Source organism: Candidatus Limnocylindria bacterium (assembly GCA_036523395.1).
Taxonomy (GTDB): Bacteria; Chloroflexota; Limnocylindria; order P2-11E; family P2-11E; genus CF-39.
On record DATDEH010000102.1, the window covers coordinates 1 to 55,936 of the forward strand.

Genomic DNA, 55,936 nt, shown 5'->3' on the forward strand with positions numbered 1-55,936 from the left:
GACCACCCGAGCGCGACGCTCAGTGTGATGATGACCGGCTTCGGGCTACGTCTCGACCCTGACCTCTGTTGGGAGAACCTGCGGCGCCTCTCCAAAGACGCCGCCGACCGGGCGATGCTGCAGAGTTGCCTGCGCCGGACGCTCGACGACGTCGCGGCGCTCGCACACCTCCAGCCACGCGTCCGAGTCGTGAAAGGCATCTGGCACGAGCCGGAATCGGTCGCCTATCTCGATGCTCCGACGATTCGCCGGAATTACCTCGCGATCCTCGGGGCGCTCATAGCGTGCGGCGGCTATCCGGAGGTTGCGACGCATGACGTGTGGCTCATCGAGCACAGCCTCGGGCTCCTCGCCGGGCTCTCGCCCGCGCAGTACGAGTTCCAGATGCTTCTCGGCTACATCGCGCGCGACGCCCCCTCGCAGCTGTTCGCCACGGCTCGCTAGCAGTCGCCTATTGCCGCGACCTCATGTGGTCGGCGATCGCCTGGTCGAGCTTGTCCAGAGACTCACCCCAGCCCAGGCGCGCGAGCTTGCCCCACTCGGCCGTGAACCCCGACAGGGTGCGGATGGTCACGCGCGTGCGCCGACCCTCGGCGGTGAACGTGATGCTGCTGACGAGCTCCTCGGTCCAGGTGGCCGGGAGCCCACTGCCGACCGGCGGCGCGACTCGCCTGCGGTCCGCGTCGGCGAAATGGATCGCGAAGACGACGCGCGAAGGTCGCTCGATCTCGCGTACGACGCCGGCGATGTAGTTCATAGCGCCGTCGGGAGAACGCTCGGCGGTGAAGATCTTCCCGCCCGGACGCGCGTCGAACTCGGCGAGGGTGATGCTGACCCTCTTCGGTCCCCACCACTTCTGCAGGTGCTCCGGTTGCGTGAACATGTCGAACACACGCTCGCGCGGCGCGTCGAAGACGCGCTCGACGACGAGCTCCTTGGTAGCCATGTCCTCCGCCACGTTATCCCTTGCGGCCACGTCGTTGCTCCTTCTCTTGCAGTTGTTTGAGGTACTCGTCCAGCCGATCGAGGCGCTGCTCCCAGATCACGCGATAGCGCGCGACCCACGCGTCGACTTCCTTGAGCGGGCCCGCCCTGAGCGCCGCCGGCCGCCACTGCGCCTCCTTGCCCCGCGAAACGAGCCCGGCGCGCTCGAGCACCTTGAGGTGCTTGCTGACCGCGGGAAGGCTCATGTCGAACGGTTCCGCGAGCTCGCTGACCGAGGCGCCGCCCTTCGCGAGACGCGCGAGGATCGCGCGGCGTGTTGGATCGGCGAGGGCGCCGAACGTGAGGCTCAGCCGGTCGACCGCCACGTACGCTCCTTTCTTGTTATTTAACCAGTTGATTTAATACGGCACGAGCCGTATCCGTGTCAAGTGGCGTCTGTAGTGCGCTCGCGGCTTCGCGGCGGCTCAGCTGCGCAATCAGTGTTCACCACAGTGCGCTCGCTTCGCTCGCGCCTGGCAGCCCTCGATCTGCTTCCGCAGTGTCGCGGCGTCGGTCATACCCGGATGGATCGTGACGTCGGCGCCTCTGTGCCCAAGGTCGACGTGCACGGCGATGACGTGCGGGAGACGCTCGATCGCCGCGCCGAGATCGTCCTGGCAACAGCGGCAGAAGACATCGTCGAGCGGGACCGCGATCGTCTCCGTCGTCGCACCGGCGCGCTGCGCAGTGTGCTGCCTCAGGCGACCGGGGCGCCGATCGCCGTCATTGAGAGCCGGACTGTTGCGCTTCCGCCGTCTCGCAGATGCCCGCCTCGCTGGGCGCCTGAGCCATCGCCGCGCGCTCAGCGTCGAGTTGCTGGACGACCGCTGGATAGGTGTCGTGCATGCAGCAGCGGCACGCCCTGTACCACTCGCGCATGCCAGCGTCGATCACTCAGAAGAATGCGTATTCGCGATCCGGCAGCTCCAGCGTCAGGCCCTGATCGCGCGCTTCTGCGCGGTCGAGGATCATGTCGCAAACCGGGTCGAGCATCTTCGCCGCGGTCACCGTATTGGTCGACCCCTTCGTTCGAATCGATCCCGCTGCCAGGAGTGTCTCAGGGTACGCCGGGCCGTCGGTGGCTCGACCACGAGACCGCCCTCCTGTCGCCTTCGACGTGGCGCACGACGAGGCGATAGCCACCCCCTATGCGTCGCAGCTCGCGAAGCATGACCGCGATGCCGAGCGCGTTCGTGGCGAGCCCGACCAGCATGAGCGGAGTGCGGAAATCGACAAGGAAGACGGCGAGGCCGGACAGGCCGACGATCGGGAGTACCTCGGCGAGGTGGTGAGCACAGCACGCGACCATCGAGATGCTTGAGGTGGCGGTGCCGGCGCCGGTGAGCGCAATCGACTCGCGGGCGAGCGCGCGCTGCATGAGACGCACATACGTGAAGAGCCCGATCTGCGTGCCGAAACCCGAGCTGATGAGCCCGACGAAGACGCGATCGTCCCAGATCAGCTCGAGCGCGTGGTCAGGACCCTGCGCCCAGGCGACGATGCCGAGGTAGACACCGACGAGCGCGAGCGCGCCGACGACGCCGAGCGCGATGGAGAGCGCGACGCGGCTGCTCACCGCGCGCGCTCCCATCGCAAAAGGTGGGAGGGGACACCAACGTCGCGGACTTCCAGTTCGATGACACGAGCCCCGTCCAGCGCCTGCGGCTCGATCGAGCCGAAGGTGAGCGTGCCCGAGCGGTGGTGGCCGCCCTTGGGCGCGTCCCAAAGCGTTGGGCTGACCCAGTCGCCGCCGTCGAGACGCACACGCGCAAGCTCTCTGAGGTCGAAACCGTCGAGACCGACCGAATGCGTGTCCATGGTGACGCGCGCCGATGAGGTCCCGCTGATCCACGATGCGGCGACGGTGACCGCGCCAGCTGCGTGTTGCTGCCCGTCGCCGGGCACAGTGCTCGCGGCGGTGCTCGGGCTCGGTTCCATCGAAGACGTGACCGGGGCCGCGCACGAGGCTGCGGTCGCCGCGATGAACAGCACCGCAGCGATGCGCGGGCTCATCTAGCTGCGACCGCGGTCGGCGCAGCCGGCATCCGCACCGGATGTACGCGGCAGCACACGGGCAGCTCGGCGCGCACGAGATCCAAAGCGAGCCGGGCCTTGACCACGAAGTCGTCGGTGGCCTGGACGACGAAGATGCGCGGGTGGCCGTCCCACTCGAGCGCGATGCGCTCGTCGATGCGCGCGGCGTCCTCTGGCGTCTCGAGCCGCAGCGGATTCGCGCGGTCGTAGCCGTGCGTCAGCGAAGGCGTGCGGAGGTGGATCACCGTGTCGTAGCGTGCGAGCGCGTCGGCGCGCGTCACGCCGACCGAGGACCACAGCGTGTCGGGCCCGGGCCAGTACGCGGCGCCGTCGACCATGCCGCGGTCGCAGAGCACGATCGCTGGGTTGGCGCTCCCGGCGGCGGCCTCGAGCTCACGCTGTACGAAGAAGATCGCGCGCTGCGCCGCGCAGCGCACCGGCACGCTTTCCATACGCGGGAAGCCGCCGCCGAACACGATGCCAGCGGACTCAGGCAGCACCACGACGTGCTCACACAGCGACTGGCGGATGAGCTCGAGCACGGCGGTCTTCCCCGCGCCAGGACCGCCGGTGAGTACGACGCGCTTGAGCGGATGCGGCTCGCGGCAGGCGCAGGACTTCATCGGATGACGAGCTTTCCGCGCAGCATCCCCATCCCGCATTGGAAGAGATACTCGCCGGCCCTGGCTGCGGGCAGATCGATCGAGACCTGCTGGCCTTCTGGTAGCTCCGCGCTCTTGTGGAAGTCCGCGAGCACAACGCGCTCCGAGCACGCGCCCGACTCCTCGCGCAGGAACGTAAGGCGGATCGGCTTCCCGGCGTCGGCCACGATGAGGTCGGGCTCGTACCCGCCCTTCACCAGGACCATCGCCTCCTGAAAGCCCGACGAGCCGAGCACGGCGCGCGTCTCGCTGCCCTTGGGAAGCAGGAAGAACGCACCAACGCCCGCGATCGCGATCGCGCCGACGAGCGTGACGATGAGTTGGTCGAGTGTCATGACCTGGCCTCCCTTGGTGTGAACTGACGTAGTCGGTTCGCGTTGGTGATCACGGTCACGGAGCTGAAGCTCATCGCCGCCGCGGCGAGGACCGGCGAGAGCAGGATGCCGAAGAAGGGGTAGAGCACACCGAGCGCGACCGGCAGGCCGAGCGAGTTGTAGACGAACGCGCCGAAAAGGTTCTGGTAGACGTTGCGCATCGTCGCGCGCGAGATCTCGATCGCCAGCACGACGCCCCTCAGACTGCCGCCGATGAGCGTCACGTCCGCGGCCTCGATCGCCACGTCCGTCCCGGTGCCGATCGCGAAGCCGACATCGGCCTGAGTCAGGGCGGGAGCGTCGTTGGTCCCGTCGCCGACCATGCCGACCCGCTTGCCCTCGAGCTGCAGCTTGCGGACTTCACCGGCCTTGTCACCGGGAAGCACCTCGGCGCGCACGCTCGTGACACCCACTTGCCGTGCGATCGCCCTGGCCGTCCGCTCGTTGTCGCCGGTGAGCATCACGACCTCCAGGCCGAGGTCGCGCAGGCGCTTTATCGCGCGCACCGAGTCTTCCTTGACGGTGTCGGCCACGGCAACGAGACCCCCCGGTTTGCCGTCGACGCTGACGTACATCGGTGTATTGCCGCCCTCGGCGAGCGCGTCGAACGGCCCGGCGAGACCGCCGAGGTCGACGCCCGCCTCGCGCTGGAAGCGCTCGCTGCCCACGCGCACGAGCCGCCCCTCGACGAGCGCGACGATCCCGCCGCCTGTCACCGCGGTGAAGTCGGTGATCGGCCGCAGTTGGATCTTGCGTGCGAGCGCGCCCCGCACGATAGCCGCGCCTAGAGGGTGTTCAGACCCGTGTTCGGCGCTCGCCACGAGCTGCAAGAGCTCGGCTTCTGAGAAGGGAGGGAGCGCGTGCACGTCGGTGAGGGCCGGCTCGCCCTTCGTGATCGTCCCGGTCTTGTCGAGCACGATCGTCTGCAGGCGCTGCGCTCCCTGGAGCGCCTCGCCTGACCGGATGAGCACGCCGTGTGTGGCGGCCTTGCCGATCCCGGTCGTGAGCGACATCGGTGTCGCCATGCCGAGCGCGCAGGGGCAGGCGATGATCAGCGTCGTGACCATCACGATCGTCGCGTAGGCGAAGGCCGGAGCGGGGCCGAAGTCGTACCAGACGACGAATCCGGCGAGGGCGAGCATGACCACGATCGGCGTGAAGTACGCGCTCACCTGATCGACGATGCGCTGGATCGGCACCTTGGTCGCCTGCGCGTCCTGGACGAGGCGCACGATGTTGGCGAGCGCCGTGTCGGCGCCGACCTTGGTGACGCGCAGCGTGAACGAGCCATGCGTGTTCATCGTCGCGCCGATGACCTCGTCGCCGGTTGTCTTGTCCACGGGGATCGATTCGCCGGTGATCATCGATTCGTCGATCGCCGAGGAGCCCGAGACGATCGTGCCGTCGAGTGGGATCCGCTCGCCGGGGCGCATCACGATGAGCTCGCCGACGCGCACCTCGGCGACGGGAACGGTCGTCTCGACGCCGTCGCGGATCACGCGGGCGTTGCGGGGCTGAAGACCGATGAGCTTCTTGATGGCCTCGCTCGTGCGACCGCGCGCCTTGATCTCCATCGCCATGCCGAGCACGACGAGCGCGGTGACCACGACCGTCACGTCGTAGTACACGTCGGTGAACTCTTCGGATGGGAAGAGCTGCGGCGCGAGGAGCGCGACCGTCGAGTAGAGCCACGCCGTCCCGGTGCCGATGGCGATGAGCGTGTGCATGGTCGCCGAGCGGTGCTTCACGCTCTCGACGAGACCGACGAAGAACTGACTGCCCGAGAAGACGAGCACCGCGAGGCTGGCAACGCCCATGGCCACCCAGAGGTGATGCAGCGCCTCGCTGCCCCGCGGGAACAGGTCATTCGTGATCGGCAGGAGCCACGGGTACGAGAGGACCATGGTGGGTACGCCGACGGCGGCCGCGAACCACCACTTACGCATCAGCCGGCGGTACTCGCGCTCGCTCGCGCTGACCGTTTCGGGCTCGGTCGTCATTGGTACCCGCGTCGTCGTCGAGCGCTCGACCGCGAGCACCTCGGCGCCCGCGGCGCGCATGAGGTCGGTGAGCTTCGTCGTGTTGAGCACGTCCGGATCGGCCTCGACCGTCGCGCGGCCCGTCACCGGATTGACGTAGACGCTGCGGACGCCGGCTGCACCCTGGATCACACGCTCGAGGCTCTGTGACTCGGACCCGCAGTCCGCGCTCGCGAGGTGCACGGTGAACGTGGCAACGCTCACGCTTTGACTTCGTTCTTTGCCGCCGGGTCCAGCCGTGCAGGCTCCGCGCGGTCGCCAGTGTCGTGCTCTGCGTGACCACCGTCATGAGCCCCGCCACGGTGCATGAACAGCATCATCAGCGGGCAGAGGAGGAACAACAGTGCGTACGGCAGGAACGCGAGGAGTCCATCCATCAGGTCGCTCTCCCTTCGTGCACGAGAAGCTCGCCGGAGTACATGCCCATGCCACAGGTGAAGGCGTACCGTCCCGGTCGCTGCGGTGTGAAGCGCACCTCGGTCTCGCCGTGCGCCACAAGGCGATGCGCGCTCGGCCATAGCTCGGAGACGAGGAGCTCGGTGCACGGGTCGTCCTCGCGCCGTTCGAAGCGCAGCGTCGCCGGCACGCCGGCTTCGAGCTCGATGTGTGACGGGCGATAGCCGCGGAAGACGACGATGCGCGCTTCCTGCGTCCCGTCAGCGAGGCGCCGCACGCCCCGCACGCGCTCGTGCAGACGCTCCTCGGCCCAGATCACCACCAGGATCGCGATGGCCAGTAAGACCAGAAGAGGTGCGACGGTCCAGTCCACGATCGCATCGTGGCTCCCGGGGCTTGGGCCGTTCTGGAAAAGCGCTGAGAGGAGCCTTAGGAAGCCGCTAGGCCGCGCTCGCACTCCCCACGGCACGCTCGGCGACAGTCGGAAGACGCACTGCGACGCTTGTGCCGCGCGGGGTGCGCTGCTGCAGCGCGATCGTGCCGCCGTGGCGCTCGACGATCCATTTCGCGATCGATAGGCCCAGTCCAGTTCCGGCCGGATCGAGCCGCTGGGCTTCCTCGCCCCGATAGAAGCGGTCGAAGGCGTGCGCAGCCGTCTCGGCACTCACACCGATGCCCTCGTCCTCGACCGTGAGGATCGTCTCGGTCGACTCGCGGCGCAGCGAGACACGGACCTCGCCCGGTGCCGATGTGTACGAGAGCGCGTTGTCGGCGAGGATGAGCACCAGCTGCTTGAGCCGGTCACGCTCGCCCTCCACGAGTGCGGCATCGATGTCGACGACCCGTAGGCGCGGCCCAGCCTGCCCGCGCAGCTCGCGGAAGACTTCCATGACGACCTCGTCGAGGGGCACCGGTTTGCCGATGAACGGCTGCGGGCCCGAGTCGGCACGTGCCAGGACCAGGAGGTCGTCGATGAGCCGCGCAAGTCGCCGCGTCTCGTGCTGCGCCTCGGCGAGCGTTGCGTTCGCCTCATCGGGCGGCAGCTGGCCACGCACCAGCAGCTCGAGGTCACCCTGGAGAGCGGTGAGTGGCGTGCGCAGCTCGTGGGAGACATCCGCAACGAAGCGCTGCTGTCGACGGTAGGCGTCGTCCAAGCTCGAGAGCATGTGATTGAACGTGCGCCCCAGCTCGGTGAGCTCGTCGCGGCCCTTCTCGCTCACGTCGATGCGGCGTGCGAAGCCCCGCGAGAGCGCGATCGCTCCTGCCGTCTCCGTCATCATCGCGATCGGGCGAAGCGCGCCGGCGGATATCGCCCAGCCGCCGGTGGCCGCGAGCGCGACCCCCGCAAGCCCCATGACCGCGAGGATCAACCCGAGGCTTCTGAGCGATGCGTCGAAGGACGACATCGACGCGGCGACGACCAAACGCGCGCCGGAGATCCCGGGCATGCTGCCGGCGTATGAGCGCACGCGCGTCGCGTCCAGGATCGTGTCGCGCAGGCCATCTCCGGCGGAGACGGGATCGAAGCGCGAGAGCACGGCATCGGTCGCATTGCCGACGACGCGTGGCGCCGAACCGGCAGCGAGCAGCCAGGTGGCCGTCGGCGCGCTCGCGGCCTGCGTCGGTGCGGTGAGTGTCGCGCCCATCATCGCTGCCATCGGCATACCCGAGAGCTCGGCGACGGCGTGCTCCCATGAGCCCTGCAGCGACGCGTCCACGTCCGACTCATGCGTGCGAACGTGGACCGCGAAGGCCACGGTGAGCGTGACAGCGAGGACCAGCGCGAGGAGCGCGCCGTACCAGAGCGCCAGGCGCAGCCGGATGCTCATGCGCGACTAGGTCAGCGGCTGCTCGCGGAGTACGTAGCCGGCGCCTCGGAGCGTGTGGATGAGCCGCGACTCGCCGGCGGCTTCGAGCTTCTGGCGGAGGTACCGCACGTACACCTCGAGCACGTTGTAATTCCCGCCGAAGTCGTAGCCCCAGACCTTCTCCGTGAGTTGCTCCTTCTCGAGCACCTGACGGGGGTGGCGGAGGAACTGCAGCAACAGCTCGTACTCCGTCGTCGTCAGAGCGATCTCGCGCGCGCCGCGGCGCGCGCTCCGCGTGCCGGTGTCGAGCACGAGGTCGGCGAAACGCAGCACTTCAGCGTCGCTCGGCTCCCTGCGGCGCAGGAGCGCGCGGATGCGCGCGGTGATCACTTCGAGCGTGAACGGCTTCACCAAGTAGTCGTCGGCGCCGGCGTCGAGCCCGACGACCTGGTCGGCCGCAGCGTCCTTGGCGGTGAGCATGAGGATCGCAAGCTGCGGATCGCCCGCGCGCAGGCGCCGGCAGACTTCCACGCCGTCGATGCCCGGCATCATGATGTCGAGCACAACCAGATCCGGCGCGAACTCGAGCGTCTTCTTGAGCGCATCAACGCCGTCGCGCGCCGTCGCGACCGCGTACCCTTCGAAGGACAGCGCGCGGCGGAGCATGTTCGTCACGTTCTCGTCGTCGTCGACGACGAGCAGCCGACTCGGACGCGTGACCGTCTGCGTCGACGCCCGGTCGATCTCGGTCGCCATCACCGATGACCCTATCGGTGGTTGCCCCTCGGAGACTGCCTCCAAGCGGCCCTGCTCGCCCGGGTCGAACGTCACTTCCGGGCTCCGGCGAGCGCGGCTTCGTGCCGAACGGCCTCACGGAGGGCCGTTTCGTGAGGACCCGAGGCCGCCGCATCGCGGAAGAAGCGATACGGCGCGGAGAGGAACTCGTCGCGGCACCCGCGCGAGCAGAAGGCAAAGGCTTCGTCGTCCCAGGACGCGACGACGGCGCTTGCCTGTTCGACGCGCATCTGGCACACGGGATCGACCAGCATGGCTGTTGACTCCTTGAACTGTCCGTCTTCCAGCCAAAGCACGCGGTCGGCGATGTCCCTGATGCGCTGGTCGTGCGACACGATGAGTACGGATCGTCCCTGATCTTTCGCGATCGAGCGCAGCAGCCGCATGATCTCGTGCCCGATCTTCGAGTCCAGGTTCGCAGTCGGCTCGTCAGCGAGGATGAAGGTCGGATCGTTGACCAGCGCACGCGCGACCGCGACGCGTTGTTTCTCGCCGCCGGAGAGCTTCTCGGGAAGGAAATGCAGACGACCGGCGAGTCCCAGATCGGTGAGCAACTCCGTCGCGCGCGCCTTCGCGACCCTGCTGCGCATCCCTGCAAGCTCGGCGACGATCGCGACGTTCTCCACTGCGGTGAGCGCCGAGAGCAGGTTGAAGTCCTGGAAGATGAACCCGAAGCGGCGGAGCCTGATGCTGGGCAGCTTCTGCTCCGGGAGCTGGGTCAGCACCTCGCCGTCCAAGCGGATCTCCCCTTCGCTCGCGCGCAGGAGCGCACCGAGCATGAGCAGCAGCGTGGTCTTTCCCGAGCCCGAGGGACCCATGATCAGGACGACCTCTCCTGGCGCGATCTCGAGCGACACATCGCGCACGGCCACGACCTCGGTCGCGGCTGCGCCAAAGCGTTTGGTCAGGTGCGAGACGGACAGTGTGGGGGCGTTCATGCGACCTTCCTCCGGAACACGATCGCGGGATCGACATTCGAGACCTGGATGAGCGGTGCGACGGCGGCGACGGCTGCGACGATGAGCGAGATGGCCGCGGTCTTGAGGATCGAGGACCAGGTGATCTGCATGTACAGAAGCGGGTCGACGATCGGCGCGATCAACGATGCGGCGTAGGTCAGCGCAAGACCGAGCGCGAACGCGAGCGATACCGTGAGCACTGCTTGGCCGAGCACGACGCCATAGCAGTGGCCCCGCGCCGCCCCGAGCGCGCGAAGCAGGCCGAACTCGGGAAGCCGCGAGGCGGTCGCGGTGTACACCGACAGCGCCATGACCGCGAGACCGATGAGCACGCCAGCTAGGTTCATGATCACGGCGATCTCGGTGCTCATGTCGCGCACGACGCGGCGTTCCTGCTCGGCGAAGACCGCGGTCGAGGAGGCAGTGACACTCGGCACAGCGGCCTCGATGCGCGCCGCGACCTCATCGGCTAAGGCACCCGGTGCGACGCGCACCAGCACGTAGCTCGTCGTGCTCGCGCTGCCCAGAAGGCGGTCGAAGTCGTCCAGCCTGATGAAGGCGAGCGAGCTGAGGGTGCTGGCAAGACCTTCCGCGAGGCCGCCGATGCGGAAGACGGACCCGAGGATGCGCACGCTGTCGCCGACCTTCGCACCTTCCTGCCTGAGCGCACCGTCGACGACGACTTCGCCGGGCTTCGGGTACGCGTCGCCGGTCACGATCGTCGTCGGCGTACCCATCGTCGCGCCAGCCGGCAGGCCGATGACGTACGCGATGTAGGCCTTGTCGGCCTTCACCATGACGTTCGTGAGATAGCGCACGGGCGCCGCCCGTTCGACCCCGTCGATCCTCGCGACCTGATCGACGATCGCACGCGGGATGGTCGACGAGGCCATGTGCATGTTCCGCACGCCTGACTGTGCGACCCAGACATCGGCTCCCGTCTTCTCGATGAATGACGCGATCCGGCCCTCCAGGCCCGCGAGCACCGCATCGAGCGAGAGCACGAGCATGAACGCGAGGGCGACACCGCTGATCGCCATCACCGCCTTGGTGCGGCTTTGGAAGAGGTTCCGCCGCGCCAGATACAACATCACGACTACCTTCGGAACACGTCGGCCGGTGCGAGGTCGGCGATCACCTTCGCCGGCAGCGACACGGCGACGAGTCCCATCAGCGCGCTCGCGGCGAGGCCGGTCGCGACGGTGCGCGGCTCGAAGGTGACGAGGAACTGCGGACGGAACTGCATGACCAGCTGCGCTTCGAGCACCGCGAGGGCAAGCCCGAGCGCCGCGCCGGCGACGGTCACGATGAGCGCCTGGGTCAGGGTGATGGCGTAGAGCGTCCGCGCGCGCGAGCCGATCGCCTTCAGCACACCGTACTCGCGGCGTCGCTCGACGGTGGCCGAGTAAAGGACCAGTCCGACGACGAGCGTGCCGACGAGGAACGCGATCGCGGTCATCAGTCGCACGGGCGGGCCGATAACGCGCGAGAACACGTCCACGTCGTTCTCGGCCACCTCGTCCTTGGAAAGTGCGCTCACGCCGGGAAGTGCTGCCAGGCGCGCGCGCAGCTCTTCGTCCGTCGTGCCGCCCGATGGCGCGACCAGCAGGAAGCTGGTCATGCCCGGCGCACTGAACAGCGACTCGGCCGCGCTCTTGCGCACGAAGATGAAGCTCGTCATCCAGGACGTGGTGCCATCGGAGAGACCCACGATCGTGAAGCGACGACCCATGAGGTCGAAGTCGCCACCCACGGTGAGACCGTAGCGGCGCGCGAGGGCGCTATCGACGATCGCCTCGTCATCGGTCGTTACCTCGCGGCCCTCGGCGAGCCGCCATGGGCCGCCGCCAACAGCTGGATCGAACCCGACCAGATACGCGGAGCGCTTCTCACTGCCAAGCTCGAGGATGACGAAGGACGAGAGCAGCGGCACGGCACTTTCCACGCCGTCGAGCGCGAGGACGCGCTCACGCGTTCCCTTGGGCAGCACCGACGTGGCCACGAGCATGTTCTTGATGCCCGATTGGGCGACGACGGTCGACCCGGGAGAGTGTTCGAGGTACGAGGTGATCTGCGCGTTCATCCCGTCGAGGAACCCCGAAAGCAGGAGCACGAGCATCGTGGCTAGCGCAACTCCAGCGACACTCAGTCCGAGTCGTGTCCGATCACGCGTGAGGTTGCGAAGCGCGAGTCCCACGCCCTCACGTTCACACCGTCGGCTTTGTCAGCCCTTGACCGGTGCTGTGATCCCGCTGAACACGCGCCCTGAATCCGTACCAGAGCCATACGGCTGCCTAGAGCGTCGTCGCGACTGCATCCTCAGCTGACGATGCGTGACTGCGAGGTAGGGCAGCGCCCTACAGAGCATCAGCGTCGTCGGTACAGCGCGGCCGACCTAGCGGGTCTTAGGCTTCACACAGCGGTCAACGGGGCTATTGCATCGGGTCGCGATCAACATCGGTGACGACGCGACCCCTGGCGAAAGTGTGACCTTCGTGACTGAGACGCTGAGGGGCACGCTCATCGAACTGGACGACGGTGTGTTCCACTTCGAGACCGATCGAGGCGAGCGGATCGTGTTCACGTTGCCTGAGGCGTCGGGCATCAAGCCCCACCACTTCGAAGGGATCGTCCGAGCTCCGGTGCGCATCGAGGTGACGATCGAAGGCCCTCACGATCACGCGACGGCGACCCGCATCGGCCCCTGCGAGCAGTATCACCCGTGGCACCCGCTTCCCTGGGACATCCGCTGACCTTGGATCTCAAATCGGTGAATCGGTTCGCTCGATAAGAGCTGCCTTCTCGTTCATGCTTGCCCGCTTCATCCAGTGACCCGACACCGGTCAGCACGTGGGAGGCGGATTCGCGAGAAGCGCCGTGCGAGTCTCCTCGAAACGCCAGAGCTAACGACAATTAGTCATGGGCCCCGCGTCAGGCCGGTTCGAGGTTCGTAGCAGCCGACCGCCGCGCGCTCCACCACGCCCAGGCGGCCGCCAGCGCCAGCGCCGCGATCGAAAGCAGCTGCGCCTCCTGCAGCCCGGCGAGCCAGACCGTCTCCGTCCGCCAGAACGTGAGCACGAACTTCCCGATCGCGTAGAGCGCGAGGTACACGGCGAAGAGCTGTCCGTCGATGTGCAGGCGCGGGCGCAGCCACCACAGCAAAGCGAACACCCCGAGGTCCCAGCCCATCTCGTAGAGGAACACCGGCTCGTAGGCCACGCCGAGCTGCGGGACCATCGCGCCGGGATTGAGATAGGTGATGCCGAACCCGTTCGTGGGTCGGCCCACGGCGTCGCCGGTGAAGAGGCACGCGAAGCGCCCGATCGCCATGCCGAGGATCGCGGCGGGCGCGGCGGCGTCGGCGATGGCCCGCACCGGCAGGCCACGACGCCTTGCCACGAGCACGCCGGCAAGGGTGCCGCCAAGGACGGCTCCCATGATCGCAAGGCCGCCATTCCAGATCGCGAAGATGCCGAGTGGGTGCGTTGCGTAGAGGTCCCAGCGGTCGATGACGTGCAGCGCGCGCGCACCGACCACGCCGCCGACAAGCACCCAGGTCGCAAGCGACTCCACCTGTTCCATCGGCAGACCCTTGCGACGTGCCTCGTGGATCGCCAGCCACATGCCCACGCCGATCGCGACCGCGACGAACAAGCCGTACCAGCTCAGGGCGAGCGGGCCGAGATGCACGATGACGGGAGCGATGTCGATCGTCATCGCTCAGATGACCGCGAGGGCCGCCAGTGAGACGAGCGCGGTCGTGAGCCCCAAGGCGAGCTTCAGCGATGCGCGGTTGTGCAGCTGCCAGCGCGTGAGCGCGCGCATCGCGGCAGGAGTGGCCGCGGCGCCGAGCAGCAGGATCAGTGGTACGACGAAGGCGAAGTTGTAGACCACTAGGTAGCCCAGCGCCAGACCGAAGTCGTTGCGGCTCGACAGCAACGCGAGCACGGCGATGTACACGTTTCCCGAGCACGGCACCGTGCAAAGGCCAATGAGCGATCCAGCGACGAATAGACCTGGGAGCGACGCGCGGGATACCCAGCTCTGCGCCCGGCTGTGCAACATCGGTGGCATGCGCAGTCGCTCGCCGAGCTCCGGCAGCAGTGCCTCCTGCAGCGCGAGGACGCTCCAGCCGATCGCGACGACGGCGAAGATCTTCGTGCCGAGATGGTCCTGGCGAAGCGCGCCGGCAAAGCCCATGAGGCCGAGACCGATCAGGAGATACGTTATGAACATCCCGGTCACATAGGCGGCGCCACCCTTGAACAGAGCACGTCGGCGTTCGCCGAGCCCGCCCTCCATCGTCGCGCCGACAGCGAGCAACGTTGCAGACACGAAGACGAGCAGCACGGCGATCGCACAGGGGTTGATGCCGTCGACCAAACCGGCGAGGACGACGGTGGCGAGATTGAGATCGACTCCGCTCATGCCTTGAGCTTCAACAGGCCCTGCATCGACGGGTTTTCCTTGCCGCCGCAGCACGTGTCGCAGTAGAAGGCGTAGTCACCGGCGGCGGAAGGCGGGATCGTGACGACCTGGGTCGTCTCCGGTTGTACCTTCGCGTCGACACCGAGCTTCACGATCGTGAAGCCGTGCACGCCGCCGCCGTCGGTGTGATGGCTGCTGTCGGGGTTCACGATCCGGACACGGACCAGCCGATCGGCCGGTGCCGAGATCGTGGGGGGCGTGAAGCCGCCCATGTCGATGCGGAGTTCTACGTCGACCGGGGCAGGGTCGGCTGTGGCGAGCTGCTTCGGCCATAGTGCGGAGATCGCGCCACCGGTGACCGCAAAGGCGAGGATCGCGAAGATCGCGGCGCGGAAGCCAAAGTTCGATGACCGCCGCAGCGGTCGCTTACGAGGCATGCACGCTCTCCTTCTCCGCCTTCAGGTCTGGCACGGCGGATAGCACGTCGACAAGTCCCAGCAGGTTCAAGACGGGGTCGCGGAAGTACGCGCCACGGAGTTGCATCTCGTAGCGCGCGAGGCGCTCGCGAATGAAGTGGACGCAGTGAGACAGGTCGATCGCGAGGACGCCGCGCGCGAGCGACGCTGACGAGCCCGCGAAGGCAGCGATCCGGATGCGGCAGGGATGGCTGGCCGCGGTGATCGTCTCGACTACACCCTCGCGCGCAAGCGCGGCGGCATGCGTGGCGAGCATCTGCGTGGGACAGCAGCCGGTGCGTCGAAGGGCGAAGCGCAACACGTCGGTGTCGTGATAGCCCTCATTGATCTGCGCGCGACCGCGTTTGACCTCCGCAATGAGCACTTCTGTCCGCCACGGGTCCGTCTCAAGCGTCGGGTCTCGCCCGAGCAGCAGGTCACGCGCGTGAGCACCTTTGCCTGGCAGGAGCTCGGCCGCGTGCGGCAGGCGGACCGCTAGAACATCGAGTTCGGTCGCCGCGCGATAACCCTGGCGATCGGCGACCTGGACCGGCAACTCGGTGAGCACGAAGAAGCCGTTGAGCTGCAGGTACGCAGCCGCGATCGCGACCGAGCTGTCCATCACGCGCCCAGCCTTGCGGCTCACGCTGGGGACAGGCTTGGGCGGCTCTTGGAACGCTCTGAGAAAAAGGGTTCTCAGCGGGGCTTCAGCGGACCGCAAGGGACGGCTCAGAACGCTGGGCGACCCTTGGTCGCGGGGTCAACTGGAGGTCCCCGCGAAATGCCGATGATGAATGGCTACTGGTTCGGCCTAGGCGGTCTCGTCATGGTGCTGTTCTGGATCTTCGTGATCGCCGGGATCGTTTGGCTGGTCCTCGCGCTCAGCCGGTCGCAGCCGCGCGCGTCCGATGACGGCCGCAGCGCTGCGGTCCGGATCCTCGAAGAGCGTCTTGCGCGCGGTGACATCGACGCCGAGGAGTTCCGGGCCCGCCGCCTGGCGCTCGAGGGACGCCAGTGATGAGAGCGCAGCGTATCGCCGGGTTCGTCGCGCTCGGATCTGGCCTACTTCTCGTTCTCGCGCTTCTCGTGTCGGCGCTCGCTGGGCCGACGGCGCTCGCGACCACGAACTCGCGCGCGTCCTGGCCGATGGGACCGGGAATGATGGGCGCCGATCACATGGGGAACGGCATGATGCGCACGGGCCCTGGGATGATGTGGTCTGGCTCGTCAGGACCGGCGGCCACCGCCATTCCCGGCGCGCCCGAGGTCCGCGTTCAGGCCGCGAACTTCAGCTTCAGCCCGAACGAGATTCGACCGCCCAAGGGCTCCGACGTGAACCTTACGTTCACGAACCCCGCGGGTACAGGTGTGGTCCATGACTTCTCCGCCCCTGCGCTGGGCATCCACATCGCTGCCAACCCCGGGGAAACGAAGACCATTGGACTGCGTGGGCTCGCAGTCGGGCGATACGACGCGTACTGCAGCGTGCCCGGTCATGCCGATCTCGGTATGCGCGCGACCGTGGTGGTCGAGTAGAGATGGCACAGTCGACAATGAGGGTTGAGGCGCAGGCTGCCGACGTGACTTCAGCCCATCGCGCGAAGGTGTCGGCGGAGGCGCTCCGCGGCCGAATCCGGTCCCAGCACTTTGCCATCCTCGCGACCACCGGAACTGACGGCAGCGCGGACTCCGCCGGCGTCAGCTACGGAGCGGTCGTTGAGAGCGGCCAGCTCGTGCTGTATGTCATGACCCGTCGGCATCTGCGCAAGGCGCGCGACATCGCTCGCCAGCCGCGGGTATCACTGGTCATTCCGATCCCTCGCCGACTGCTGTCGTTCATGCCGCCGGCGACGGTGCAGTTGCGGGGAGAAGCCGAACTCCTGCCACAAGACGACCAGCGCGGGACGCTCGCGTTCCAGGGCTTCTTCGTCGGGCGGCGTATCCTCGCGGCCTATCGAGCCATGCGGCTACGCGGCGACGACCGCACCTGCTTCGTGCGCATCGCGCTCGACGCGACCGCACGCTCATACATGGTCGGTACAAGCCTGTGGCAGGTCATCCGCCACATGGAAGCCGGCACAGCGACGACCGACCTGACAGCGAAGTAGCCAGGAGCGGCGGCCAGAGTCGCTGCGCCTAACGCATGGCAGCGCGATCGCCTCGAAGTCGAGCTAGACCTCAACTGCAAATACTCGTCGAGCCCGTGCGCTTCTCAGGGCCATCGATCGCGTGGCGGGACTCACTGACGCTCTTGCGCGAGCTCACGAGCGATTTCGGGAAATCCCGAACACTAGGCGTGGAACAACAACGATGGGACCTGTAGCCCGGAGGGTGTGCAACTGACGGTGTCCGCTGACACCGGGGTCCTTCATCTTCGAGCGTAGTCGCTCGTACGGCGTCTGCCCTCCGAGCGCACCATGCGGACGCTCGAAGTTGTAGAAGTCCTCCCACTCCTGAAGCTTCGTGGTGAACACTTTGGCGTCGTCGACCACGACACCGTCGAGGAGGCGATAGAACTCTTCGGCGTCGATGCGGTGCGAGCGCTCAACCTTGCCGTTGAGCCGCGGGGTGCGCGGCCGGATGTACACGTGCTCGATGCCCAGATCCTGGACGTGCCAGTGGAAGGCGGCCGCGAACTCGGAGCCGTTGTCGGTCTGGATGCGCTCAACGCGGAAGGGCAGCTTCTGCAGCACGTAGTCGACGAACTGGATCGCGCTCTTCTGGCCGAGGCGCTCGTAGACCCGCAGCACGCGCAGGCGGGTGCAGTCATCGATCGCCGTAAACTGATAGTGCCGGCGCCGCGAGCCCTTGAGCGGCGCGATGAACTTCACGTCGATCTGCACCTGGTGGCCCGGCTCGGGTTTCTCGTAGCGCTGCCAGCGCTTGTGGTACGGCACGTGGCGCTGGGACGCCGGCAGGCGGCTGAGGCCCAGGCGCCTGAGGATGCGCCAAATCCCGGAGGTGCTGACCACCAGCTCGTGGTAGCGGCGCAGGTACATCGCGATCTTCTGCGGCCCGAAGTGGTACGTCTGGCGCAGATGCACGATCTTGCCGACGATCTCGGTACTGGTGGCCTGGGGGCTGTGGTGCGGACGACGAGAGCGGTCCTCGAGACCGGGCACGCCCTTCTCGACGTAGCGTCGCAGCCAGACGTAATAGCTCTGCCGCGTGATCCCGTAATAGCGGCAGGTCAAGGCGACGTTGCCGCTGACTTCCCTCGCGTGACGGATGATCGCCAGACGCCGTGTCGCGGACCTCGCCCGCTCTTTATCGGTCACTTGGATCCCTCCTCTTTTGGGCGGACCAAGTGTCAACGACGTCCGTCAGTTTTAGACACAGTAGCCCGGAGGGGATTCGAACCCCTGACCTCTTCCTTGAAAGGGATGGGGTCGAGAGAAGCGGCCTGGCGAATACTCCAAGCACGAATCGATACGGGCATCGACGCGCAACGCGCATCAGATAAGCGGCCAACGAGGTCACTGAGGCGGGCAGCAGGCCGTCTCACTAGAGTCAAGTCGCCATGAGTAGCCACGGGGACGCGGCGCGCAAGCCACCCGCGTCGAAAGCGTCACAGCTGCCTTCACGAACTCCGATCGTGGTTACGTTGCGGGGCGAGGGAGGAGCGGAGATCCAGATTGAGTTAGTCGGTCGCGCGCACCCGGAGCAGCAGGACTACTGGGACGGCAACTGGCTACGGACACGTGTGAAGGTGCGGGCGGGCGGATTCCATGGAGAGTTCGAGCCTGAACTGCGGGTCGAGGAGTTCGTTCGACTGCGAGACGGCGTGCGGGTGTGTATGACAGACCTGCGAGGCACGTTCGTGTTTGAGACGATGGAGGACCAACTCGAGATCACGGCGAAGGGCGATGGACTCGGTCATTTCCGCGCGGAGTGTCGCGCCGAAGACGTGGCGGGCATCGGCAACGAACTGACCTTCACGATCGACCTCGATCAAACGTACTTGCCGCCGCTGGCGTCACAACTCGACGCAGCGCTGAAGGTCTTCCCCGTTGTGGGACACCCCGGGGCGTGAGCCTGACCGCACTTACTTGGCCGAGGCGATAAGCCAGCCGGAGAGAAGTCCCAAACCAAATCCGAGAAGGACAAACGCGAACTCGACGAATGTACGTGGCTTTCGAAGCTCATCAACGACCCTAGTGCGCCAACCGCGCCGCTTCTCCTCCTCTTCTAGGTCGCCCGCAGCAGTAAGCCAGTAGCGAATATCTGAGATCTTGCCTTGGTCACCTGCCGCGATTTCAACCGCTCGGAATCCATGGAGTTGCGCGATGGCCTTCTCGAATGCCGAGACCGGAACGGACCACTTGCGCTCTATGCAGTAGCCAAGAATCTCAGGCTGTGTCGCGTGGCCCCGCCATCCGGGCCGGCGCGCTAAGTCGTACAAGGCCGCTCGAACGAGCTGAATTGCCTCGCCGGTTGTCTTTGGCTCTGCCACTACTCGTCCTTCCCGGCCGCGATCATTCGTCGAACATGATTGCCATTTGCCGATTGATGTTAGGCAACAGACCAGGGTTCCACATCACTGCGGCGGCTCGCGCGGTCGATCTAGTCGGGGTCCGCAATTCGCTCAGAGCGGAGTATTTCGATGCCTCGCAGGTGTTCCGCATAGTTGGTACTCCGTTTAGGCGCTACGAGAACGACATCGTCGAAACCTCCGTCGAGCATCTCTTGGATCGTGACGTGCCAATACGCTTTGCCAAGGTCGATTGCTTTCCATTTGTCGTCGGCGAGGGTGGCGCGGCGAACGACCGCTTGCGTTGCCGGATCACGTCTTATCAGACGCGCCGGGACGCCAATCAGCGTTATCTCCGCCGCCTGAGCCTCACGAATGTCAATTGCCCAGTCGACTTGCTCGTAATACGCCGCATTCGCCTGTTTGAACTGCTGGTCCCGCTCGGGGTGGCTTTCGTCGTCAAAGAGGTGGGTGTAGGGCCGGCTGATCAGCGTCCCGATCTTGCCTCGCAGCGTGACGTGCTTGAACACTGCGCCGAAAACGAGGAGGTGGGTCCGCGCGCTCGTGCGAAGTCCGTCAATGATGGTGTCTTCGACGATCGCGCCATTAAGGTAGGTCGCGTGGACCGAACAGTCGACCAAACGGCAGTTGCGAATGACTGGACGGTTAGCGAGATCTGCCCGCACAGCGACGGTGTAGTTGTCGAAGCTGCAGCGAATGAACTCAAAGTCGCTGCATACCTGGCGGCGGCGTCGAAATGGAGCGGCAGAAAAGTTGGGGCCAGTTACAACTTCGCCCTCTAAGCGCGAATACTTAGTTATCGGCCCACTAGTGATTGTCTTTCGGTCGAATCGTTTCACCCGCCGGGCATTTTCCCACGGGGATCCCGTCACAGCCCCGCGCTGATCGCGCCCCCTCGTAAGCGGGAGCATCGCGGGCGGTGGTACGCGGTCGCCACCGCCGAAGGCGGGGGCGCGCGTGCGCCGGCCGCGAGCCTCGCGCGAACGAGGGGCGCGATCAGCGCGCGCAAGAGATCGCAGCAGGATCGCGTGTCTGTAGATCGCGCGTAGAGAAGCGGCCAATCCTCTTGACCAGCCGCTAATGCGTGACGTAGTTTCGGCAGCACTCAGAGGTTCCGGTAGCCAGACCGGCCGAGCGGCGTGTGTAGGCACGCGGACGTATGCGATGTGTACGTCCAACCGATTCGCGTGGCCTTAGTCACAGGATCGGTGGCGACCGAATAAGGCGTGGCCTACACAAGGGTCCGAGAAAGCCTCAGAGCGGTTTTCCCCCATCCTTGACTAGCGAAGCTGCGCCCAACACACGAAAGAGGCGCAGCGCGTGGCTGAAGCGGCAAGAGGACACACGGCGTGCACGCTGGACTGCTGGCCGTGTCACCTCGGCTGGTGGATCGCGAACACGTGGCAGTGGCAAGTCTTCGCCACGCTCACGCACCGAGATCCGGAAGTGCTACGCGGCGCCTTTACGCACGTCGGAGTCGGCGGCGCCGAGCGGCAGCTCATCCGCTGGTGGGATCGCTCCATTCGTCCGCGAGCTCCGGGCGCGTTCGCGTGGTTCCAAATGGAAGCGCACAAGGCGCGCCCAACGCCTCATTGGCACGGCCTGATCGGTGGGCTGCCGTCCGATCTTCAACGGTCGGACATCTGGTCAGAGTGGTTCAAAGCGCCGCGTGGCGGCCTCGCGCGACTCGAGCCCATCCGTGACGTCGATGGTGTTGCGCTCTACGTCGCCAAGTACGTCACCAAGGACCTGGGCAAGCCGTGGTTCCTGGGCAATCTGCGTGACGCTCGTAGACTCGCTCGCGGCCTGCTGCCCGCCGGGAAGGAAAACGATGACCGGCGTTCGGACCTTTACAACTCGATCACGACCGATGAGGTGGGCGGAGATGCGTGATGAACGCACCGCTCTAGTCGATGTCGTTGAGAGCTTCTTCATTCACCGCAACGACCTGTCGGCGGCTACGGCAGCCAACTATCGAATCGCAATCGCGCAGTTCGTGAGGTGGTGCGGCGCATCGCTTGGACGACCGCCGACCATTAGCGATCTCGAGGGAGGCACCGTCGAGGCTTACCTGCATTTCCGACGCGTCACCGTATCCGCACAAAGCGCACGGAGTGGATGGGTGGCGCTTCGATCACTTGCGAAGTTCCTCGCTGAACGACGAATCCATCACGACAACGGCGACTCAGTTCTCCGGCTGGTGAGACAACCGAAAGTCAAGGACGAGCCACGTCGGGCGTTGACCGACGAAGAGATGTGGCGTGTCCTCGAAGTTTCCGCCACCGGCGAGATGGGGCTGCGTGACAAGGCTCTCGTGTGGACGCTGCTCGGCTGTGGGCTTCGGCGTGCCGAGGCGGCGAACCTCCGGTTCTCCGACGTCAAGGTGCATGACCGGACGCTTCACGTAAGGGCGCAAACGAGCAAGTCAGTCCATCCACGCGACGTGACCATTCCGATTGAGACAGCGAAGGTGTTGGACGAGTACCTCGATCAGCGCGAGGGCGAAATCGACGCGGACGCACCGTTTTTCGTTGATCGACACGGGCGGGCTCTCTCAGGGAACGGGATCCGCAAACTCTTCGAACGCCTCAAAGTACGTTCGGGCATCCGCGACCTGTGCGCTCACATCAACCGGCCGACATGGGCGACGAACTTTCATCGGTCTGGCTCGGGCTCGCGATTCGATCTCATGGTCGAGGGCGGATGGACAACGGGACGGATGGTCGAGCGGTATACGAAGGCAAGACCCGTCGAAGAACGACGACGCGCTCCGTCACCGTTCACGGCATCACGGAGTGCGCGGAAAGAGAAGAGGCCGTTAGAGAAGCGGCCTTCACATCAGATAAGCGGCCTGTTCGGGAAGCGCACGGCCTAAGCGACCAATAACGACGCGGGTCTGTAGCCCGGAGGGGATTCGAACCCCTGACCTCTTCCTTGAAAGGGAGCAGGCCTAGGGAAGCGACCTAGCGATGAAGTTACGAATGAAAGACGCGCCGGACCGGCCAACTCCGCGCGTCAGGAAAGCGGAGCTCACAAGGATCACAGGAAAGGAAGCGGCCTGGGAAGCCGCGCGCACGTTGCGCGGCGCGCGGTCGGCGAGTTGGATCGCTTCCCTGCCGGGGCGGAAGATCGCAACAACGTCCTCCGCCCCCGGCCACATCTACCAACGAAGCGAAGCCGACACGCGACTTGCGAACCCGTCGTGACGCGAGGGTTGCCCTATTTGTAAGCGGTTAGCGTGCAGTGAGCGGGACCCCAATCGTACGAACCGCCGCTCGAGATCGAGTGGTCGCTCTCCGTGAAGTACGTGTGCTGCGTCTCCCACCACCAACGCCAATCCTGCGCCGAATAGCGTTCAGCGTTGGTGCCGACCAGGCTGCTGACACCCCAGTAACTTACGAGATTCCCGTCCTTGTAGAACTTCGCCCCGGACGGTGACATGAACACACTGAGGGTGGCCGTCGCGTTACTCCTCGTCCAGCCTCCACCCCAAACATACGTACCGGATCCGGGATAGTCGGTCCAGAAAACGCCACATTGAGCGTCGGAGTACAGGTGGCTCGTCGGCAGCGCAGATGAACTCCCCGGTACGCGGCGAAGACCCAGGCGCGCAGCTGTTGTCTTACGCTGCACGATGAGCGCGCCTTCGTCGACGAGTCGCAACATTGCGGCGGATCGGCGAAGGACCGCCTCCCGCATCCGTGCCTCATCCGCCACGGTCACCGTGGCAACCTCCTCCCAGGTCTGTGGGATTCGAACGCCCACGGACGTGGCCGTGATAGGACCGGTGATATCGCCCCATCGCGGAGGCGCGGCGAACGCATCCGTTTGTCCCATAAGCGCGAAGGACGCCAGTACGACGAGCATGGCCCTGAAGTTCTTCTTTGCCATCACTTGACCCAACCTTTCGTGTAATTTCGTTTCGTTGGCGTATGAGTGGTATAGAGCCGCTAACCTTGGGGCAAGATGGCATTCAGACCAGTAGTCATTCGGCTAGCCAGGTAGGCGGCAAAGTGAGGCGAGGTTCGAACCTCGGACGAGCGAATGAAAGAAAAGAAACCGCTCACTCCAAAACAGCGCCGGATCATCTACCTCCTGCTCGACGGTTGCATAAGCAAGCAAATCGCCGCACTCATGGGCATTTCAGAGGCAGGAGTAAAGAAGCACCTCGAGAGCCTCAGACGGCGATATGGCGTGAGCACGCGTTCCGCACTCATGAGGAGCGCGATCGAGTCGGGGGACGTTCGACTCGGCCTGCGTCGACGGCTTGGCGGATAGGAGACGAACGTCTCGCGATAGCATCGATCCTCGATATCAGCGACCGGTCGAACTGGCGCTCGCACCAACCTTGTGAAGCCGCGGCAGGGCCCAGCACTCTGCGCCAGAGAGCTCCATGCGGGTGGCAAGGCGAAGAGCTAAGCGGTCGGGGCTCAACACGCACCCTGGGCTCGTCAGACGGGTTGAGTGCAGACCATAACGCTGAGAGCCCCTTCAAAGCTCTTTAGTACAGGGTGAGCGTCATCGAATCGCACGAGCGCTCCGTCGCGACCGCGCTGCAGGACGAAGATCTATACAAACGGATCTTCCGTGCGCTCGTCGCGGTCGGCGCTAGTACGGACGAGGCAAGCGACGCGCTGCAGGACGCGTACGAACAGGCACTTCGCCAATCACAACCGCTGCAGCGCGTTGAAGGATGGCTATTCGTCGTGGCCCAGCGGCGATGGCGGCGTCAGCGGATACGACGTCTCCTATTTCGTCCACTCAACGCTGCCCGTGGGCACGTAGCAATCCCGATTGAACCCGGCGGAGTTCTGGCGGAGGTGCGGAAGCTTCCGATGCGACAACGGCAGGTCTTCGTCGCTCGTCATGTGCTCGGACTGAGCAATGATGAGACCGCGAAAGCACTCGGCATTGCCGACGGCACAGTCTCCGCGACCAACCACCACGCGCTGCACACATTACGCAAACTTCTGGGAGGTGAGATATGACCGGTCCTTCGCTCTCGGATCAACGCATCATCGACGCACTGAACGCCGAACTCTCAACGATCCCGGTACCGCACCGGAGTACGCCGAGAGCGCGTGCGGACAACCGACGGGGCGACCTTCAACCGCGCGGCCGGCTAATCACGTTCAAAGACGCGCTTTGGACCCAGCGTGTGTCGGAAGCCCCGAGATACAACGGGATGGCAATTGCGATTCCGATGAGAGTCCGGCGGCGAAGTCTGGCACCGTGGCTCTTGGTGGCTGTGTTAGCCGCGGCGGTGGCGATTTACGGACCGGCCCTCGCACGTCAGTTCAGTGGCGGTGGCACACAAGTCACGCCGCTTCGGCCGCCTACCCTTCGTCTGAGCCTTTCGGCGACGTCGTACGAGGTTGGCCAAACCGTCTCCGGCGAGATTACGGTGACCAGTACCTCCCCAAGTACCGTGCGGGAACTCTCGGTCAGCGTCTTCCCCGTTGGTGCACGCCAGGCTGGCGTCAGTGAAGCGTCGGTCCGTACGAGGCTGTTGGTGATTCCAGTCAACTCGTCGACCGTCGCCGGATCAAGCAGCCGCTACCAGTTCACCTGGGATCAGCATCGAGACGACGGCACATTCGCTTCAAGTGGCGACTACGTAATTACGGCGCTGCTGATCAGCCAGACCGATCAGGGCAACTCGCACGTCTCCGCAACGGGCTTTGCGAACGAAGTCACGGTGTCGCTCCGTTAGCCGGAAAACGCTGGCGCCCGTGAGTCGAGCGTGTCGGATACTCCGGTAGAGCGGCCGGTCGGAGGCGATTTCGACAGGTCGGTCGGTCGCTATATTCGGATCCCGAGTGCCAGGACCTGACCCCTTCTGTGACGCGCGTCATGTAGCGGTCGGAGCAGCGGCCGTATGAAGTTCGGGCATGGAATGGCCAGCACACGAACGGCACCCTACGGTTGCTACTCCAAGTGTTACTGCGCCGCTACTCCGAGTAGCACGCAGAAGCGACAACGACGCCGCAGCTGACGCGAATTCGCAGCGGACTGCTCCCGCCCGAACCTCGTCCTCGCGCGTGGACGCGACGCTTCGCCTGCTCGGGGCGTTCCGGGCGATTCGGAGAGACCAGCTCGAACGATTCCTCCTGGCGAACGAGGCCATCACTTCCCCATCCCGCCGGGTTGCCGCCTTCCGCATCCTCGGCGAACTGCGCGAGCGTGGGTTCGTCCAGGCGGTCGTGCTGCCCGGTACTGTCGCCACCGCCGGCGCGACGCGCGCATACGTCCTCACCTCCGCAGGACAACGTGCATACGCCGCCGACGACGGCGCCTATCCGCGCGGCATCCGCCGCCCGAGCATCGTGCTCCTCGACCATGCGATCGCGCTCGCGGACATCGCGCTCGCCTTCCGCGACGGCGCCGCTCGCGCCGGTGACATCGAGCTCTCGTGGCAGGCGGACTGGGAGATCGTCCACGAGCTCGGTTGCACGACGGTCATTCCCGACGCGTTCGTGACCCTCGAGCGCGGCGGCTGGCGAACTCGTGCGTTCATCGAGGCCGACCGTGCAACAGAACGCGAGCGTGCCTTCGCGAACAAGGTGCGGCGCTATGTCGAGCTGTACCGCGACGACCGGTGGCGAAGTGTGCTCGGGACCTGGCCGCTCATCCTCACGGTCACGACGTCTGAGAAGCGTGCACGTTCGCTCTGTCGCCTCGCATTCCGTGTCGCCGAGGCCGAGGGCGGAGCGCGGATCCGGCAATCGTTCCGTTTCGCCTCGCTGGATGAGCTCTTGCGTCGAGGTGCGTTCGACGAGATCTGGCACATGGGCCCCGGCGCCGAACGCGGTCTCCTCCTCAACGCGTCGGAGGCGGCTCCACGGTGACCTCGGGACCAGCACCGCGGGCAACATCGCGTCGCGGAAGGGTGCTTCAACGCACGGGAGCGAGTAGCGTTGCGCGCGGTCGGTCCGGCGCGGGGAGAAGAACAGATGAGATCCCGCGCAGCAGTGCTCAGGTGGTCGGCCTTGCGTGACAAGAAGGCCGCCCTCGAGGAGGTCACAGAGAGCTTCTTGGTCCACCGCCACGATCTATCCCAGGCGACGCAAGTCAACTACCGGCTGCAGTTCCGGCTCTATGACGGCTGGGTCGCGGCACAGCTCGGCCGCGCCACGCGCGTCGAAGACGTCGAACCCGGCACGGTCAACGCGTATCTCGAACAACGGCGCACGGCCGTCTCCGCGCAGTCCGCGCACGCCGCGTGGAAGGCACTGCGTTCACTCGCGACGTTCCTCGCGGAGCGCAGGATCCTCGCGGACCGCGGCGCAAGTGTCCCTGCAGCACATCCGCGCACCACGCATCAAGGACGAGCCGCGTCGCGCTCTTACCGACGATGAGCTCCTCCGCCTCCTCACGCATGCCGGACAGAGCGAGACGGGCAAGCGTGACCGCACCATCGTCATGACGCTGCTCGTCTGCGGCATCCGACGCGGCGAGCTCTGCGGACTTCGTCTCAGTGACATCGATCTGCGCGAGCGCCGGCTCCATGTGCGAGCCGCGACGAGCAAGTCCGGCGAGGCTCGCGACGTGACGCTCCACCTCGAGGCCGCGAAGGAGCTCGACACGTACATCAACGACGTCCGCGAGGGCGACACCGATGCGGACGCGCCACTCTTCACCGACCGCTCCGGTCAGGCGCTCACCGGGAACGCGGTCCGCAAGTTGTTCGACCGGCTCAAGGTCAGCACCGGCATCGACGCTCTGCGCGCACATGCTCCGGCACACCTGGGCCACGAACTACCACCGATCGGCGAGCGGCAGCCGCTTCGATCTGCAGGCCGAAGGCGGATGGCGCACAGGACGGATGGTCGAGCGATACACGAAGAGCCGGCCATTCGAAGAGCGACGACGCGGACCCTCACCGCTCACCGCGTTTCGCGAAGCCACGAAAGGAAGGCGGCCTGCAGGGAAGCGGTCGCCACAACAGGGAAGAGGCCTAACCGAAATACGTACGGCATGACAACCGAAATAACCACGCGGTCTTGTAGCCCGGAGGGGATTCGAACCCCTGACCTCTTCCTTGAAAGCGATGAGGTCGAGAGAAGCGGCCTAGCGGATTGTTTACGCACGAATCGATACTGGCCGAGAACGAAAACGCGCGTCAGATAAGCGGCCCAATCACGACAATGAGGCGGCCAGCAGGCCGCCTCTCGCCTCATTACTCGTCCTGATCGTCGTCCAGAGACAGACGTCCGTATTGGTCCGGGATGCTTCCCCAGCCGAAGATTGCCAGAATCTCCGACGGGACACTTCCCGCCTCCTCTTCCGGATCGACATCAACGCGCAGAACGGTGCAACCGTGTTCCCACTCATCACCCAAGTCGAAGATGTAGGTGAAGGTGTCGCCTGAACTCAGTCCCATTGAGCTCAGCGTGTGGACTCGTTCATCGAAGTGCCGTGTCGAAGCGCTCTCTTCGAGCTCGTCGGCCTCCTCCATGACGATTCGGCGACCGTCCGCAAGCGGAACTCGTGTACGTGGGACGGGTCCCAACGCGCGAAAGCGCGGTCAATAGCGTTTGCGAGTTCCGCGAACGTGTGGACGCTGCTCAGGAGCAGGTCACGCCCCGGCGGGGCGGCTAATTCGTCGCCGCCCTTGCCAACCAAGATCACACGCACGATCGACCACCTCGGCGGCTTGCGCGCTCGAGAGGGCCCAGTTCGCGTCCCGCGTCGCGTCGTCACCGCAACTTCCCCCTGCTCTACAGCGGGACATTCACGACGAGTGTGCCAGCCGCTCGAGGAAGCTTCGTACGGTCAAGATGCTTGTACGAACGATGCCCAGTCGCACAAAGCCATTGTCGTCCGCGAGCGCGAGGAGCGGCTTGTCACCGGTAACGATGCAATCTGCTTCGGACTCATGCGCGGCCTCGAGCAGATGATTGTCGCCAGCAGCCAGCTCGTACGTGACCGTTGGGCTCACGATCACGCACGCATCGGCCCAAAGGGCAACAATCCGATCCGGCTCAGGGAACCTCGGGCTTAAGTGCTCATAGCGAAGCACTCGACCGAGCTCCGCCAGGATTGCATCGCTCGTGACAGGCATGAACCGTCCATCGAGGGCGGCGTCAACGACTTGGCCTGGCATTCGGCCCCAGCCGAATCCCGAAACAAGGATCGTCGTGTCGATGACGACGTAGAGCGTGGCGCGAGACTAGAGCCGTTCTAGGTCGCGCGTTTCGCAGCGGCGACCGCGGCGTCAACCACAGAAGGATCCAACTTCGCGGCCGTCACCTGCTCGCGAATGACAGCAAGTCGTTCGCGGAGTTCCTCGCGCGCGCCACGCGACGCTGCAGCCTTCAGCCGCTCGAACTCTACTTGGCTGATCAGGACCGCTCGCTGCTCACCCCGCTTCGTCAGGACCACCGTCGAGCCTTTCCGGGCGACCTGGTCGACGAGGTCGCCTAGGCGGCCCCGCGCCTCCTCAACGCCGTACCTTGTTTGTGGCATCGGTTGTCCTCCATGAACCTTAAGGTTCACCTGCAGGTTAGTCAAGCGAAGCGGGGGGCAAGTCTCATGCCGGTTGCGGTTCTTGGCGCCTGCGCGAGCGGCGCAACCGAGTATTCGGGCAGGGCAGCATGTTGGCCGGACCGTGCGACTGGCCAGTGACGGTCGTTCTCACGGCAGGGCTCTTTCGAAAAGGAGAAGCGCCCACGAGAAGCGGCCACGAGAAGAGGCCGCTGCACAACAGATTCGGCCCGTCCTGCAGCGGGCGAATCCCCAATAACGACGCGGGTCTGTAGCCCGGAGGGGATTCGAACCCCTGACCTCTTCCTTGAAAGGGAAGCGGTTGAGAGAAGCGGCCTAGCCAACCGCTCTCGCACGAATCGATGTTGGCATCGCGCGAAAACGCGCGTCAGATAAGCGGCCCAACTAAACGACATCGGCGGGCAGCAGGCCGCCACTCGCATCCAAAACTACACGCCATCAGCTCCCGATTCGAGCCCGGACCTTCCAAGGCGCGCCATCTCGGTTCCTCCTGACACAAGGTCCACGGTTGTGCGCCAGTGACTCGGGCGGACGGCCCCCAACTAGCTCGAGTGGAGGGCGTGGAACAACCGCCGTCGACAGGTAGCCGAGAGGTTGCGTCCGCTGCTTACTAGCGTCCAGGCCAAGCGACGCGCCTTGGAGTCGACCGGGCCTAGTGAGACGCGCGGTAAAACCGAGGTTGCAAACACCACGCCGTTCTCACGGACAATCGAAGAGGAGACGACCGATGCGATCTCATTTCCGGCGCGCCTTTTCTCTCATCACGATCGCGCTCTTGTTGAGTCTGGTCCCGGGGCCGCGTCAGGCGGCCGCGCTCAGCACGGCCGGCGGACCGGCCGCGCCAGCGCCAAGCACACTGCTACCGATCCCACCGCCGCCGCACCAGAAACCGCAACGGCCCAACGTCTCGGGCCGCATCGACCTCCCGTTCCCGATTGAGGACGGATCCATCCGCGTGCACGTCCAGCCCGGCCGCACGATCGAGCAGCTCATCGCGAAGTGGGGCCTGCTTGGACCTGCGACGCACTGGAACACCCCGCCCTTCGATGAATACGACGTGCGCTCGGGCCTCGACCGATCGTTCAAAGTCCGTGTGCCGGTCGGCACGGAGCGGACCTGGACGACGAAGCTCGCGGCGCAGCCCGCCGACTTTGACTACGTCGGTCCGCTGTGGCGGGAGCCGGTCAAAGCCGCGTTCTACCCGAACGACCCCAAGTTCTGTTGCAGCCACCAGCAGGACAATCTGATCGCGATCGGCATGCCGGTCGCCTGGGATCGCACCGTGAGCTTCAGCGGCGTTGTGGTCGCTGTCATTGATAGCGGACTTCGCGGCAGCCACGAGGATGCCGGCTGTTGGAAGCAGACCACCGGGTACGACGCGTTCACACAGACGACGGTGGCACCCTGTGCCATGACCGACACTGGTGCGTACGGCGGGCACGGCTCGCAGGTCACGAGCATCGCGGTCGGCGACACCAACAATGGCCTTGGCGTCGCAGGCACGGGCTTCAACTCAGCCATCAAGCCGATCAAGTTCATCGCGAGCGATGGCGTGACCACGGGGCCGAGTCGGGCAGATCCCATCCGCTGGGCGCGCCTGAATGGCGCGCACGTCATCAATATGTCGTACGAATTCTCGCTCTACGACAACGATGAGCGACTCGCCATCCAAGACGCGTGGACCGTCGGAATCACTCCGGTCACGGCAGCCGGAAACGAGAACGCGAGCCCGCCTGGTTATCCGTGCGCGTGGCTGTACATCATTTGTGTCGGCGGCACGGACAACGCCGGGAACAAGTGGTCCCAATCTAACTATGGGTCGTCGTGGGTTGATGTCGCGGCTCCCGCGATCAACATCTACGGCATGGGTTCGGGATCGAACAGCAACTACATCTTCGGTTCGGGCACCTCGTACGCCGCGCCTCAGGTCGCGGGGATCATGGCGCTACTTCGTTCGATCGGTAAGACCAACAACGACCAGTGGTTGGCGCTTTGCAACACGGCGTTCGCGAACAGCTGGACACTTTGTGGCTTCGTCAACGCCGGCGCCGCGCTGAACTATTGATCGCGTCACGTTCGGGACGCAGGCGGGGCAGCTCGGCTGCCCCGCCGTGCCCAGTAGCGTCGAACGGGTCAGCGCAGCGAGATCGCTGCGAGGTCCGTGATGCGCGCATTCACACGGGACTCCGTTGACAACAGCAACCCTTCGTTCGTTGCGCTGCCGTCAAAGCGAGACGTGAAGCGCAGTTCGTCGTGTCCCGCAACGGTCGTGATGTAGAGCACCCGCGTTCCGGCCGGGTTCCATTCGGCTCGACGCGGCGTCCCAGCTAGCGTGAGCCGCTGCTGCGCACCGCTAGCGAGGTCAGCGATGCGGACCTCGTTCCCCGCACTGCCTAGCCGCGTGTATAGGAGTTGCGACGCGGTCGGGTGCCATCGGGGCTCGGTGAACGTCGTCTGCTCGCGGCTGCCGGTCTCGCGAGCGACGACGCGCGGTGCGCTGCCCACGTCGAATACTTCAAGGCGCTGCTCGCCGCCGTTCGGCGAGCTACTCGCCGCGCTCCCGAGCTGCGGAGCCGACTGACGCCAACTGATCGGGTTCGCACCGTTATTGAGTGGGTCGGGCCATGTCGAAACACGGCTCCCGCCAGGTCGCGCCGTGTATACGCCACTGGCTGTCGCGAGCAGCTGGCTGTCAGGACTCCAGAGCAGTGGACCACTGTCGGCCGTGATCTGTTGCAGGTCGCTCCCATCGGGTCGGACCATCCAGCTCGTCGGCGTTGACTCGCTGAGCCAGCGTGTGAAGGCGATCCGTGAGCCGTCCGGACTCCAGATCGGACCGTCGGCGTTGTCGTTAATGGCGCGCGCCTGACCCGTCGGAAGATCAACCAGGACGAGCCCCGCCGTGCCCGTTAGCACAAAGGAGCGTCCGTCCGGTGACAGCTGTCGGCCAACGACGGTCGCAGCAGGGATCCGCAGGCCGCCGGCCGAGCGCACCCACGCGAGCGCCAATTGCGCCGGCGTTCCCTCGAGAGGCACCTGCCAGAGCTCCGAACGCAGCTGCGTGTTACCCGGCAGGGGGACTTCCAGCACCGCATATGCGAACTCGCCGACGGGCCGACCAAGTACCCGCGTTTCGACTCCCGTGGGCAGTGAGGAAGCGGGCGTCGACGTGGCACCCGAGCTCACCGAGGGACTGGGCGTCGCAGTTGGCGAACCGGAGGCAGCGGCCCCACCGTCACGAGTGGGCTGTCGAAGGTAGAGGCCAAAGGCGAGGATGCCTACGGTCAGCACCGCGAGCAGGGCGACACCGCCGGCATTTCTTAGCAGCGCTCCCCACCAGCTTCGAGGCGACCTGACCGCGGGTTCCCACTGCCCGGCCGGCGGCAGTTCGATTCGCTCGAGCTGCGCGAACAGGTCTTCGAGCTCACGTTCACGCGACACCGTTCGCCTCCTTCCGCATGCGTTGAAGAGCCTGGCTGATGGTGGCGCCGACCGTCCCAGCGCGGATTCCCAGCAGGTCCGCCACCTCTTGATGGCGCATGCCGAGGTAGAAGTGCGCGATGACGATGGCGCGCTGTCGCTCGGACAAAAGCACGAGGAGTCTTCGGACCTCGACCCGAGCCAGCACGGTCTCGATCGTGCGGTCGTCATCCGAGCCCGTGCGCGACAGCGGACGGAACAGCGACCGCCGCCGGCTTTCCCGCCCGGCTTTCCGGAGAGCAACGCGGTACAACCAACCCTCCAGGTTGGCGTCATGGCGCGGCGGCCGCCTGAGGCCCTCGAGGAAGGCATCCTGCAGCGCGTCGAGCGCAAGCTCGCGATCAAAGAGCGTGGCGACGAGTCCGCGGTACACACGTGGAAAGGAGTCCCGGTAGAGGCGCGACCAGTGCTCCGCCGGTAGTGCGGTATTCACTATTGAGTAAGGTCTTCGGCGATCCCGTTCATTTAGTGTGCGCATCCCGCGTGCGCAACCGCCGCCCTCGCTCGTCGCTCGGACGCATGCCGGGATCACGGTAACTGACCGCGGGCCCGCCGTCGGCAGCCTGACCGAAGGCGACCCACACGGCGTTCGACCGCGTGCTTGCGCCCAGCCGAACCAGGGACGCTGCGACGTGAAAGCGAACGGTGCGCTGGCTCACGCCAAGCTCGGCCGCGATCGCCTTATCTGGTAACCCGAATGCGACCAGCGCAAGGACACGACGCTGCTGCGGCGTGAGGCGGACACCGACTTCGTTGAGCCGGTGATCGCTTGGCTCACTCGGGAGAGATCGCGCGAGCCCCGCGCGCGGAGAGTGACTTTCGTCGCGCGTGACTCTGTGTGCGCTGCCGGCGTCTTCTCCCAAGCGTCGCTTGCCACCGCTCGGTCGACCCCCCGGATAGGGCGCGACAGTCAGGCCTGCGGTGCCGTCTTGTGGGCCCGAGCGAGTCCGCCCGATGAACGAAGCGTGGGTATCCGAACGTGTCGCGATCCTTCAGTTCCTCCTGCCCATCGGCATCGTTTACCCGCCGTCACCTGGATGTTTAGCCCGCGTTTACCAAATAGATAGGTGGTCGGCCGACTAGTAGCCGCATCTGCGACAAAGCACACACGCAGGCGAGGAGCGGCATGACGAGTCACGAAGGTCAAAGAGCAAGACCGGTCACGCGGCGGCAGCATGAAGTGCTTCGGCTGGTCGCTGAGGGCCTCTCGAATGAGGAGATCGCGTTTCGGCTGCAAATCACAGCCTCCGGTGTGAAGAAGCACTTGGAAGCACTGACGCGCCGATACAACGTGACTGGCCGGACGGCGTTAGTGCGCGCGGCGATTGAGGCAGGCGACCTGGCGATAACGATTCGAACCAATGACGGAAAGGTCGGAGACACCTAGACCCGACGCGCTCTGGATTCGGTCTCCATGACACTCGAGGTTGCGAGGGCTGAGCGCCGGGCAATGCAGGCTCGGTGGGATTCACGTCACTCGACAAATGTGACGCAGGTCATGCGGCTGATCCCTCGCCGACGGTATGACCACTGGCTATGGAATTAATTACCGGACTTAGTGATGACGGCTCGCAGCCAGATCGGCCCGCCACCCTATCGGCCTTCGTGACACGGGAAGTACTCCGCAGGGTCGACGAAGACGTGTTCCATCGGTTGTTCTTTGATCGTTCCGGCGAAGAACGCTGATTAGCCGGAATTGCTCACTAAGTCGACAAAGCTCGACCTGACTTCTGTCTCTCGAATGAACCTGTCATTCGCTCGTCAGACCGAAGTCATCTCGCAGCTCGCCGGGTTTCGCTTTCTGACCCAGCCGCAGATCGACGAGTTCCTCTTCGCCGGGTCCTCGCTGACGGCACTCTCGCGACAGGTCATCGTTCGGCGGCTCCTGGTACGCCTCAAAAGGCAGGGCCTCGTCCAGATGACCCCGCGCGTCGTGGCTTCCGCCGGCGGCACCGCCCGCCTCGTGTACTTCCTCAGCGCCGCCGGCTACAACCGCGCCCGTGACGGGAACTCCGCGCTGCGGGCGGGCCGTCCGGGGATCCGCAGTAGCACCCTCATGGAGCACGGGCTGGCCTGCGCCGACGTCGCGCTCGCCTTCCGGCGCCTGGCGCGGTCGCGTCCTGGCCACGAGATCCTCGAATGGGAATGCGACTGGCAGGCCGCGGAGCGCCTGGGCTCGTCCGTCGTGGTCCCTGACGCGCATCTGTCCTATGCCACCGCAACCGACACGCTGGAAGCCTTCTTCGAGATCGATCGCGCGACGGAAGGCTCGAAGGTCTTCAAGCGCAAGGTCCGGCGCTATCTCGAACTCTACTGGTCCGGCGACTGGCGCCGGCACCTCAAGGAGTGGCCCATCATCTTCACCGTCACACCGAGCTCCACGCGCGCGAGGCTTCTTAAGCGCGTCACCGAGACCGTCCTCGACGCCCAAGGCGAGGGTGCGCGGATCTACCGCATGACCAAGTTCCGCTTCGCTACGCTCGACGACGTCATCGCGCCAGAAGGACCGTTCGCAGAGATTTGGCACCGCGCCGGCGAGAGCGGGCTGCATGCGGGCTCCGGTCGGGTCGACTCCGTGACCAGACGCCTCGCGCCAGCCGTGCGCAGCCGCGCCGGTAGACTCGGCAGCGGCCTGCTGCCCGCCGGGAAGGATGAGCATGACCGGCGTACGCACCTTAACAACACAGACATCGCGAGCAACTGGCACGCCCAGACCCACGAGGTGGGCCGAGATGCGTGACAGTCACGCACCTCTGGTCGAAACCATGGAGAGCTTTCTCGTGCACCGTCACGACCTCTCGCCAGCCACAGCGGCCAACTACCGCATCGCGATCGCAGCGTTCGCGAGCTGGTGCGAGCGGGTCCTCGGCCGTCCGGCCGAGATCGGCGACGTCGAGCCGGGCACCGTGGAGCAGTACCTGAGCGAACGCAAGAAGACCATCTCCGCACAGACCGCGCGCTCGGCCTGGGTCGCCCTCAGATCGGTGGCGCGGTTCCTCGCCGAGCAGCGGATCCATCACGACCAGGGTCAATCGATGCTCCGGCTCGTCCGAATGCCAAAGGTGAAGGACGAGAGCCGCCGCGCGCTCACCGACGACGAGATGTGGCATCTCATCGAACGCTCCGCCGAGAGCGAGAGCGGCAAACGCGACAGCGCCATCGTCTGGACGCTTCTCGGCTGCGGTCTCCGCAGGGAGGAGCTCGCCGGACTTCGCCTCGGCGACGTCGATCTCAGCGAGCGGCGTCTGCACATCAGAGCCGCGACGACCAAATCGGTCCACCCACGCGACGTCAACCTCCCCATCGAGAGCCTCAAAGCGCTCGACTCATATGTCGCAGACCACCGCAAAGGCGGCGACGACGCGCACGAACCGCTGTTCACCGACCGCCGCGGCAACGGCCTCACCGGCAATGCGGTCCGCAAGCTCTTCGAGCGCCTCGAGGCGCGCACCGGCATCCGCGGACTCTGCGCTCACATGCTGCGGCACACGTGGGCGACGAACTTCCATCGCTCCCGGTCGGGCACGCGCTTCGATCTCATGGTCGAAGGCGGCTGGACCACCGGACGGATGGTGGAGCGATACACCAAGGCGCGGCCGTTCGAGGAACGTCGCAAGGCGCCCTCACCGTTCACCGCGTCGCGCGACGCGCGAAAAGAGAAGAGGCCGTCAGAGAAGCGGCCCTCACAGAAGAGAAGCGCCCTGGACGAAAAGCGCATCGCGTAGAGAGCTAACAACGACGCGGGTCAGTAGCCCGGAGGGGATTCGAACCCCTGACCTCTTCCTTGAAAGGGAGCGGGCCTAGATAAGCGGCCCACGCGACGAAATACGAATGATTGACGCGCCGGACCGACCAACATCGCGCGTCTGGGAAGCGGCCCTCGCGGACCTCGCGCAAAGGGAAGCGGCCATCGGATTCCGTCGCGATGAGAGCGCTCGATCAGCGGCCACGTACCTGCTCGAGGTCGAGAGGGATAAGAGATAAGGACACCTGAAACGCGCCACGGTACTGCCTGCGACCGATCGTAAACGCACACGCATCGTCGAAGTGGGCACATATCTGCGGCCAAGCCCGACAGCGCGCGGTCCCGCGTTGTCGTACCCAGTGCCGCGGCGCAACCTTACGGATGGCCGGCGCGTGAGGCAGCAGCTCAGCCGAAACGCTCGGGCCCCGCCTCAGTAACAGATAAAGTCCGCGGGTTGGACGAAGCGTTGCATTGCAAGTGGCAGCCCATATGCGACAAACACGGTAGCGACAGCTAAAACAAGGGCAACTCGGCGCATTCGCGACGCACGTGGAAGTCGCAGCGCGCCAGCGAGCGCCAACAAGGAAACGAGCGGCCATCCCTGAGCGAAAAGGGCCGCGGCACCCGCGGAGCCAACGACTGCGGCAGTTCTATGTCGGTCGTCGTCTGACATAGCTGCCCATGCGAGCACGATGAATAGGATGAGAGTGATGACGATACCGGTCAGAACATCTGCGCGCAGTTGAAATCGCGGCCAACAATCTACTGTTACCAAGCGGAATGCGCCGACTAACAGAAGTGCTGCGACAAAGGCCGTAATCGCTCGCCCGACCCATGCGGGTCGGGCAAAGCGATTCGAGGGCATCGGATGCGCTGAGCTGCTCATATGTAGTACGTCAACCTGGCGATCACTCTGCACGTTCTGCACACGTTTCCAACGTGCGAGTACTCGCTGTAACAGTTTCCGTTGTAGTAGCCATACGCCCAGATGGTCTTGTAGTGGTCGTACGATCCCCACCAGTAATAGTCAGCCGACGCATCCGCCTCGATAGTTGAAGCCGGTCCCGAAGCATAGGCGTATTCACTGAAGTTTGACGAGCTATACGGGCTACCTCCGGCGGTGTACGCCGATCCAAAGTGATTGTTAAGAACCGCGGTCGACCCGTCGTAGTAGAACTCGATTGATTCCCTAAGCCTGGTCATGTCTGCGAGCCCGAGATCGTCCCACATGATGTTATCTGTGCGACATCCCCGGAGTGAGCTCGCCATGACCGCAGCGTTTCGCGGCCCGCCCGTCGGTGTGGCTGATGACTTTGTCTCACTAATGTGAATCTGACAGCGACTATCGACCCAAGCGACCACTTCATGAACGCGAATAAGCCGACTCACTTCGAGAGAACCGTGGAGTGAGACGAAACACCCTGAACTTGATGCGGCATGCGCTGCATCGACCAAAACCGATGACAGCAGTAGCACGATTGCGACGGACATGACGGTCAAGCTACGCACTACGCCGGCCATGTGTTCACCTCAGTCGAGAAGATTTGGGAGTGCTGCGGCACGTCGTGCTAAACAGACTCGCGTCGATAGGTCTCTAAGACTTTCGTCCGCCCGTCGAGATAGGGCGGCGTGCCCCGCGGTGCCGTTGGATCGTCGAGCAGCCCGCGTCCCACGCGTATCCCTTGGTCATGGTCCGTTGCCGGTCGCGCGGTGCTAAGCCAAGGAGGCGCATTGCTGTTCAGTTGAATACACTCACTCCACAATTGGGTCAACACACAATTCTGTAAAATTGCGCTCTCTCGTCTACCTACCCGGCCAGCAAGCGTCGCGACGCCCACGAACGAACGCCTCCGACAATTGCGCGTCCAACGAGCTCATTGCTTGACCTGCAGCGAAACGCGCCATCCCATGCCTCGAAGCGCGTGCGCGAGCTCGTCGTCTCTCGCCGGCCACTGCGCATCCGCGATGCCCGACAGAAGCGGCCGGTACGGCCCGCGCCGCGATTGGCGAAGAGCGACCCGGAAGAGCCAGCCGGCGAGGTTTTCGTCGTGTGCCGGCGGCCGGCTCCAGCCCTGCGAGAAATGCCTCGTGTAGAGCGTGACGGGCCGCGTCGCGATCCCGCAGACTGGCGAGCAGCGCCCGAAAGACGCGCGGCGCCTCTTCCCTGTAAACGCGCTCCCAGCGCTCCGCGGTTGGCGTGCGGGCCTTGATCCAACACCCAGTTAATGCAGCAAGTACCTGGAAATGTTTAGCGCTGGCAAGGTTCGCTCCCAGACACTACGGGAGGCTCACCGAGCGTTTCCGTGGTCCTGAGCTCGGGCCCGGCGACTTCGGACGACAGCCGCACTTGGTCACATTCTCAATGTGAAGTGCGCCACGGTGGCCGATGGGGTCGTTCCGGTACACCGCGAGGGTGCCGCCGACATTCCTCGTTAGCATCTTCGCCGCTGGGCTATTGGTATCGCCGTTGGGTGGGCGTTGGTCTCGGCCAACTGTCCGACCTCGACTTTCGTCCGATTCCTACGAGGTGCGACGCGTCCCTGGGGTGCTGAGTTTCTCGTTCGAGAGATCCTTCGTCGTCTCGTGTGAGAAAAGCCACTGATCACCGCCGGCCGGCGCGAGGCCGATGTCGTTCGGCTCCTCGCGCTCCACCGTTTCCTCACCCACCCTCAGATCGAGGAGTTCCTCTTCGCGGAGTCGACGCTCACGCCACGCTCCCGCCAAGTCGTCACGTGGCGGCTCTTGGGACGGCTCCAGCGCCAGGGCCTCGTGGCCGCCACGCCGCGCCAGAGTGGCGGTGCCGTCGCCGGCTCCACGCTCCCCGGTTACTTCCTCACGACGCCAGGGCTGCGGCTCGCGACGACGTTCTACCCGGACATTCCTTCGCGGCGGCCGGCGCGGCGTGCGCCGTTCCTCTTCGCCCACAGCGTGATGGCCGCCGACGTCGAGCTCGCTTTCCGTCGGGCCACGCGCGGGAATCCCGGGCACGAGCTGGAGCTGTGGGAGTGCGACTGGCAGACCGCAATCAAGCTCGGGAGCAAAAAGCTGCTCCCCGACGCGCGCTTGGTCTATCGCCTGGGCAGGGCGCTGATCGATGCGTTCGTCGAAGTCGATCTGGGAACCGAGGGAACGCGCTTCTTCGCCGGCAAGATCGACCGCTACATCTCGGCCCGCTACGACGGCGATTGGCGCGCCCAGCTGCCGCGCTGGCCGATGACCCTCACTATCACACCCACCGCGGCGCGCGCCGCGGCGCTCTGGGATGCGACGACGGTGCGACTTAAGGAGCACCCGTGGTCCTCGGGCGGGTTGGTGTTCAAGTTCTGTGCGATCGACGCGCTTCTGGGCGAATCCGGAGTCCTCGGCGCTCGCTGGCGCGTCGCCGGGAACAAGGAGTCGTCGCTGTTCGCAAGTCCAGAGCAGCTTGCGGCGGCGAGTCCAGAGCAGCTCGCGGCGGCGCCGGGTGCGTAGCGCGACTTTGTTGAGACGCGTTCGCGCAGTCACGCTTGTGACCGCGAGTAGTGTTCTCCGCGGTCGGTCCGGCGCGGGGAGAAGAACAGATGAAATCCCGCGCAGCAGTGCTCAGGTGGTCGGCCTTGCGTGACAAGAAGGCCGACCTCAAGGAGGTCACAGAGAGCTTCTTGGTCCACCGCCACGACCTATCTCAGGCAACGCAAACCAATTACCGGCTGCAGTTCCGGCTTTATGACGGCTGGGTCGCGGCACAGCTCGGCCGGCCCACGCGCGTCGAAGACGTTGAACCGGGCACGGTCAACGCGTATCTCGAACACCGACGAACGATGGTCTCCACACAGTCCGCGCACGCCGCGTGGAAGGCGCTGCGCTCGCTCGCGACGTTCCTCGCCGAGCGCAGGATCCTCGCGGACCGCGGCGGAAGCGTCCTGCAGCACATCCGCGCACCACGCATCAAGGACGAGGCGCGTCGCGCACTCACCGACGACGAGCTGCTTCGGCTCCTCACGCACGCCGGACAAGGCGAGACGGGTCAACGCGACCGCGCCATCGTCATGACGCTGCTCGTGTGCGGCATCCGCCGGGGCGAGCTCTGCGGTCTTCGGCTCGGCGACGTCGACCTGCGCGAGCGCTGTCTCCACGTCCGCGCCGCGACGAGCAAGTCCGGCGAAGCCCGCGACGTCACGCTCCACCTCGAGGCCGCGAAGGAGCTCGACAGGTACATCAACGACATCCGCGAGGGCGACACCGTTCCGGACGCGCCGCTCTTCACCGATCGCTCCGGTCACGCGCTCACCGGCAACGCGGTCCGCAAGCTCTTCGATCGGCTCAAGGTGAGCACCGGCATCGACGATCTCTGCGCGCACATGCTCCGCCACACCTGGGCGACGAACTACCACCGCTCGGCGAGCGGCAGCCGCTTCGACCTGCAGGCCGAAGGCGGATGGCGCACCGGACGGATGGTCGAGCGATACACCAAGAGCCGGCCGTTCGAAGAGCGACGACGCGGACCGTCGCCGCTCACCGCGTTCCGCGAAGCGACGAAAGGAAAGCGGCCTACGGGGAAGCGGCCGCCACAACAGGGAAGGGGCCTGACCGAAATACGCACGGCGTAAGAACTGAATAACGACGCGGGTCAGTAGCCCGGAGGGGATTCGAACCCCTGACCTCTTCCTTGAAAGGGAAGCGCCCTGGACCACTAGGCGACCGGGCCGCGCACTCCCAAGGATACGGGCGCGGCACGCATGACGCGGCCCTTTCCCGCGCGTTTGGCCGCGTACATCGCTTCATCCGCTTCGTGGATGAGCTCGTCCACGCCAGTGGCGCTGTCGGTCCGCACGGCTACACCGATCGAGGCGCTCACGTTCACCGACTGACCGCCCAGGTCGAACGGTTCGGCGAGAAGACCCATTGCGCGCTCGGCCAGACGGGCGACGAGGTCGCCGAGAACTCCCGGGTCCGTCGCTTCGGCCAGGTCAGACGACAAACTGAAGAGGCGGCTGAACTCGCGACTCGATGCCCTGAGCCTCTCCGTCGATTGATAGAGAAGGAAGAGCACCAATCCTGAGACGACGACCGAACCCCAGAGCCGGGCCAATCCCGCATCACTGCTCGAGGGCACCGGATCGGGGAGCAGGCTTGCCGCAGCCGTGGCGATGCTGGCGACCCACGCGATGATCATGAGTCGGCGAAGCGACTTGACCTCGAGATACGGCACCGCCGCGATGATCGGGATGAGGAGGCCCGTTGCGGCGAGGAGGGCACCGGCCGGCGAGATGAGCGACGTCGCGAAGATCAGCCCTGCGCTCGCGAGTGCCATCACCGTTACGGCCGACTCGACGCTCCCGTTCACGAGGATCCGCCGAGGCCACGCCTGCAGCAGGGCAGCGAATACGCCGAGAGCGATCACGATCGCCCACGATCTCCAGAGCTGATTGGAGACCGCTTGCGTGGCGCAAAGAAGCCCGACACGACCGCGATGCCAGTCAACAGGTCAAGGAATCGCCGCACCTGGTTGCGCTGGGTCGCCTCATCCGGGGTGAGCGGGGCTCGCTTCACGTAGGAGCGATGGTAGGAGGCGTGTCGATGGAGGAGGACCAGTGATGAGGTCGTGCATGCGCGAGGCGAGTGCCGCACTGACGCTATCGCGCCCGGCCACGAGCGGCGCATCGAACGCAGTGCGGGCGCACACGTATCGGAAACGCGGGTCGATCATCTGAAGAAGCGTCGCGACCCGCTGACGATCGCGCGGCGTTCGTCTGATGCGGGTCAGCGGGTGAGCGAAGGCCCGCGCCGACAGGACGCCAGCCACCGCGGCGGGCAAGATCTGCGCCTCGGGCGCAAGGCGCGCGATCAGCGCCACGCTGTCGGACCACGGCAAGAGCGCGCCGTCGCGGCCAAGCACCGCCGGGTCGGGCTCGAGACGTCCCGCGGGGAACAGCAGCACGACGCGCCCCTGGCGTAGATCTCGAGCCACGGCTCGTATCCAGCTGAGCTGCGATCTGCCGGTGGCGCCGAGGAAGATGAGCCGAGGTCCAAGTCCGCGCATCGCGCGGAGGAACGGATAGTCCGCCGCGACGATGCGGACATCCGGACGATCGAGAGCCGCGATGAGCGCGACCGCGTCAGTGAGTCCGGGATGGTTCGCGACCACGAGGATCGGACCGCAGCGGGGAACTCGATCGAGGCCGGCGACCTCGAGGTCGGCGGAGAAGTGGTCCAGGCTCCAGCGCGCCGCATAGGGAAGCGCGCGCGTCGCGAAGACTTCGTCACATGCGGCGAACTCGCGCGCGATGCGCCGCGCCGCAGGACGGAGAAGCGTTCGCACGGCGGATCCACCGGGACGGCCTCGCTCCCAGCCGAGTGCCTCGGCGCCTTCGCGCGCGAGGATCTCGGTTAGCAGGTCGACCTGATTCACAGGACCCCAAGCACGCGACGCGCGATGTGTCGGAGCGAGGGCTTCGCCGACGCGGTCGACTTGGGCGCGCCGCGCTCGAGCGTGCGGATCGCGGTCCGTGTGTCGAGATCGTCGTCAAGCGCCGCGAGCACTTCGCGCGTCACCCGGTCGCGACCAACGGGCCCGACCGGACCGCGGCCGAGCGCGTCGGCCAGCGCCGCGGCTCGCTCACCCGCGCGGACCAGCTTCTCCTCATCGTGGTCGAACGGGCGGCGGTAGTGGCTATCGAGGAGATATAGCCGCAGCGCCTGGCGGGTCGTCGTTTCGAGCGCGGTCCGCACGAAGATCATGTTCCCGAGCGACTTCGACATCTTCTTGGCCTCGAGCCGCACCGGACCGCTATGCATCCACCAGCCGACGAAGGGCCGCTGTCCGGTCGTGCATTCCGACTGCGCGATCTCGTTCTCGTGATGCGGGTAGACGAGGTCGGCGCCGCCGCCGTGGATATCGATGCGCGCACCGAGATGGCGCAGCGACATCGCCGAACACTCGATGTGCCAGCCGGGGCGACCTCGGCCGTGTTTGCTCGGCCACAGCGGACCGCTGGCAACGTTGCGCCAGAGCGCGAAGTCGATCGGATGGCGGCGCTGCGGATCGTCGAGCGCCGCGTCGTCCTGGGCGGCGAGGATGCGTCGCATCCGAGCGACCGATAGGCGCGAGAGCTCCCCGTAGTGGCGGGCGCGGGAGGTGTCGAAGTAGACGCCGCTCTTGATCTCGTACGCGCAGCCGTTCTCGAGGAGCACGTCGATCATGCCGCGCATCGCCGGGATCTCGCGCGTGGCGTGCGGCATCGCGTCCGGCTTCCGCCAGCCGAGTCGGCGCATATCCGCCAGGAACGCCCGCTCCTCACGCCGGCCGAGATCCCGCCAGCTCGCGCCGTCGCGCGCGGCGCGCTGGAGGATCGACTCGTCGATATCGGTCACGTTCTGCGCGTAGCGCACCGCCTTGCCGCCGGCCTCGAAGTGGCGCACGAGGACATCGAACGCGAGGAACGTCCGTGCATGGCCGAGATGCGTCGTGTCATACGGCGTGACGCCGCAGACGTACACGGTGATGGGGCTTGAGAGCGGACGGAATGGGACGACCGCGCGGCGGCGCGTGTCGTACAGACGAAGCACTGACGTCTGACGATATCCTCGCGACGCATGCCGCGCTCCTTCATGCCGGACATCGACGCGACGCTCGCCACGATCGAACGGGTCGCGTCAGCACCGACAGCGCCGTATCACGAGTTCCGCGCGCTGCGCGCGATCCGTGCCGAGCTCGAGCGGAGCGCGCTGACTGTGAATGAGGACGCGTACGGTCAGGTATCGGCGCGCTCGACCCGTAGGAACGCGAAGCGCGCCCTGGCGCTCGTCGCGCATGCCGACCACCCGGCCTTCGAGATAACTGAGGCGCGCGGCCGCGAAGGACGCGCGCGCATCCTCGGTGGCCTGTATCCAGAGTTCTTCGCAGGAACGGTCCAGGTGCTCGTGTACGACGACGCCGAGGGCCCGCCGTTCGCCGCGACGCTCGACGGCTATGTCTCGGCTCCAGACGCTCTCCACAACTCTCCCGGGCACTGCCGGATCCGCGCGGAAGGCGAGCTGCGCGCCGGCCAGTGGGCGGTCATGGATCTCGTGCCGTTCGCGGTGAACGGCGACGAGCTCCACCTGCGCGCCGCGGACGACCTGGCCCTCTGCGCGGTCGTCATCTTGGTGCTCGCGGCGCTGCGCGACGATCCTCGCCCGCATGACGTGCACGCCGTTTTCACGCGGGCCGAGGAGACCGGCCTGTTCGGCGCGCGGCTCGTCGCGGAGGACGGGCTGCTTCCGCGCGACGCGATCGTCGTGTCCCTCGAGGCGAGCCGCGCGCTGGCGCACGCCGCGCCGGGTCGTGGTGTCGTCGTCCGTGCCGGCGACGTCTACAACACGTTCGACAACGACGCGGAGCGCTTCCTGCGCGTCGCGCGCGAGGAGCTCACGGCCGCCGGAGTCGCGACCCAGCGCGCGCTGCTCACCGGGGGCACCTGCGAGTCATCGGCGTTCGTGAGACTGGGCTGGAGCTCGACCGCCATCGCGGTGCCGAATGTGAACTACCACAACCAGGGCGAGCATTCGAACGCGTTCACGCCGGAGATCGTCCGCCTGTCGGACCTCCGGAGCGCCGTCGCGTTGTTGGTCGAGGCCGCGGCCGCGGCCGGCATCGACGCGGATGAGTCGTGGTGGCCCGATGTGAGGATCGTTCCGCGCCAGATCCGCGATCTTCTGCGCGTCCGCCGCTGACGCCGCTACCGAATTTCACACGCGGTCTGCCCACGAGACTGGCCTCTTGACGCACTCCCCATGAGTGGGTGTAGAACAATGGTGTTCCGCGGAACGGAGCAGACAAGACCCAGCACCAACGTCGCTGGAGGTGTCATGGTCCGGCTGCACAAACTGTTCGGAGTCCTTCAGGTCGATCGATGACGCCCCCGGCGGAAGGGGGCCACACCGAACGAGCGTTGCCGAGCGGTTTTTGATTCGGAACAAGAGGACCACGCTTCTGTGTGGTCTCCCGCATCTAGCCCGGAAGTGAGGGCGGTAGCTCGGTAGCGCGAAGGGCACGCAACGCGAACAGAAGACGGCCCCCGGACGCGGGGGTCGTCTTTTTTGTGAACCGCGCTGCACTCGGCGGACGCACTGCGCCGCCTCCCCGTAGGCTCGGGGCGGATGGAGAGCACGGGGGAGCTCGCTTGGTTCCGCTCCGAGATCCTGCGCTCTCTGCTCCATCCGTTCGATTTCGCGCGATCACTCGCGCGGGAGCACTACGGTCTGGCCGGGGTGCTCGTGGCGATCCTCGCGGGGTTCGCCCTTTCGATCGCCATCGACGCGATGATCCTGACCTCGAAGAGCTTCTCACCCTTCGCGTTCGTGCCGCAGGTGCTCGTCGACTCGGTCTTCCTCGGGATCCGGCTCGCGGTCACCGTCGCGATCGTGGCGACGGTCGGGTACTACGCCGCGCGGCTGCTCCGGAGGCGGGACCTGACGCTCGACCAGGCGTACACCGCCTTCAGCTTCGCGCTCGCGCCGCTGCTGCTCGCCCCGATCGCCGCGGTGCTCGTGGTGCTCGCGCCGGATCTGCTTCCCGTCGCAGGGGCCATCACCGTCCTCGCGATCGTCCGCGCCGTCGTGGGTCTCGGGATCAACCTCCGCGCCCTGCTGCCGCCGGCGTTCGCCGTGGTCCCGTTCGTGGTCATGCTCTTGACGAGCGCGCTCGTCATGGGAGACCAGATCTCGCGCATCCGATTCGCGGGGTACGCGATCGCGCCGCAGCTCGTCGACGACCTCAAAGCGACGCCTATGACGGGCACCACGTTCGAAGCGACCGACTTCACGATCGTCCTTCCGGCCGGCTGGAGGAACGTGACGACCGGCGCTCAGGGCGAGGCTGCACGCTACGAATCCGACGTCGCCGAGCTGCGCGTGGCCCGCGCCGGTGGCGTCCCGCTCGCGACGGCCGACTCATACGCGGACTCGGCCTCCATCTCGGAGCGCCAGGGCCTCGAGAACGGTTTTCGCGAGCGGACCGTCGTGCGGGTCAACGGCGTCATCGCCGTCGATGACCAGTACGGCGGCACATACCAGGGACGCCGTGTCGTCTACCGGCAATTCACCGCCGTGCCCCGCACACAGGGGCTGGCGCTGATCTTCCACTTCGTCGAGCCGGCCAACGAGCGGGCCTCGCTCGCCGAGGCCGCGTCCATCGCGGCGACATGGCGCATACGCGAGTCGCGTTAACGCGAAGCCCTTAGGGGATCAGCGTCACCGTGCGAATGAACTCGTCCGCACCGATCCGGAATCCCGCGACTTCGGGCGTCGACGTACGAACTGACACCAGGACGTAGACCGCGTCCGGGTAGTGCGCTTCGGCGCGATCGGTCGGCGAGGGATACGGCTGGCTCACGGGATGGCTGTGATAGATCCCCAGCAGCTCCTCGCCCGCGGCATCGATCGAACGGAACGCCCTCAGCTGCTCGAGCGGGTCGATGACATAGCGCGTCGTCGGGGTCGGATGCACGTTCGTGCAGCGGATCACGCGTGTCACCGCGCCCGCGCGCCCCGCGAGGAGTCCGCAGACCTCACGCGGCGCTTCCGCGCGGGCGTGCGCGGTGATCTCGTCCTGCAGCGCCTGCCGGAAGCGAAGCGATTCGGCTATCGGGCGCCGCCGGCCATCGCGGGGATGACCATGACCTCGCTGCCGTCGGGGACGGCCGCGCCCGTGCCGCCTTTGCTGCGCGCGTCGTCGTCGCCGATGTACACGTTCACGTACGTGCGGATCGCGCCGGTGTCGTCGAGCACGCGCGATCGGAAGCCAGGGTGGCGACGATCGATGTCGGAGATGACATCGGCAAGCGTGCCAGCACGCGCTTCCAGCTTGGTCTGTCCACCGGTCGTGTCGCGGAGGGCGCCCGGTAGACGCACGGTCACGCTCAAGGTGTCACTCCCACAGGGGCGTACTCAGGTAGCGCTCTCCCCCATCTGCGATCAACACGACGATACGGCCGGGTTGTTCCCGCGCTATCCCGACTGCTGCGGCAACGGCGGCACCGCCGGATGCGCCGCTGAAGATGCCCTCCTCGCGCGCGAGGCGCCTTGTCATGGCGATAGCCTCGTCGGTCCCCATCACGCCGTGCTCGTCCGCGGCATGTTCGTCCCAGATCGCCGGACGCAGTGCGGTCGGCATGTGCTTCCAGCCTTCGATCCCATGGAGCGCGCTGTCCGGCTGCACCGCCACGATGCGAACCCCCCGCGGCCGCAGCGACGCGGAGACGCCGACGATCGTGCCGGATGTGCCGACCCCGGCGACGAAGTGCGTGACGCGGCCATCCGTCTGCGACCAGATCTCTGGTCCGGTCGTGAGCTCGTGCGAGCGCGGGTTGGCCGGATTCGCGTACTGGTCCACGTACACGTGGCCGCTCGTCGTGGCCAGGCGCCGGGCCTCACGGATCGCGCCGTCCGTCCCCTCGAGCGGATCGGTGAGGACCAGCTCCGCGCCGAACGCGCGTATGACCCGTTTTCGCTCGAGCGACACCTTGTCCGGCATGACCAGACGCGCTCGATGCCCGCGGACCGCGCAGACCATCGCCAGCGCGATCCCGGTGTTGCCGCTGGTCGCATCGAGGATGACCGCACCCTCGCGGAGGCCCTCTTCCTCGGCGGCGATGACCATCCACAGTCCGGCTCGGTCCTTCACGCTGCCACCGGGATTGGCCGACTCGATCTTCGCCCAGAGCTCGCCACGGAGACCTGCGCCGATCCGGCGGAGCGGGACGAGCGGTGTATCGCCGATGCGCTCGAGGATCGTGCCACGCACACGCTCGCGCACGAGAGCGGCGGTGAGGGTCATGTGAGGAAGGCTAGAGGCAGACGCTGGCGCTATGTGCGAACGGTCTCCAGCGCGCGACGCGCAAGTCGCAGCGCCTCTTCGCTGTCGCCGGTCGATTCAGCGGCATGCGACCAACGATCGAAGATCACGCGCAGCAGATGCGGCGCGCGCTCTTCCGCCAGAAGTCGCGCTTCCTGGAATGATTTGCGCGCTGCGGCCGCGTTCGCGTTCATACGCAGCTCGCCGAGAAGGACAAGGAGCCGGACCTGCGCGTCCGGTTGGTCGACGCGCTTCGCGAACTTGAGCGCCTCCTGCGCCATGTCGAGCGCCTGCTTCGGGTCGGTCTTTGCTGTGACCTCGGCCTCTGAGGCTTTGATCGACGCCGTCGTGCCGTCGCGCTGCGTCTCGACCGCGAGTACCGCGGCGCGAGTAAGGCACTCGCGGGCTCGCTCACGGTTTCCATACTCGGCGTAGAGCAACGCCGCGTTGTCGAGTGTGCAGGCGACTTGATCGAAGAGCTCGAGCTCTTCGAAGATCTGGAGGCTCTTCTGGTTGTACACGATCGCCGCTTCGAGGTCGCCTTCGTTCTGGTATGTCTTCGCCATCCCTGAGTAGAGAGCGCCGAGCGACGGGCGATCGCGGAACTCCTCGGCCAGAACGATCGCGCGCTCGTATGCCGCGAGGGCTTGCTTGGGCTGCCGCAGATTCGTCAGGACCAGCGCGAGGTCGACTAGGCGACGGAAATGGAATGCCGGGTCGTTGAGTACGCCGCTGTCGCACGCCGCGACGATGTCTCGAAGAAGTCGCAGCGCCTCCTCGTACGCATACGTCCGCGAATACGCGCTGGCGAGCACCGCGCTGACGCGAACCTGCTCTTCTGCGTCATCAAGGAGCTCGGCCATCCGCTGCGCGCGTTCGATCAACGGAAACGCCTGCTTTGGCTGTCCGGTGGCGTTGTACGCGACCGCGAGGTAGCGGAGGCGCAGCAATTGGTCAGGGGCGGTGAGACCCTCTTCGAGCGCCTCCAGTATCGGTATCGCGTCACGCTCTTTGTGTTGCTCGATGTAGCGACGTGCCTCGTAGAGCTCGAACTGGGGGGTCGCCGGCGCCGCAATGCCTCCCAGCAGATCGGACGGTTTGACACCCAGAACGCCGGCGATGTGCTCGAGCGCCTTCATGGAGGCACGCGTCCGGCCGGACTCCAGCATCGAGATGTAGGCCTTGGTGTAGTTGGGCTCGGCGACTTGCGCCTGCGTCAGTCCCCTGGCCGTTCGCAGCGAACGAATGCGCGCGCCGACGTCGGCGACCATCGGGGAGCGGATGGCTGGCATCGCGAGCGCACTTTACGGCGCGACAAGCGTCTGGTCAATTTGGTCTTTACTCACGAATCTCGGACCGAGACCGGGGCGTTGCCGGTCGGGGTCCACGGGCCCAGGTGCCCCAGCGGGGTCTCGGTCGGCCCTTGAAGCCATAAGCGACTACGGGTGCCAGCAGTCTCCGCCGCCTGCATTGGGGTCACACGCGAGGGCGGTCGACGCGAGCGGCCCGCTCATCGAGATCGCGAAGGCGCTGAGTATCGCGAGGATCTGCACGAAACGACGTAGCGACATCAGTGGGTCCTCCCGACCCCACCGGCGAATTTGTCGCTGGGCCCGTCACCGGGACTATCGCTGCGTTGGCAGCGGAAGTAAAGGAGGGTTTGTCCGAAATCGAATCGTCCTTCAGCGCGCGACTTAGTCGGCCGGAGACGCGACCACCGTCGGCTCGGCTCGAGTGCCGCCGCCTGCGACGGCATTCAACGCCACAGAAACGACGACCAAGGCCGCCCCGGCGACCATCCGCCAGGTGATGTTCTCGCCGAGCGCTAAAGCGCCGATCAGGAGCGCCTGCGCCGGGATGACGACCTGGGCCAGGGTCATCGTCGTGGGGCGTAGCCGGCGGGTGAGCCACATCTGCAGCACCAGCCCGACGCATGAGCCGAAGACCACGAGGTAGCCGAACGCGAGCGCGGCGCCCACGTTCCAGTTGGCGACCGTGCCGGCCTGCGCAGCAGCGAACGGCAACAGGAAGAGCGATCCGGCGCACGTCCCGATCGCGACGAGCGGCAGCGGCGAGCCCTGTCGCAGCTCACGAGCCTGCAGGATCGTACCGACCGCCCAGGTGATCGGCATCAACGCGAGCAGCACGCTGGCAACGAGAGCCTCTGGTCGCCCGTTCGTATCCGGCGCGCCAACGAGCACCGCGATGCCGATGAGCCCGAGGATGAGACCGACGACCTTCATCGCGGAGAGCCGGTCGCCACGCACGAGGAAGTGCGCGAGGATCGCCGTCCAGATCGGGGATGACGCGCCGAAGACCGAGACGAGTCCGCTGGGCACGTACTGCTCCGACCAGAAGATGATCGCCCAGCTCGATCCGGTGTTGAAGATGCCGACGACGATCGACGAGACGATGACGCGGCGCTCACGTGGGAACGGATGCCCCATCGCGAGCGATAGCCCGACGAGGACGATCGACACAGCGACGGCGCGCTCGAACGCGAAGACGAATGGCGGGACAGCTTCGACCCCGACCTTGATCGCGGCCCAGGTCGAGCCCCAGAGCGCGATGAGCACGACATAGCCGAGGCTGACGGCGAATGGGGGCATGGCGTCGATGATGGGCCATATGCTCGAACGGTGATCCGCGCGATCGTGCTCGCGCTCACTTGCGCGCTTGTGATGTCGGCGTGCGGCGAGGATCACCTCTTTGGCACCGAGCTCGAGAAGAACACGGCACCAGATTTCACGCTGACCGACGGCGTCAGCGGCAAGGGCCTCACGCTGTCGTCACTGCGGAGGAATACGGTCGCGCTCGCGTTCCTCTATACACGCTGCCCCGACGTGTGTCCGCTCACTGCGGGTCAGTTCCGCGCGGCGCAGCGGTCGCTCGGCGACGACATGTCGAAGGTCGAGTTCGTCGCCGTCTCGGTCGACGCCGAGGGCGACACGCCGGCCGCGGTCCGCGAGTTCTCGACCCTGCACGACCTCAGCGAGCGGTGGCACTACCTCATCGGAACGCGGGCGCAGCTCGAGGCCGTCTGGGCTCTGTATGGCATCGGCTCGTTCGCGTCATCCGGTGCGCGCGCGGTGGACCACAACGACGCGATCTATCTCATCGACCGGCGCGGACGGGAGCGGGCGATCCTGCACTCGAGCGATCCGACGAACTGGCTTCTCGATGACTTGCGTGCGCTGATCAGGGAGGGGTCGGACTAGCCAATGGCGGCTTCGCCGTCAGCCAATGATGTAGATGATCGTGAAGAGGCCGATCCAGACGACGTCCACGAAGTGCCAGTAGATCGACGCCGCCTCGACCGCGAGGTGCCGCCGCGCTGAGAACTGGCCCTTGAGCGAACGGATGAAGACGTAGATGTTCATGAGGATGCCGCCGGTGACGTGCGCACCGTGGAAGCCGGTGAGCGTGAAGAACACCGCGGTGAAGATGCTGTTGTCGGGAAGGAAACCGAGCTTCGTGTACTCGTAGAGCTGACCGGAGATGAACCAGATCCCGAGGACGATCGTCGGCGCGAGCCAGCGGATGAGGCCAGTGCGATCGCCGCGCTTGATCGCGTTCACCGCGAACTGCATGGTCACGCTGGATGCGAGCAGGGCCACCGTGTTGATCGCGACGACCGGCACCTGGACGCCGAAGATGTCGGTGGCCGAGTTCCAATGCGGCTTCTCGCATTCGGCCGCGCAGCGCTGGAAGATGGGCTCCCATTCCGGCACGCGAGCGCGCAGGAAGAAATACGTCGTGAAAAGGGCCCCGAAGAACATCCCTTCCGACGATATGAAGATGATGCAGCCCCACATCGCGTGCGAGAAGCGCCCGGGCTGTGATTCGAGGCCTGTGTCATTGAGCGGAAGGCGGTCGCGCGGGCGCTCGCGGCGACCGCGGACGATGGGACGCTCCTCAGTGCGTGAGCTCATCCTTTAGTGGCCGCCGTGACCGGCCGAATCGCCGGCCGCGACATACGCACGAGCGTCATCGATGAGCCACGTGACGATCCCGATCAGCAGGATCGCGACGCCGACGGCGATGAGGACGACGCCGAACAGGATCCCGAACGCCATGATCGTGACTCCGAGACCGATGATCGGCGGTGAGAGGCTCGGTGGCGGGAGATGTGGCTCTGGCTCGGCCGTCGTCGTCGTTTCGTGGTGTCCGGACACGGGCGACAGTCTAGGAGGCCGATTGGCGCGTGTCGAAACGACGCCCTAATCTTTGCGCGATGTTCTCGGTGCGCATGCGCGTGGCCCTCGGCGTCATCACCGCTCTCGTCATCGCTCTCGTCTCATCGACCTACGCGCTCGCCGATGGCCCATGGCCGAACGACCCGCAGGGTCCGCAAGCGAAGTCGATCGCCGAGCTCTACTGGATCATGTTCGTCGCCGCCGTGGTCGTGCTCGCGATCGTGGACGGCGGGCTCATCTACGCGGGGATCAAGTTCCGCGAGCGGCCTGGGCACGTCGCGAAGCAGTTCCACGGACAGAACTTCCTCGAGCTGACCTGGACCGTCATCCCGACGCTCATGGTCGTCAGCTTCTCGGTGCTCTCATGGCAGAAGCTCGACTTCATCAACAACACGCGTAGCAGCGACGTGGGGATGGTGGTCCAGGCCCAGGGCAGCCAGTGGACCTGGACCTTCAGCTATCCCCACGAGGACCGCTTCAAACTCCTGGACAACACCTACCTAAAGACCGGCGAGGAGCTGCACATCCCGGTCGGCATGAAGGTGCGGATCGAGCTGTCGGCGAAGGACGTCATCCATTCGTTCTGGGTCCCCTCGATCGGCGGGAAGAAGGACGCCGTCCCTGGTCGCGCCACCGACCTTTGGATCCAGGCCGACAAGCCGGGTACGTTCAAGGGCCAGTGCTTCGAGTTCTGCGGCGATGGACACGCCGACATGCTCATCACGCTGGTGGCCCATCCGCCCAGCGAGTACGCGGCCTGGGCAACGCAGGCCGTGAAGGACGCCAACGTCTTCCTCGATCCCGCGTCGAAGGTCGGGCGCGAGCTCTTCTTCTCGCTCGCCTGCGTGGGATGCCACACGATCGACAAGACCACCGCCCAAGGGAAGATCGGGCCGAACCTGACGCATGTCATGAGCAAGAAGAGCATCGCCGGCGGTGCACTTTCGCCGGTGAATGAAGAGAACCTGACGAAGTGGGTCTCGAATCCGCCTGCGGTCAAGCCCGGAACGCTCATGCCGAACCTTGGTCTCTCACAGCAGCAGGTCCACGACATCGTCCTGTTCCTGCAGACGCTGAAATAGCTTTACTGGACCATTAGCGCCGCCCGCATCCCCAGCTGATAGTGGCCTGGGACGTTGCAGATCACCACGTACTTCCCGGCCGCGAGGTCCGCGCTCACGACGGACACCTTGCCGACCGGCAGGCTCTTCACCTGCTTGATCAGACCGTCTTCCTTCGCCTTCGCATCCGCGGTCGTCGCTAGCTTGTCGAACGGCAGATCGGTCCTGATGAGCTCGAAGGAGTGCTCCATCCCGCCCTCGTTCTTGATCCCGAACTTCACCGTGCCGGCCTTTACCGTCGGGACGCTGAGGATCACCTTGTAGTCCTGCATGTGGACCGCGACGTCGACGTCGGTCGGGATGGTCTCCGCCGCCGCAGAGCACGCCGCGACGGTCACGGCGACGCCGAAGAGCAGCGCGAGGGAGAGGCGGATCACGAATGCAGCGTACCGCGCTCGCGGCGACGCTGCGTTTCCTCCTCGTGCGCGAGCCAGCGGAAGAACGCGAGCGAGACGCCGAGCAGGAACACCGCGTCACCGACCACCCACATGAGCGCACCGCCGATCCGCTGATCGGTCAGGGCGTCGATGCCATATCGGACGGTGCGTTCGGCGTAGTGCGGATACAACGGCCGGGTCGAGAACGACAGGATGCCGCCGAGCAGCGTGTTCTGGGCGGCGCCGGCGAGCAGCAGATAGATGATCCGCGCCGCGTACGGCAGCGTTCCGCGGAAGGGCATGGGGTCGATGACCACGCTCCAGAAGAGCATCGCAGCGCCGAAGAAGTGCGCGTGCTCGAGGACGTGGATCCGCGCGTCCTCCACCGCGCCGTCGTACAGCGCCGGCCAGTGCCACAGGTAGACGCCACCGACGAAGAGCACGACCGCGACGAGCGGATGGCGGAGGAAATGGACGATGCCGCGAACGGAGCCGCTCCGCGCGAGCGGCCGCACGACGCGGGCGCGGATGCCATCAGGCAGGCCAAGCAGCAGCGGACGCACTGGCTCGCCGATGAAGAGGAGCGGCGGCGCGATCGTCGTGAGGAGAACGTGCTGGAGCATGTGGACGCTGAACAGGTCGGCGGCGATGACCTCGAGCGCCGGCGCCAGCGCGAGCAGCAGCGTCAGGGTGCCGAGAAAGAAGACTCCCGTGCGCCACACCGACCACCGCCGGCGCTTCATCCGGCGCACGCCGCGCGCATACGCCACCGCCGCTAGGACGGCGGCGACGACGGCTAGAGCCGTAGTGAGCTGTCCACCATGATCACGACGAATAGCAGCGCGAGATACAGGAGTGAGTACACGTACAGGCCGCGCGCGACGGCGCGGCGCCGTGCCGCGGCCACGCGCAGCAGTCGCACGGCCCAGCCGACGAACACAAGACCGAGACCGACCGCGACGACGAGATAGAGCGGTCCCAGGCCACCACCCAGGAACAGGAGGAGCGACAGCGGCACGAGCGAGAGCGCGTACGTCAAGATGCCCCACGTCGTGGCCTCTTCGCCGCGCACGACCGGCAGCATCGGGATGCCGGCGCGCTTGTAGTCATCGCTGATGAGCAGCGCGAGCGCCCAGAAGTGGGCGGGGGTCCAGAAGAAGATGATCGCGAACAGGAGCCACGCCTCGAGGTCGAGCGAGCCCGTGACCGCCGCCCATCCCACGAGCGGCGGGATCGCGCCGGCAGCGCCACCGATGACGATGTTCTGCACCGTCGAGCGTTTGAGCCACAGCGTGTAGACGAGGATGTAGAAGAGCGTGCCACAGGTGGCGAGCGCTGCGGCGAGGACATTCGCGAACAGCGCGAGCACGGCGAACGCGATGACGTTGAGAACGATCCCAAGGCCGACGGCCAACTCGTCCGGGACACGATGCGACGGCAAAGGCCTGCGGCGGGTGCGGCGCATCAGCTCATCGATGTCGCGGTCGAAGTAATGATTCAGCGCGGACGCGCCACCGCTCGCGGCCGCACCGCCCACGATCGTCGCCGCGATCAGCGAGAACGGAGGCACGCCGCGCGCCGCGAGGAACATCGCGCCGATCGCCGTGAGCAGCAGCAGCGACATGATCGCGGGCTTCGTGAGCGCGACCATGTCCGACACGAGCTCGCGCGACGGCATCGTGGGACGCCAGGCGATCACGGTCAGCGCGACGGTGAGACACCACACCAGCGACGCCAGTGCGGGGTGGGCACCAAGAGCCCACGGGGAAAAACCGCTGAGCGGATTCGCCGCGCCGACGGCGACCTGTGCGACGAACGCGACCGCGGTCATGACCGCGAATGATCCGAGCCCCGGCGCTTCGCGCCGGTGACGCCACGCCTGCCAGCACGCCGCGAGCAGCACCACACCGACGACCCCCGCGACCCAGCGGTGCGCCATGTGGATCGCGGGTGCGCCGAAGGCCGGGAACGCGCCGTCGTCGCACAGGGGCCACGTCGTGCACGCGGTGCTCGCGTCGGCGCCGCGCACGTACGCGCCGGTGAGCATCAGGACGAACGTGCCGACCGCCGCTGCGAGCAGGACCGCCGTCCACGGCGCGCCTCGAGTGCGCGTCGCAAGCTCCGGCCAGCGGACCTCGACGGCGAGGACAGTGAGGACCGCGAGCAGGATCTCGGCGTTCGCGAGATGCGCTGTCACCCACGTGTTCGGGAGCTCGAGGAGGACGACGATCCCGCCGAGGACCGCTTGCAGGACGTAGAGAACGCCCGC

64 protein-coding genes and 2 tRNA genes (1 of these 66 cut by a window edge) are annotated in these 55,936 nt (G+C 66.0%); 23 read left to right on the top strand and 43 right to left on the bottom strand.

Annotation, left to right across the window (positions count from 1 at the left end; genetic code table 11):
* The coding region (locus VI056_12730) for a hypothetical protein (protein HEY6203891.1) at positions 1 to 444 on the top strand (444 nt) is incomplete at its 5' end.
* A gap of 7 nt (positions 445 to 451) precedes the next feature.
* Here the strand turns inward: VI056_12730 and VI056_12735 are convergent.
* The 14 genes from VI056_12735 to VI056_12800 all read right to left on the bottom strand — a co-directional run bounded on the left by VI056_12735 (position 452) and on the right by VI056_12800 (position 12,248).
* Positions 452 to 976 (bottom strand): SRPBCC domain-containing protein, encoded by a 525-nt coding sequence (locus tag VI056_12735; GenBank protein HEY6203892.1) that lies wholly within the window; start codon positions 974 to 976, stop codon positions 452 to 454.
* Entirely contained in the window at positions 960 to 1,310 is a 351-nt protein-coding gene (locus VI056_12740; GenBank protein HEY6203893.1) for a metalloregulator ArsR/SmtB family transcription factor, read from the bottom strand. Before VI056_12740 ends, VI056_12735 begins: the two co-directional genes overlap by 17 nt.
* A 731-nt stretch (positions 1,311 to 2,041) precedes the next feature.
* Positions 2,042 to 2,560, bottom strand: coding sequence for a hypothetical protein (locus VI056_12745; GenBank protein HEY6203894.1), 519 nt, complete (start codon positions 2,558 to 2,560; stop codon positions 2,042 to 2,044).
* The gene (locus VI056_12750; GenBank protein HEY6203895.1) at positions 2,557 to 2,997 is read right to left on the bottom strand and encodes a hypothetical protein; all 441 of its coding nucleotides are present in this window, start codon (positions 2,995 to 2,997) and stop codon (positions 2,557 to 2,559) included. The genes VI056_12745 and VI056_12750 overlap by 4 nt, the downstream gene beginning before the upstream one ends.
* Positions 2,994 to 3,641: an ATP-binding protein gene (locus tag VI056_12755; protein HEY6203896.1), complete on the bottom strand. Its 648-nt coding sequence runs from the start codon at positions 3,639 to 3,641 to the stop codon at positions 2,994 to 2,996. The genes VI056_12750 and VI056_12755 overlap by 4 nt, the downstream gene beginning before the upstream one ends.
* Entirely contained in the window at positions 3,638 to 4,015 is a 378-nt protein-coding gene (locus VI056_12760) for a cupredoxin domain-containing protein (protein ID HEY6203897.1), read from the bottom strand. Before VI056_12760 ends, VI056_12755 begins: the two co-directional genes overlap by 4 nt.
* On the bottom strand, positions 4,012 to 6,297 hold the full coding sequence (locus VI056_12765; GenBank protein ID HEY6203898.1) for a heavy metal translocating P-type ATPase: 2,286 nt from the start codon (positions 6,295 to 6,297) through the stop codon (positions 4,012 to 4,014). Before VI056_12765 ends, VI056_12760 begins: the two co-directional genes overlap by 4 nt.
* Positions 6,294 to 6,470, bottom strand: coding sequence for a DUF2933 domain-containing protein (locus VI056_12770; protein ID HEY6203899.1), 177 nt, complete (start codon positions 6,468 to 6,470; stop codon positions 6,294 to 6,296). Before VI056_12770 ends, VI056_12765 begins: the two co-directional genes overlap by 4 nt.
* Complete coding sequence (locus VI056_12775; protein ID HEY6203900.1) at positions 6,470 to 6,862, bottom strand: cupredoxin domain-containing protein; 393 nt, start codon at positions 6,860 to 6,862, stop codon at positions 6,470 to 6,472. Before VI056_12775 ends, VI056_12770 begins: the two co-directional genes overlap by 1 nt.
* 67 nt (positions 6,863 to 6,929) lie before the next feature.
* Positions 6,930 to 8,318, bottom strand: coding sequence for a HAMP domain-containing sensor histidine kinase (locus VI056_12780; GenBank protein HEY6203901.1), 1,389 nt, complete (start codon positions 8,316 to 8,318; stop codon positions 6,930 to 6,932).
* A 6-nt stretch (positions 8,319 to 8,324) separates the two neighbouring features.
* Positions 8,325 to 9,053 carry a response regulator transcription factor gene (locus VI056_12785; protein HEY6203902.1) on the bottom strand — a complete coding sequence of 243 codons (729 nt, stop codon included), beginning with the start codon at positions 9,051 to 9,053 and terminating at the stop codon, positions 8,325 to 8,327.
* A gap of 71 nt (positions 9,054 to 9,124) precedes the next feature.
* Positions 9,125 to 10,030 (bottom strand): ATP-binding cassette domain-containing protein, encoded by a 906-nt coding sequence (locus tag VI056_12790; protein HEY6203903.1) that lies wholly within the window; start codon positions 10,028 to 10,030, stop codon positions 9,125 to 9,127.
* Positions 10,027 to 11,142: an ABC transporter permease gene (locus tag VI056_12795; protein HEY6203904.1), complete on the bottom strand. Its 1,116-nt coding sequence runs from the start codon at positions 11,140 to 11,142 to the stop codon at positions 10,027 to 10,029. The genes VI056_12790 and VI056_12795 overlap by 4 nt, the downstream gene beginning before the upstream one ends.
* Before the next feature lie 5 nt (positions 11,143 to 11,147).
* Positions 11,148 to 12,248, bottom strand: coding sequence for an ABC transporter permease (locus VI056_12800; GenBank protein HEY6203905.1), 1,101 nt, complete (start codon positions 12,246 to 12,248; stop codon positions 11,148 to 11,150).
* A gap of 298 nt (positions 12,249 to 12,546) precedes the next feature.
* On the opposite strand from VI056_12800, the gene VI056_12805 reads away from it, so the two are divergent.
* The gene (locus tag VI056_12805) at positions 12,547 to 12,804 is read left to right on the top strand and encodes a hypothetical protein (protein HEY6203906.1); all 258 of its coding nucleotides are present in this window, start codon (positions 12,547 to 12,549) and stop codon (positions 12,802 to 12,804) included.
* Positions 12,805 to 12,982: 178 nt separating this feature from the next.
* Here VI056_12805 and lgt read toward each other — a convergent pair whose 3' ends face one another.
* The 4 genes from lgt to VI056_12825 are packed head-to-tail and all read right to left on the bottom strand — an operon-like array spanning position 12,983 to position 15,580.
* Positions 12,983 to 13,768, bottom strand: coding sequence for a prolipoprotein diacylglyceryl transferase (gene lgt / locus VI056_12810; GenBank protein ID HEY6203907.1), 786 nt, complete (start codon positions 13,766 to 13,768; stop codon positions 12,983 to 12,985).
* 3 nt (positions 13,769 to 13,771) lie between these two features.
* Positions 13,772 to 14,479, bottom strand: coding sequence for a cytochrome c biogenesis protein CcdA (locus VI056_12815; GenBank protein ID HEY6203908.1), 708 nt, complete (start codon positions 14,477 to 14,479; stop codon positions 13,772 to 13,774).
* Positions 14,476 to 14,916 (bottom strand): cupredoxin domain-containing protein, encoded by a 441-nt coding sequence (locus VI056_12820; protein HEY6203909.1) that lies wholly within the window; start codon positions 14,914 to 14,916, stop codon positions 14,476 to 14,478. The genes VI056_12815 and VI056_12820 overlap by 4 nt, the downstream gene beginning before the upstream one ends.
* Positions 14,906 to 15,580, bottom strand: a complete 675-nt coding sequence (locus VI056_12825) for a hypothetical protein (protein HEY6203910.1) — start codon at positions 15,578 to 15,580, stop codon at positions 14,906 to 14,908. Before VI056_12825 ends, VI056_12820 begins: the two co-directional genes overlap by 11 nt.
* A 135-nt stretch (positions 15,581 to 15,715) precedes the next feature.
* Between VI056_12825 and VI056_12830 the strand changes: the two genes are divergently transcribed.
* Genes VI056_12830 through VI056_12840 form a run of 3 tightly spaced genes read left to right on the top strand, consistent with a single transcriptional unit; the run spans position 15,716 to position 17,042 of the window.
* Positions 15,716 to 15,952, top strand: coding sequence for an SHOCT domain-containing protein (locus VI056_12830; protein HEY6203911.1), 237 nt, complete (start codon positions 15,716 to 15,718; stop codon positions 15,950 to 15,952).
* On the top strand, positions 15,952 to 16,470 hold the full coding sequence (locus VI056_12835; protein ID HEY6203912.1) for a cupredoxin domain-containing protein: 519 nt from the start codon (positions 15,952 to 15,954) through the stop codon (positions 16,468 to 16,470). The genes VI056_12830 and VI056_12835 overlap by 1 nt, the downstream gene beginning before the upstream one ends.
* Before the next feature lie 2 nt (positions 16,471 to 16,472).
* A complete protein-coding gene (locus tag VI056_12840; GenBank protein HEY6203913.1) occupies positions 16,473 to 17,042 on the top strand; it encodes a pyridoxamine 5'-phosphate oxidase family protein in 570 nt (189 codons plus the stop codon).
* A gap of 153 nt (positions 17,043 to 17,195) precedes the next feature.
* Here VI056_12840 and VI056_12845 read toward each other — a convergent pair whose 3' ends face one another.
* Positions 17,196 to 18,212, bottom strand: coding sequence for an IS481 family transposase (locus tag VI056_12845; protein HEY6203914.1), 1,017 nt, complete (start codon positions 18,210 to 18,212; stop codon positions 17,196 to 17,198).
* A gap of 326 nt (positions 18,213 to 18,538) precedes the next feature.
* Between VI056_12845 and VI056_12850 the strand changes: the two genes are divergently transcribed.
* On the top strand, positions 18,539 to 18,967 hold the full coding sequence (locus VI056_12850) for a hypothetical protein (GenBank protein HEY6203915.1): 429 nt from the start codon (positions 18,539 to 18,541) through the stop codon (positions 18,965 to 18,967).
* Between the two features lie 12 nt (positions 18,968 to 18,979).
* Here VI056_12850 and VI056_12855 read toward each other — a convergent pair whose 3' ends face one another.
* A complete protein-coding gene (locus VI056_12855; GenBank protein HEY6203916.1) occupies positions 18,980 to 19,387 on the bottom strand; it encodes a hypothetical protein in 408 nt (135 codons plus the stop codon).
* Between the two features lie 110 nt (positions 19,388 to 19,497).
* Entirely contained in the window at positions 19,498 to 20,265 is a 768-nt protein-coding gene (locus tag VI056_12860) for a hypothetical protein (GenBank protein ID HEY6203917.1), read from the bottom strand.
* Positions 20,266 to 20,746: 481 nt separating this feature from the next.
* On the opposite strand from VI056_12860, the gene VI056_12865 reads away from it, so the two are divergent.
* Positions 20,747 to 21,319 carry a hypothetical protein gene (locus VI056_12865; protein ID HEY6203918.1) on the top strand — a complete coding sequence of 191 codons (573 nt, stop codon included), beginning with the start codon at positions 20,747 to 20,749 and terminating at the stop codon, positions 21,317 to 21,319.
* A complete protein-coding gene (locus VI056_12870; protein HEY6203919.1) occupies positions 21,312 to 22,301 on the top strand; it encodes a tyrosine-type recombinase/integrase in 990 nt (329 codons plus the stop codon). The genes VI056_12865 and VI056_12870 overlap by 8 nt, the downstream gene beginning before the upstream one ends.
* A gap of 344 nt (positions 22,302 to 22,645) precedes the next feature.
* Here the strand turns inward: VI056_12870 and VI056_12875 are convergent, their stop codons facing one another.
* Entirely contained in the window at positions 22,646 to 23,149 is a 504-nt protein-coding gene (locus VI056_12875) for a hypothetical protein (GenBank protein HEY6203920.1), read from the bottom strand.
* Between the two features lie 788 nt (positions 23,150 to 23,937).
* On the opposite strand from VI056_12875, the gene VI056_12880 reads away from it, so the two are divergent.
* The 5 genes from VI056_12880 (at position 23,938) to VI056_12900 (ending at position 27,556) form a co-directional block, all read left to right on the top strand.
* The gene (locus tag VI056_12880; GenBank protein ID HEY6203921.1) at positions 23,938 to 24,414 is read left to right on the top strand and encodes a sigma factor-like helix-turn-helix DNA-binding protein; all 477 of its coding nucleotides are present in this window, start codon (positions 23,938 to 23,940) and stop codon (positions 24,412 to 24,414) included.
* A gap of 254 nt (positions 24,415 to 24,668) precedes the next feature.
* Positions 24,669 to 25,139 (top strand): hypothetical protein, encoded by a 471-nt coding sequence (locus tag VI056_12885; protein HEY6203922.1) that lies wholly within the window; start codon positions 24,669 to 24,671, stop codon positions 25,137 to 25,139.
* A 328-nt stretch (positions 25,140 to 25,467) separates the two neighbouring features.
* Positions 25,468 to 26,274, top strand: coding sequence for a replication-relaxation family protein (locus tag VI056_12890; protein ID HEY6203923.1), 807 nt, complete (start codon positions 25,468 to 25,470; stop codon positions 26,272 to 26,274).
* A gap of 141 nt (positions 26,275 to 26,415) precedes the next feature.
* A complete protein-coding gene (locus VI056_12895; protein ID HEY6203924.1) occupies positions 26,416 to 26,784 on the top strand; it encodes a hypothetical protein in 369 nt (122 codons plus the stop codon).
* Positions 26,717 to 27,556 carry a tyrosine-type recombinase/integrase gene (locus VI056_12900; GenBank protein ID HEY6203925.1) on the top strand — a complete coding sequence of 280 codons (840 nt, stop codon included), beginning with the start codon at positions 26,717 to 26,719 and terminating at the stop codon, positions 27,554 to 27,556. Before VI056_12895 ends, VI056_12900 begins: the two co-directional genes overlap by 68 nt.
* 49 nt (positions 27,557 to 27,605) lie before the next feature.
* Here the strand turns inward: VI056_12900 and VI056_12905 are convergent, their stop codons facing one another.
* The 4 genes from VI056_12905 to VI056_12920 form a co-directional block, all read right to left on the bottom strand.
* On the bottom strand, positions 27,606 to 27,884 hold the full coding sequence (locus tag VI056_12905) for a hypothetical protein (GenBank protein HEY6203926.1): 279 nt from the start codon (positions 27,882 to 27,884) through the stop codon (positions 27,606 to 27,608).
* Positions 27,885 to 28,160: 276 nt separating this feature from the next.
* Positions 28,161 to 28,574 (bottom strand): putative toxin-antitoxin system toxin component, PIN family, encoded by a 414-nt coding sequence (locus VI056_12910; protein ID HEY6203927.1) that lies wholly within the window; start codon positions 28,572 to 28,574, stop codon positions 28,161 to 28,163.
* 35 nt (positions 28,575 to 28,609) lie between these two features.
* The gene (locus tag VI056_12915) at positions 28,610 to 28,924 is read right to left on the bottom strand and encodes a type II toxin-antitoxin system Phd/YefM family antitoxin (GenBank protein ID HEY6203928.1); all 315 of its coding nucleotides are present in this window, start codon (positions 28,922 to 28,924) and stop codon (positions 28,610 to 28,612) included.
* 260 nt (positions 28,925 to 29,184) lie between these two features.
* Positions 29,185 to 29,261, bottom strand: a tRNA-Glu gene (locus tag VI056_12920).
* Positions 29,262 to 29,660: 399 nt separating this feature from the next.
* Between VI056_12920 and VI056_12925 the strand changes: the two genes are divergently transcribed.
* The gene (locus VI056_12925) at positions 29,661 to 30,998 is read left to right on the top strand and encodes a S8 family serine peptidase (protein ID HEY6203929.1); all 1,338 of its coding nucleotides are present in this window, start codon (positions 29,661 to 29,663) and stop codon (positions 30,996 to 30,998) included.
* Positions 30,999 to 31,066: 68 nt separating this feature from the next.
* On the opposite strand, the gene VI056_12930 is transcribed toward VI056_12925, so the two are convergent.
* Both VI056_12930 and VI056_12935 read right to left on the bottom strand, forming a co-directional pair.
* A complete protein-coding gene (locus VI056_12930) occupies positions 31,067 to 32,374 on the bottom strand; it encodes a hypothetical protein (protein ID HEY6203930.1) in 1,308 nt (435 codons plus the stop codon).
* Positions 32,364 to 32,846, bottom strand: coding sequence for an RNA polymerase sigma factor (locus tag VI056_12935; protein HEY6203931.1), 483 nt, complete (start codon positions 32,844 to 32,846; stop codon positions 32,364 to 32,366). Before VI056_12935 ends, VI056_12930 begins: the two co-directional genes overlap by 11 nt.
* 693 nt (positions 32,847 to 33,539) lie before the next feature.
* Between VI056_12935 and VI056_12940 the strand changes: the two genes are divergently transcribed.
* The 5 genes from VI056_12940 (at position 33,540) to VI056_12960 (ending at position 40,747) form a co-directional block, all read left to right on the top strand.
* Positions 33,540 to 33,800: a helix-turn-helix transcriptional regulator gene (locus VI056_12940; protein ID HEY6203932.1), complete on the top strand. Its 261-nt coding sequence runs from the start codon at positions 33,540 to 33,542 to the stop codon at positions 33,798 to 33,800.
* A gap of 354 nt (positions 33,801 to 34,154) precedes the next feature.
* Positions 34,155 to 35,153 carry a replication-relaxation family protein gene (locus tag VI056_12945; protein ID HEY6203933.1) on the top strand — a complete coding sequence of 333 codons (999 nt, stop codon included), beginning with the start codon at positions 34,155 to 34,157 and terminating at the stop codon, positions 35,151 to 35,153.
* The gene (locus VI056_12950) at positions 35,146 to 36,138 is read left to right on the top strand and encodes a tyrosine-type recombinase/integrase (GenBank protein HEY6203934.1); all 993 of its coding nucleotides are present in this window, start codon (positions 35,146 to 35,148) and stop codon (positions 36,136 to 36,138) included. The genes VI056_12945 and VI056_12950 overlap by 8 nt, the downstream gene beginning before the upstream one ends.
* Positions 36,139 to 38,759: 2,621 nt before the next feature.
* Entirely contained in the window at positions 38,760 to 39,629 is an 870-nt protein-coding gene (locus tag VI056_12955) for a replication-relaxation family protein (protein HEY6203935.1), read from the top strand.
* Between the two features lie 125 nt (positions 39,630 to 39,754).
* Entirely contained in the window at positions 39,755 to 40,747 is a 993-nt protein-coding gene (locus VI056_12960) for a tyrosine-type recombinase/integrase (GenBank protein ID HEY6203936.1), read from the top strand.
* Positions 40,748 to 40,771: 24 nt separating this feature from the next.
* On the opposite strand, the gene VI056_12965 is transcribed toward VI056_12960, so the two are convergent.
* From VI056_12965 to cysS, 4 genes are all read right to left on the bottom strand, one after another.
* A tRNA-Glu gene (locus VI056_12965) sits at positions 40,772 to 40,845 on the bottom strand.
* Positions 40,831 to 41,541, bottom strand: coding sequence for a diguanylate cyclase (locus VI056_12970; protein ID HEY6203937.1), 711 nt, complete (start codon positions 41,539 to 41,541; stop codon positions 40,831 to 40,833). Before VI056_12970 ends, VI056_12965 begins: the two co-directional genes overlap by 15 nt.
* 120 nt (positions 41,542 to 41,661) lie before the next feature.
* Positions 41,662 to 42,549, bottom strand: coding sequence for a 1-acyl-sn-glycerol-3-phosphate acyltransferase (locus tag VI056_12975; GenBank protein HEY6203938.1), 888 nt, complete (start codon positions 42,547 to 42,549; stop codon positions 41,662 to 41,664).
* Entirely contained in the window at positions 42,546 to 43,706 is a 1,161-nt protein-coding gene (gene cysS, locus VI056_12980; GenBank protein HEY6203939.1) for a cysteine--tRNA ligase, read from the bottom strand. Before cysS ends, VI056_12975 begins: the two co-directional genes overlap by 4 nt.
* A gap of 27 nt (positions 43,707 to 43,733) precedes the next feature.
* Between cysS and VI056_12985 the strand changes: the two genes are divergently transcribed.
* Both VI056_12985 and VI056_12990 read left to right on the top strand, forming a co-directional pair.
* Positions 43,734 to 44,852, top strand: a complete 1,119-nt coding sequence (locus VI056_12985; GenBank protein HEY6203940.1) for a M20/M25/M40 family metallo-hydrolase — start codon at positions 43,734 to 43,736, stop codon at positions 44,850 to 44,852.
* Positions 44,853 to 45,278: 426 nt separating this feature from the next.
* Positions 45,279 to 46,346: a hypothetical protein gene (locus VI056_12990; protein ID HEY6203941.1), complete on the top strand. Its 1,068-nt coding sequence runs from the start codon at positions 45,279 to 45,281 to the stop codon at positions 46,344 to 46,346.
* Positions 46,347 to 46,356: 10 nt separating this feature from the next.
* Here VI056_12990 and VI056_12995 read toward each other — a convergent pair whose 3' ends face one another.
* The 6 genes from VI056_12995 to VI056_13020 form a co-directional block, all read right to left on the bottom strand.
* A complete protein-coding gene (locus tag VI056_12995; protein ID HEY6203942.1) occupies positions 46,357 to 46,764 on the bottom strand; it encodes a M67 family metallopeptidase in 408 nt (135 codons plus the stop codon).
* Positions 46,761 to 47,042 (bottom strand): MoaD/ThiS family protein, encoded by a 282-nt coding sequence (locus VI056_13000; GenBank protein HEY6203943.1) that lies wholly within the window; start codon positions 47,040 to 47,042, stop codon positions 46,761 to 46,763. Before VI056_13000 ends, VI056_12995 begins: the two co-directional genes overlap by 4 nt.
* Before the next feature lie 4 nt (positions 47,043 to 47,046).
* Positions 47,047 to 47,955 carry a pyridoxal-phosphate dependent enzyme gene (locus tag VI056_13005; protein ID HEY6203944.1) on the bottom strand — a complete coding sequence of 303 codons (909 nt, stop codon included), beginning with the start codon at positions 47,953 to 47,955 and terminating at the stop codon, positions 47,047 to 47,049.
* Positions 47,956 to 47,984: 29 nt separating this feature from the next.
* Positions 47,985 to 49,265, bottom strand: a complete 1,281-nt coding sequence (locus tag VI056_13010) for a tetratricopeptide repeat protein (GenBank protein ID HEY6203945.1) — start codon at positions 49,263 to 49,265, stop codon at positions 47,985 to 47,987.
* A gap of 147 nt (positions 49,266 to 49,412) precedes the next feature.
* The gene (locus tag VI056_13015) at positions 49,413 to 49,544 is read right to left on the bottom strand and encodes a hypothetical protein (protein ID HEY6203946.1); all 132 of its coding nucleotides are present in this window, start codon (positions 49,542 to 49,544) and stop codon (positions 49,413 to 49,415) included.
* A gap of 123 nt (positions 49,545 to 49,667) precedes the next feature.
* A complete protein-coding gene (locus tag VI056_13020; GenBank protein ID HEY6203947.1) occupies positions 49,668 to 50,582 on the bottom strand; it encodes an EamA family transporter in 915 nt (304 codons plus the stop codon).
* Positions 50,583 to 50,612: 30 nt separating this feature from the next.
* On the opposite strand from VI056_13020, the gene VI056_13025 reads away from it, so the two are divergent.
* Positions 50,613 to 51,191: an SCO family protein gene (locus VI056_13025; GenBank protein HEY6203948.1), complete on the top strand. Its 579-nt coding sequence runs from the start codon at positions 50,613 to 50,615 to the stop codon at positions 51,189 to 51,191.
* An 18-nt stretch (positions 51,192 to 51,209) separates the two neighbouring features.
* On the opposite strand, the gene VI056_13030 is transcribed toward VI056_13025, so the two are convergent.
* Both VI056_13030 and VI056_13035 read right to left on the bottom strand, forming a co-directional pair.
* Positions 51,210 to 51,905, bottom strand: a complete 696-nt coding sequence (locus VI056_13030) for a heme-copper oxidase subunit III (protein HEY6203949.1) — start codon at positions 51,903 to 51,905, stop codon at positions 51,210 to 51,212.
* Between the two features lie 3 nt (positions 51,906 to 51,908).
* Positions 51,909 to 52,148 (bottom strand): hypothetical protein, encoded by a 240-nt coding sequence (locus VI056_13035; GenBank protein ID HEY6203950.1) that lies wholly within the window; start codon positions 52,146 to 52,148, stop codon positions 51,909 to 51,911.
* A gap of 59 nt (positions 52,149 to 52,207) precedes the next feature.
* Here VI056_13035 and coxB point away from each other — a divergent pair, with 59 nt between their 5' ends.
* Positions 52,208 to 53,251 carry a cytochrome c oxidase subunit II gene (gene coxB / locus VI056_13040; GenBank protein HEY6203951.1) on the top strand — a complete coding sequence of 348 codons (1,044 nt, stop codon included), beginning with the start codon at positions 52,208 to 52,210 and terminating at the stop codon, positions 53,249 to 53,251.
* Positions 53,252 to 53,253: 2 nt separating this feature from the next.
* Here coxB and VI056_13045 read toward each other — a convergent pair whose 3' ends face one another.
* The 3 genes in view from VI056_13045 to VI056_13055 are tightly spaced (at most 26 nt apart) and all read right to left on the bottom strand, a layout consistent with a single transcriptional unit that may run on beyond the window.
* Positions 53,254 to 53,667 carry a sulfocyanin-like copper-binding protein gene (locus VI056_13045; GenBank protein ID HEY6203952.1) on the bottom strand — a complete coding sequence of 138 codons (414 nt, stop codon included), beginning with the start codon at positions 53,665 to 53,667 and terminating at the stop codon, positions 53,254 to 53,256.
* Complete coding sequence (locus VI056_13050; GenBank protein ID HEY6203953.1) at positions 53,664 to 54,437, bottom strand: cytochrome c oxidase assembly protein; 774 nt, start codon at positions 54,435 to 54,437, stop codon at positions 53,664 to 53,666. The genes VI056_13045 and VI056_13050 overlap by 4 nt, the downstream gene beginning before the upstream one ends.
* A 26-nt stretch (positions 54,438 to 54,463) precedes the next feature.
* Positions 54,464 to 55,936, bottom strand: the 3' portion of a protein-coding gene (locus tag VI056_13055; GenBank protein HEY6203954.1) for a heme o synthase. The gene runs 285 nt beyond the window's last position; 1,473 of the gene's 1,758 nt are visible here — the last part of the coding sequence; its start codon lies beyond the right edge, outside the window; the stop codon is at positions 54,464 to 54,466.

Excerpts from the sequence above, each read along its gene's own strand:
- VI056_12750 (HEY6203895.1), bottom strand. The coding sequence starts at position 2,997 with ATGAGCCCGCGCATCGCTGCGGTGCTGTTCATCGCGGCGACCGCAGCC.
- VI056_12755 (HEY6203896.1), bottom strand. The coding sequence starts at position 3,641 with ATGAAGTCCTGCGCCTGCCGCGAGCCGCATCCGCTCAAGCGCGTCGTA.
- VI056_12760 (HEY6203897.1), bottom strand. The coding sequence starts at position 4,015 with ATGACACTCGACCAACTCATCGTCACGCTCGTCGGCGCGATCGCGATC.
- VI056_12770 (HEY6203899.1), bottom strand. The coding sequence starts at position 6,470 with ATGGATGGACTCCTCGCGTTCCTGCCGTACGCACTGTTGTTCCTCCTC.
- VI056_12780 (HEY6203901.1), bottom strand. The coding sequence starts at position 8,318 with ATGAGCATCCGGCTGCGCCTGGCGCTCTGGTACGGCGCGCTCCTCGCG.
- VI056_12785 (HEY6203902.1), bottom strand. The coding sequence starts at position 9,053 with ATGGCGACCGAGATCGACCGGGCGTCGACGCAGACGGTCACGCGTCCG.
- VI056_12790 (HEY6203903.1), bottom strand. The coding sequence starts at position 10,030 with ATGAACGCCCCCACACTGTCCGTCTCGCACCTGACCAAACGCTTTGGC.
- VI056_12795 (HEY6203904.1), bottom strand. The coding sequence starts at position 11,142 with ATGTTGTATCTGGCGCGGCGGAACCTCTTCCAAAGCCGCACCAAGGCG.
- lgt (HEY6203907.1), bottom strand. The coding sequence starts at position 13,768 with ATGACGATCGACATCGCTCCCGTCATCGTGCATCTCGGCCCGCTCGCC.
- VI056_12815 (HEY6203908.1), bottom strand. The coding sequence starts at position 14,479 with ATGAGCGGAGTCGATCTCAATCTCGCCACCGTCGTCCTCGCCGGTTTG.
- VI056_12820 (HEY6203909.1), bottom strand. The coding sequence starts at position 14,916 with ATGCCTCGTAAGCGACCGCTGCGGCGGTCATCGAACTTTGGCTTCCGC.
- VI056_12830 (HEY6203911.1), top strand. The coding sequence starts at position 15,716 with ATGCCGATGATGAATGGCTACTGGTTCGGCCTAGGCGGTCTCGTCATG.
- VI056_12835 (HEY6203912.1), top strand. The coding sequence starts at position 15,952 with ATGAGAGCGCAGCGTATCGCCGGGTTCGTCGCGCTCGGATCTGGCCTA.
- VI056_12840 (HEY6203913.1), top strand. The coding sequence starts at position 16,473 with ATGGCACAGTCGACAATGAGGGTTGAGGCGCAGGCTGCCGACGTGACT.
- VI056_12870 (HEY6203919.1), top strand. The coding sequence starts at position 21,312 with ATGCGTGATGAACGCACCGCTCTAGTCGATGTCGTTGAGAGCTTCTTC.
- VI056_12905 (HEY6203926.1), bottom strand. The coding sequence starts at position 27,884 with ATGGAGGAGGCCGACGAGCTCGAAGAGAGCGCTTCGACACGGCACTTC.
- VI056_12925 (HEY6203929.1), top strand. The coding sequence starts at position 29,661 with ATGCGATCTCATTTCCGGCGCGCCTTTTCTCTCATCACGATCGCGCTC.
- VI056_12940 (HEY6203932.1), top strand. The coding sequence starts at position 33,540 with ATGACGAGTCACGAAGGTCAAAGAGCAAGACCGGTCACGCGGCGGCAG.
- VI056_12945 (HEY6203933.1), top strand. The coding sequence starts at position 34,155 with ATGAACCTGTCATTCGCTCGTCAGACCGAAGTCATCTCGCAGCTCGCC.
- VI056_12950 (HEY6203934.1), top strand. The coding sequence starts at position 35,146 with ATGCGTGACAGTCACGCACCTCTGGTCGAAACCATGGAGAGCTTTCTC.
- VI056_12985 (HEY6203940.1), top strand. The coding sequence starts at position 43,734 with ATGCCGCGCTCCTTCATGCCGGACATCGACGCGACGCTCGCCACGATC.
- VI056_12990 (HEY6203941.1), top strand. The coding sequence starts at position 45,279 with ATGGAGAGCACGGGGGAGCTCGCTTGGTTCCGCTCCGAGATCCTGCGC.
- VI056_13005 (HEY6203944.1), bottom strand. The coding sequence starts at position 47,955 with ATGACCCTCACCGCCGCTCTCGTGCGCGAGCGTGTGCGTGGCACGATC.
- VI056_13010 (HEY6203945.1), bottom strand. The coding sequence starts at position 49,265 with ATGCCAGCCATCCGCTCCCCGATGGTCGCCGACGTCGGCGCGCGCATT.
- VI056_13015 (HEY6203946.1), bottom strand. The coding sequence starts at position 49,544 with ATGTCGCTACGTCGTTTCGTGCAGATCCTCGCGATACTCAGCGCCTTC.
- VI056_13020 (HEY6203947.1), bottom strand. The coding sequence starts at position 50,582 with ATGCCCCCATTCGCCGTCAGCCTCGGCTATGTCGTGCTCATCGCGCTC.
- VI056_13030 (HEY6203949.1), bottom strand. The coding sequence starts at position 51,905 with ATGAGCTCACGCACTGAGGAGCGTCCCATCGTCCGCGGTCGCCGCGAG.
- coxB (HEY6203951.1), top strand. The coding sequence starts at position 52,208 with ATGTTCTCGGTGCGCATGCGCGTGGCCCTCGGCGTCATCACCGCTCTC.